The 56,115-nt window shown below is 64.2% G+C and carries 52 protein-coding genes (2 of these 52 cut by a window edge); 17 read left to right on the top strand and 35 right to left on the bottom strand.

The genetic code is table 11. The features are described 5' to 3' along the window. Nucleotides 1–187, top strand: the final stretch of a protein-coding gene (locus BLS61_RS14810; protein WP_090432084.1) for a 5-oxoprolinase subunit C family protein. Its footprint begins 728 nt before the window's first position; only the last 187 of its 915 coding nucleotides appear in the window; its start codon lies off the left edge, out of view; the stop codon is at nt 185–187. A gap of 131 nt (nt 188–318) precedes the next feature. Beyond that, nucleotides 319–1,545 carry an NRAMP family divalent metal transporter gene (locus BLS61_RS14805; protein WP_090432082.1) on the top strand — a complete coding sequence of 409 codons (1,227 nt, stop codon included), beginning with the start codon at nt 319–321 and terminating at the stop codon, nt 1,543–1,545. A 21-nt stretch (nt 1,546–1,566) separates the two neighbouring features. Here the strand turns inward: BLS61_RS14805 and BLS61_RS14800 are convergent, their stop codons facing one another. Then, nucleotides 1,567–2,109 (bottom strand): YaeQ family protein, encoded by a 543-nt coding sequence (locus BLS61_RS14800; RefSeq protein ID WP_024309193.1) that lies wholly within the window; start codon nt 2,107–2,109, stop codon nt 1,567–1,569. 195 nt (nt 2,110–2,304) lie between these two features. Here BLS61_RS14800 and BLS61_RS14795 point away from each other — a divergent pair, with 195 nt between their 5' ends. Beyond that, complete coding sequence (locus BLS61_RS14795) at nt 2,305–4,023, top strand: hypothetical protein (RefSeq protein WP_090432080.1); 1,719 nt, start codon at nt 2,305–2,307, stop codon at nt 4,021–4,023. A 7-nt stretch (nt 4,024–4,030) separates the two neighbouring features. On the opposite strand, the gene BLS61_RS14790 is transcribed toward BLS61_RS14795, so the two are convergent. The 8 genes from BLS61_RS14790 to bacA form a co-directional block, all read right to left on the bottom strand. Next, a complete protein-coding gene (locus BLS61_RS14790) occupies nt 4,031–6,742 on the bottom strand; it encodes a DEAD/DEAH box helicase (RefSeq protein ID WP_244157958.1) in 2,712 nt (903 codons plus the stop codon). After that, on the bottom strand, nt 6,742–7,431 hold the full coding sequence (locus tag BLS61_RS14785) for a phospholipase D-like domain-containing protein (RefSeq protein ID WP_090432077.1): 690 nt from the start codon (nt 7,429–7,431) through the stop codon (nt 6,742–6,744). The genes BLS61_RS14790 and BLS61_RS14785 overlap by 1 nt, the downstream gene beginning before the upstream one ends. Before the next feature lie 13 nt (nt 7,432–7,444). Next, nucleotides 7,445–7,996, bottom strand: a complete 552-nt coding sequence (locus BLS61_RS14780; protein WP_090432075.1) for a rhomboid family intramembrane serine protease — start codon at nt 7,994–7,996, stop codon at nt 7,445–7,447. Further along, nucleotides 7,993–13,233 (bottom strand): DNA repair ATPase, encoded by a 5,241-nt coding sequence (locus BLS61_RS14775; protein ID WP_090432073.1) that lies wholly within the window; start codon nt 13,231–13,233, stop codon nt 7,993–7,995. The genes BLS61_RS14780 and BLS61_RS14775 overlap by 4 nt, the downstream gene beginning before the upstream one ends. Before the next feature lie 216 nt (nt 13,234–13,449). Further along, nucleotides 13,450–15,495, bottom strand: coding sequence for a flotillin family protein (locus BLS61_RS14770; protein WP_090432071.1), 2,046 nt, complete (start codon nt 15,493–15,495; stop codon nt 13,450–13,452). Between the two features lie 84 nt (nt 15,496–15,579). Next, nucleotides 15,580–16,221, bottom strand: coding sequence for an OB-fold-containig protein (locus BLS61_RS14765; protein WP_090432069.1), 642 nt, complete (start codon nt 16,219–16,221; stop codon nt 15,580–15,582). Between the two features lie 60 nt (nt 16,222–16,281). Continuing rightward, nucleotides 16,282–16,977, bottom strand: a complete 696-nt coding sequence (locus BLS61_RS14760) for a PspA/IM30 family protein (RefSeq protein ID WP_090432067.1) — start codon at nt 16,975–16,977, stop codon at nt 16,282–16,284. A gap of 14 nt (nt 16,978–16,991) precedes the next feature. After that, entirely contained in the window at nt 16,992–17,612 is a 621-nt protein-coding gene (gene bacA, locus BLS61_RS14755) for a biofilm formation regulator BacA (RefSeq protein WP_090432065.1), read from the bottom strand. Between the two features lie 286 nt (nt 17,613–17,898). Between bacA and BLS61_RS14750 the strand changes: the two genes are divergently transcribed. Next, nucleotides 17,899–18,150 (top strand): hypothetical protein, encoded by a 252-nt coding sequence (locus tag BLS61_RS14750; RefSeq protein ID WP_090432063.1) that lies wholly within the window; start codon nt 17,899–17,901, stop codon nt 18,148–18,150. A gap of 58 nt (nt 18,151–18,208) precedes the next feature. Here BLS61_RS14750 and thrC read toward each other — a convergent pair whose 3' ends face one another. From thrC to xerD, 4 genes are all read right to left on the bottom strand, one after another. After that, nucleotides 18,209–19,618: a threonine synthase gene (gene thrC, locus BLS61_RS14745; RefSeq protein WP_090432061.1), complete on the bottom strand. Its 1,410-nt coding sequence runs from the start codon at nt 19,616–19,618 to the stop codon at nt 18,209–18,211. 92 nt (nt 19,619–19,710) lie between these two features. Continuing rightward, on the bottom strand, nt 19,711–21,015 hold the full coding sequence (locus BLS61_RS14740; RefSeq protein WP_090432059.1) for a homoserine dehydrogenase: 1,305 nt from the start codon (nt 21,013–21,015) through the stop codon (nt 19,711–19,713). Nucleotides 21,016–21,117: 102 nt separating this feature from the next. Then, entirely contained in the window at nt 21,118–21,846 is a 729-nt protein-coding gene (gene dsbC, locus BLS61_RS14735) for a bifunctional protein-disulfide isomerase/oxidoreductase DsbC (RefSeq protein ID WP_090432057.1), read from the bottom strand. A gap of 91 nt (nt 21,847–21,937) precedes the next feature. Further along, complete coding sequence (xerD, locus tag BLS61_RS14730) at nt 21,938–22,834, bottom strand: site-specific tyrosine recombinase XerD (protein ID WP_090432055.1); 897 nt, start codon at nt 22,832–22,834, stop codon at nt 21,938–21,940. Nucleotides 22,835–23,068: 234 nt separating this feature from the next. Between xerD and BLS61_RS14725 the strand changes: the two genes are divergently transcribed. Further along, the gene (locus BLS61_RS14725) at nt 23,069–23,749 is read left to right on the top strand and encodes a cyclic di-GMP-binding domain-containing protein, MshE-related (RefSeq protein WP_090432053.1); all 681 of its coding nucleotides are present in this window, start codon (nt 23,069–23,071) and stop codon (nt 23,747–23,749) included. A gap of 6 nt (nt 23,750–23,755) precedes the next feature. Here the strand turns inward: BLS61_RS14725 and BLS61_RS14720 are convergent, their stop codons facing one another. The 6 genes from BLS61_RS14720 to ffh form a co-directional block, all read right to left on the bottom strand. Then, nucleotides 23,756–24,169: an acyl-CoA thioesterase gene (locus tag BLS61_RS14720; protein WP_090432051.1), complete on the bottom strand. Its 414-nt coding sequence runs from the start codon at nt 24,167–24,169 to the stop codon at nt 23,756–23,758. Between the two features lie 81 nt (nt 24,170–24,250). Beyond that, on the bottom strand, nt 24,251–24,601 hold the full coding sequence (gene rplS, locus BLS61_RS14715; protein ID WP_003246155.1) for a 50S ribosomal protein L19: 351 nt from the start codon (nt 24,599–24,601) through the stop codon (nt 24,251–24,253). Nucleotides 24,602–24,643: 42 nt separating this feature from the next. Beyond that, a complete protein-coding gene (gene trmD / locus BLS61_RS14710; RefSeq protein WP_012019459.1) occupies nt 24,644–25,387 on the bottom strand; it encodes a tRNA (guanosine(37)-N1)-methyltransferase TrmD in 744 nt (247 codons plus the stop codon). Between the two features lie 5 nt (nt 25,388–25,392). After that, complete coding sequence (gene rimM, locus BLS61_RS14705) at nt 25,393–25,929, bottom strand: ribosome maturation factor RimM (RefSeq protein ID WP_090432049.1); 537 nt, start codon at nt 25,927–25,929, stop codon at nt 25,393–25,395. A gap of 9 nt (nt 25,930–25,938) precedes the next feature. After that, the gene (gene rpsP, locus BLS61_RS14700) at nt 25,939–26,190 is read right to left on the bottom strand and encodes a 30S ribosomal protein S16 (RefSeq protein ID WP_003246162.1); all 252 of its coding nucleotides are present in this window, start codon (nt 26,188–26,190) and stop codon (nt 25,939–25,941) included. A 181-nt stretch (nt 26,191–26,371) separates the two neighbouring features. Next, nucleotides 26,372–27,748 carry a signal recognition particle protein gene (ffh, locus tag BLS61_RS14695; RefSeq protein ID WP_090432047.1) on the bottom strand — a complete coding sequence of 459 codons (1,377 nt, stop codon included), beginning with the start codon at nt 27,746–27,748 and terminating at the stop codon, nt 26,372–26,374. Nucleotides 27,749–27,907: 159 nt separating this feature from the next. On the opposite strand from ffh, the gene BLS61_RS14690 reads away from it, so the two are divergent. Together BLS61_RS14690 and BLS61_RS14685 are read left to right on the top strand one after the other, a co-directional pair. Further along, complete coding sequence (locus BLS61_RS14690) at nt 27,908–28,708, top strand: cytochrome C assembly family protein (RefSeq protein ID WP_090432045.1); 801 nt, start codon at nt 27,908–27,910, stop codon at nt 28,706–28,708. A gap of 10 nt (nt 28,709–28,718) precedes the next feature. Continuing rightward, nucleotides 28,719–30,005 carry an HlyC/CorC family transporter gene (locus tag BLS61_RS14685; RefSeq protein ID WP_090432043.1) on the top strand — a complete coding sequence of 429 codons (1,287 nt, stop codon included), beginning with the start codon at nt 28,719–28,721 and terminating at the stop codon, nt 30,003–30,005. On the opposite strand, the gene BLS61_RS14680 is transcribed toward BLS61_RS14685, so the two are convergent. The 5 genes from BLS61_RS14680 to BLS61_RS14660 are packed head-to-tail and all read right to left on the bottom strand — an operon-like array spanning nt 29,977 to nt 33,243. Then, on the bottom strand, nt 29,977–30,711 hold the full coding sequence (locus tag BLS61_RS14680; RefSeq protein WP_090432041.1) for an SGNH/GDSL hydrolase family protein: 735 nt from the start codon (nt 30,709–30,711) through the stop codon (nt 29,977–29,979). The genes BLS61_RS14685 and BLS61_RS14680 overlap by 29 nt on opposite strands. Then, complete coding sequence (gene purT / locus BLS61_RS14675) at nt 30,708–31,889, bottom strand: formate-dependent phosphoribosylglycinamide formyltransferase (protein WP_090432039.1); 1,182 nt, start codon at nt 31,887–31,889, stop codon at nt 30,708–30,710. Before purT ends, BLS61_RS14680 begins: the two co-directional genes overlap by 4 nt. Before the next feature lie 22 nt (nt 31,890–31,911). Beyond that, complete coding sequence (locus tag BLS61_RS14670; protein WP_090432037.1) at nt 31,912–32,109, bottom strand: DUF1289 domain-containing protein; 198 nt, start codon at nt 32,107–32,109, stop codon at nt 31,912–31,914. Next, on the bottom strand, nt 32,102–32,626 hold the full coding sequence (locus tag BLS61_RS14665; protein WP_090432034.1) for a gamma carbonic anhydrase family protein: 525 nt from the start codon (nt 32,624–32,626) through the stop codon (nt 32,102–32,104). The genes BLS61_RS14670 and BLS61_RS14665 overlap by 8 nt, the downstream gene beginning before the upstream one ends. A gap of 11 nt (nt 32,627–32,637) precedes the next feature. After that, nucleotides 32,638–33,243, bottom strand: coding sequence for a CoA pyrophosphatase (locus BLS61_RS14660; RefSeq protein ID WP_090432195.1), 606 nt, complete (start codon nt 33,241–33,243; stop codon nt 32,638–32,640). Between the two features lie 150 nt (nt 33,244–33,393). Here BLS61_RS14660 and BLS61_RS14655 point away from each other — a divergent pair, with 150 nt between their 5' ends. Then, on the top strand, nt 33,394–33,948 hold the full coding sequence (locus BLS61_RS14655; protein ID WP_090432032.1) for an NUDIX hydrolase: 555 nt from the start codon (nt 33,394–33,396) through the stop codon (nt 33,946–33,948). An 18-nt stretch (nt 33,949–33,966) separates the two neighbouring features. Then, nucleotides 33,967–34,470, top strand: a complete 504-nt coding sequence (locus BLS61_RS14650) for a L,D-transpeptidase family protein (RefSeq protein ID WP_090432030.1) — start codon at nt 33,967–33,969, stop codon at nt 34,468–34,470. A gap of 143 nt (nt 34,471–34,613) precedes the next feature. On the opposite strand, the gene BLS61_RS14645 is transcribed toward BLS61_RS14650, so the two are convergent. From BLS61_RS14645 to purL, 3 genes are all read right to left on the bottom strand, one after another. After that, nucleotides 34,614–34,931: a YqfO family protein gene (locus tag BLS61_RS14645; RefSeq protein ID WP_090432029.1), complete on the bottom strand. Its 318-nt coding sequence runs from the start codon at nt 34,929–34,931 to the stop codon at nt 34,614–34,616. A gap of 155 nt (nt 34,932–35,086) precedes the next feature. Next, nucleotides 35,087–35,356: a CDGSH iron-sulfur domain-containing protein gene (locus tag BLS61_RS14640; RefSeq protein ID WP_167358736.1), complete on the bottom strand. Its 270-nt coding sequence runs from the start codon at nt 35,354–35,356 to the stop codon at nt 35,087–35,089. Between the two features lie 454 nt (nt 35,357–35,810). Further along, complete coding sequence (gene purL, locus BLS61_RS14635; RefSeq protein WP_090432026.1) at nt 35,811–39,707, bottom strand: phosphoribosylformylglycinamidine synthase; 3,897 nt, start codon at nt 39,705–39,707, stop codon at nt 35,811–35,813. Between the two features lie 165 nt (nt 39,708–39,872). Between purL and mltF the strand changes: the two genes are divergently transcribed. Next, nucleotides 39,873–41,339, top strand: a complete 1,467-nt coding sequence (mltF, locus tag BLS61_RS14630) for a membrane-bound lytic murein transglycosylase MltF (protein ID WP_090432024.1) — start codon at nt 39,873–39,875, stop codon at nt 41,337–41,339. Nucleotides 41,340–41,343: 4 nt separating this feature from the next. Here mltF and BLS61_RS14625 read toward each other — a convergent pair whose 3' ends face one another. From BLS61_RS14625 to BLS61_RS14615, 3 genes are all read right to left on the bottom strand, one after another. Further along, on the bottom strand, nt 41,344–41,799 hold the full coding sequence (locus tag BLS61_RS14625; protein ID WP_090432193.1) for a hypothetical protein: 456 nt from the start codon (nt 41,797–41,799) through the stop codon (nt 41,344–41,346). A 33-nt stretch (nt 41,800–41,832) separates the two neighbouring features. Next, the gene (tadA, locus tag BLS61_RS14620; protein WP_090432021.1) at nt 41,833–42,309 is read right to left on the bottom strand and encodes a tRNA adenosine(34) deaminase TadA; all 477 of its coding nucleotides are present in this window, start codon (nt 42,307–42,309) and stop codon (nt 41,833–41,835) included. A gap of 212 nt (nt 42,310–42,521) precedes the next feature. After that, nucleotides 42,522–43,895, bottom strand: coding sequence for a multicopper oxidase family protein (locus tag BLS61_RS14615; protein WP_090432191.1), 1,374 nt, complete (start codon nt 43,893–43,895; stop codon nt 42,522–42,524). 177 nt (nt 43,896–44,072) lie between these two features. On the opposite strand from BLS61_RS14615, the gene BLS61_RS14610 reads away from it, so the two are divergent. Next, complete coding sequence (locus BLS61_RS14610) at nt 44,073–44,543, top strand: hypothetical protein (protein ID WP_090432190.1); 471 nt, start codon at nt 44,073–44,075, stop codon at nt 44,541–44,543. Nucleotides 44,544–44,545: 2 nt separating this feature from the next. Beyond that, nucleotides 44,546–45,061, top strand: coding sequence for a hypothetical protein (locus tag BLS61_RS14605; protein ID WP_090432019.1), 516 nt, complete (start codon nt 44,546–44,548; stop codon nt 45,059–45,061). Nucleotides 45,062–45,121: 60 nt separating this feature from the next. On the opposite strand, the gene BLS61_RS14600 is transcribed toward BLS61_RS14605, so the two are convergent. From BLS61_RS14600 to guaB, 3 genes are all read right to left on the bottom strand, one after another. Further along, on the bottom strand, nt 45,122–45,748 hold the full coding sequence (locus BLS61_RS14600) for a hypothetical protein (protein ID WP_090432017.1): 627 nt from the start codon (nt 45,746–45,748) through the stop codon (nt 45,122–45,124). 143 nt (nt 45,749–45,891) lie between these two features. Next, nucleotides 45,892–47,469: a glutamine-hydrolyzing GMP synthase gene (gene guaA / locus BLS61_RS14595; protein ID WP_090432014.1), complete on the bottom strand. Its 1,578-nt coding sequence runs from the start codon at nt 47,467–47,469 to the stop codon at nt 45,892–45,894. 209 nt (nt 47,470–47,678) lie between these two features. Continuing rightward, on the bottom strand, nt 47,679–49,148 hold the full coding sequence (gene guaB, locus BLS61_RS14590; protein ID WP_090432012.1) for an IMP dehydrogenase: 1,470 nt from the start codon (nt 49,146–49,148) through the stop codon (nt 47,679–47,681). A 144-nt stretch (nt 49,149–49,292) separates the two neighbouring features. Here guaB and BLS61_RS14585 point away from each other — a divergent pair, with 144 nt between their 5' ends. Beyond that, nucleotides 49,293–51,395, top strand: coding sequence for a TonB-dependent siderophore receptor (locus tag BLS61_RS14585; protein ID WP_090432010.1), 2,103 nt, complete (start codon nt 49,293–49,295; stop codon nt 51,393–51,395). A gap of 89 nt (nt 51,396–51,484) precedes the next feature. Here BLS61_RS14585 and BLS61_RS14580 read toward each other — a convergent pair whose 3' ends face one another. Further along, on the bottom strand, nt 51,485–52,039 hold the full coding sequence (locus BLS61_RS14580) for a sugar ABC transporter ATPase (protein ID WP_090432008.1): 555 nt from the start codon (nt 52,037–52,039) through the stop codon (nt 51,485–51,487). Nucleotides 52,040–52,095: 56 nt separating this feature from the next. Beyond that, nucleotides 52,096–52,563, bottom strand: a complete 468-nt coding sequence (locus tag BLS61_RS14575) for a multidrug/biocide efflux PACE transporter (protein ID WP_090432188.1) — start codon at nt 52,561–52,563, stop codon at nt 52,096–52,098. A 34-nt stretch (nt 52,564–52,597) separates the two neighbouring features. Here BLS61_RS14575 and BLS61_RS14570 point away from each other — a divergent pair, with 34 nt between their 5' ends. From BLS61_RS14570 to BLS61_RS14555, 4 genes are all read left to right on the top strand, one after another. Continuing rightward, on the top strand, nt 52,598–53,527 hold the full coding sequence (locus BLS61_RS14570; protein ID WP_090432006.1) for a LysR family transcriptional regulator: 930 nt from the start codon (nt 52,598–52,600) through the stop codon (nt 53,525–53,527). Between the two features lie 43 nt (nt 53,528–53,570). Further along, on the top strand, nt 53,571–54,950 hold the full coding sequence (xseA, locus tag BLS61_RS14565; RefSeq protein WP_090432004.1) for an exodeoxyribonuclease VII large subunit: 1,380 nt from the start codon (nt 53,571–53,573) through the stop codon (nt 54,948–54,950). Between the two features lie 194 nt (nt 54,951–55,144). Further along, nucleotides 55,145–55,969, top strand: a complete 825-nt coding sequence (locus BLS61_RS14560; protein ID WP_090432002.1) for a peptidoglycan DD-metalloendopeptidase family protein — start codon at nt 55,145–55,147, stop codon at nt 55,967–55,969. Nucleotides 55,970–56,088: 119 nt separating this feature from the next. Next, nucleotides 56,089–56,115 carry the 5' end (the start) of a mechanosensitive ion channel family protein gene (locus BLS61_RS14555; RefSeq protein WP_090431999.1) on the top strand. It continues 1,251 nt past the right edge of the window, so 27 of the gene's 1,278 nt are visible here — the first part of the coding sequence; the start codon lies at nt 56,089–56,091; its stop codon lies off the right edge, out of view.

Here is a 56,115-nt window from a genome sequence, read left to right as displayed (position 1 = left end):
GCCCATCGTGCTGCTCAACGACCGCCAGACCATCGGCGGTTACCCGCGCCTCGGCGCGCTCACCCCGCTGGCGGTGGCGCGTCTGGCGCAGTGCCTGCCGGGCGACCGGGTACGCCTGCGCCCTGTCGCTCTGGAAGCGGCGCAACGCCAGCAACGCGAACTGCTCGCACAGTGGCAGACGCCCTGATTCACCGAGAAAAACATCCGGCCCGACGACGGGTCGGCACAACAACGACAAGAAACACCACTCACGCCCGCACTGCGGGCGCTTCAACTACCTGCCCCATACATCAAGAACAACAGTGAGAAGGTAATTCCATGCAACCCACCCAGCCCCTTGCCGGCCATACGCCGGGCAGCCAACGCAACGTCCTTCGCGGCGCCATATTCATCATGGCCACCTCGTCCATCGGCCCGGCCTTTCTGACCCAGACATCGCTGTTCACCGAGAAGTACCTGGCCAGCTTCGCCTTCGCCATCCTCATCTCGCTACTGATCGATATCGGCGCCCAGCTCAATATCTGGCGGGTGATCACCGTCGCCAACCTCCGCGGCCAGGACGTCGCCAACCGCGTGCTGCCGGGTATCGGCCATCTGATCTCGGCCTTCATCGTGCTCGGCGGCATCGCCTTCAACATCGGCAACATCGGTGGCGCAGGGCTGGCCATGAACGTGATCTTCGGTATACCGCCGATTCTCAGCTCGCTGATCGCCGCCGTGCTGATCATCGCCATCTTCATGCTGCGCAACGCCAAGCGGATCATGGACGGGCTGATGCAGCTGTTCGGTCTGGTGATGCTGTGCATGATCGGCTACGCCATGCTGCAGTCCAATCCGCCGCTGCAGGACGTGCTGCTGCGCAGCATTCAGCCGGACGACCCGCTGATCCTGCTACTACCGATCGTCACCCTGGTCGGCGGTACCGTCGGCGGCTACATCTCCTTCTCCGGCGGCCATCGCCTGGTCGAGGCCGGCATCACCGGCGTGGAGAACGTCGGTGTGGTCACCCGCGCCGCCGTCACCGGCATCCTCACCACCGGCGTGGTGCGCATCTGCCTGTTCCTCGCCGCGCTGGGCGTGGTCAGCCAGGGCCTGACGCTGGACCCGAGCAACCCGGCAGCATCGGTGTTCGCCCACGCCATGGGCACGGTCGGCTACAAGGTGTTCGGCGTGGTGCTGCTGGCGGCGTCGCTGTCCTCGGTGATCGGCGCCGCCTATACCAGCGTCAGCTTCATGTATTCACTGCACCCGAGCATCCGCACGCACAATCAGCGCGTGGTGATCGCCTTCATCGCCTGCTCCACGCTGATCTACAGCCTGGTCGGGCAGCCGGTGAAGGTGCTGGTGGTGGCGGGCGCGCTCAATGCCCTGGTGCTGCCGCTGGCGCTGGGCTGCATCCTGTGGGCCGCGAAGAAGCCGAGCATCGTCGGCAGCGACTACCGCCACCCGAACTGGATGCTGGCCTTTGGCGTGCTGGCCATCGTCGCCACGGCGGTGGGCGTGGGCCTGTCGTTCAACGCGCTGCTGCAGTTCTGGCAATCCTGAGAATCGCCCCGGCGAGCCGCCTCAGCCGCGCTCGCCGGCCAGCCACTCCAGCGGGATTTCGTGCTGGCCGCGCTCGTCCGTGACGAACAATTCGCCATCGCTGATCATCACGCTCCAGGTCAGCGAGCGCGGCAGGTCCAGGGCCAGGTCGGCCAGCGCTTCCTGGCCGAGGGCGACCACATTGATGTTCTTCAGGCTGCGCACCGGATCGAGGCACTTGCCCTGCCATACACGCAGGTTGCCGTAGGCCACCAGGCTAAACTTCTCGGTACGCCGCGAGCACCAGGTGATGCGCTCGCTGTCCGGCTGGCCCACTTCAATCCAGTGCAGCACGCGATCGTCCAGGCTCTTCTCCCACAGCGCCGGCTCGTCGACATCCGACAGGCCGCGGCCGAACGCCAGTTGCTCGTGATAGAACAGCGCATAGGCGATCAGCCGCGCCGCCAGACGCTCCTCGGTCTCCGAGGGATGCCGGGCGACGGTGAAACGCAGGTTTTCATAAACGCTGCGGTCCATGTCGGTGAGGTTCAGTTCGATCTTGTAGGTGGTCGATGGCAGGGCCATGGCGGGCTTCTTGGCTGGTCGGGAAGGCGGCAAGTCTAGCGCGAATTGCCATCCCGGTGCCGACGCATGGGGATGAACGGGTTGGCAAATGACCGAGCACGCGGTTGTCAGCCCGCACGCTGATCCGTATAAAGCGCCACGCCGGGTCATTGATGATCGATGGCCCTCAGGGAAGCGTTTTTACAAGGAGGTATCATGGAGACCATCTTCATTCTGTTAGTCGCGGCAGCCGTCATGGCCTTGGTGGTCTCGGTGCTGATCTCGCCCTCGGGGGGAGGCCCGGAGCCTCGCCTGGCCGTTGCCGGAACACCGGCCCGCCTGACACTGACCGAGGTCGCTCAGGTCAATCGCATCGCCATGTTGCGCCTGCTCTCCCCTGAACTCGCGCTGCAGCTGGCCGCGCGCCTGGAAGGTGATGCCTGGCAAGTCGCCAATGCCCCTCTGTATGCGACGCTCTGGCAGCGCGGCCGGCTGGATGAAGCACAGGCACTGCGTTCGCGCCTGGACCCTCATCACAGCCATCAGGCATTGGTCACGCTGCTCAAGGAACTGGTCGACGCAGAGAAGGACGATGAGGCTGCGGCGCTACTGGAGCGCCTAGGCGAGGCGCTACCCGAGGAGCCGCTGCTGCGCTCGGCACTGCTGGCCGCCCAGGGCAAACCCGAGGACGCCCGCAGTGAACTGGAACACCTGCTACGCGGTGAACGCCTCTCCGAACTGCAGTGGCTGGAGTTGGCACGCCTGCAACGCGAGCAGGGCGATGCCGATGCGGCCCGCCATAGCCTGGAACAGTTCTGGACACTCAGCCAAGGCTCCGAGCCACAGGCGCTGCTCGGCATGGACATGTATGCACGCGAACTGGCTCGCCTGGGCGATATCGAGCGTCTGCTGGAAAGAGCCTCGCTGCTCGAGCTGGAGCGTGAGAACCCATTCATCGCCCCACTGATCGAAGCCGGCCTCTGCGAGCAGGCCATCGAACAGATCGAACGCCTCGACCCCCTGTGGCGGGGCACGCCCTGCGAGCAACTGCTCGATACGCTGCTTCAGCGCGGCCATCTGCAGCAGGCCGAAGCGCTCATCGCCGCGGCGGACGAAAGCCTGCATGGCCGTTTACTCCTCAGCCTGCTCAGATGGCGAGTCGACCATGGCCAGACCGAGAACGTGGAACAGGATATCCAGCGTCTGGCCAGGCATGAGGCGCTGCGCATCGACCTGAGCCTGTCACTGGGTAGGCTCTATGAACAGAGCCATCCCGATATCGCTGGTACCTTGCTCGCCCAGGCCGACCGCAAGCTCGAGGCGCTGCCCGCAGGTGAAGAACGCGATCAGTTGCGCCTATTCATGATCGAGTTGCAGCTGGAGATGCAGACCCACCTGCCCGAGCGCCAACGCAACAGCTATGAAATACGTCAGGCTCTGGAGGAAATGCAGCGCATCAGCGACCGCCAGCCGTTTTACAACCGGGTGCTCAACCTCCAGCAGCGCGCCATGCTGCTGAAACGACTGGGGCGCATGGACGACGCGCTGCAGTTGCTGGACGACCTGCAACTCAAGCTGCGCAGCGCCCAGCCCGATGAAGACCTGGATGAGTTCGACCTGGCGCTGCTGCAGGAAGGGCTGGCCATCGCCTATGTGCGGCTCGACCAATTTGAGCAGGCCCGCTCGCTGCATGCCCAGATCGAGACGGACATCAGTGCCGCCTCCGAATGGCAGCAGGTCCTGGTCGAACACGACCACCTCGATCATGCCGTGGAAAACCTGAGCTACACGAACCTTTTCGACCCAGAACAGACACTCGACAAGTTGCTGGCGAAGCTGCATGACAGCGAGGACGAGGTGGCCATCGAGCTGAATCAGAAGCTGCTCGACAAACTCACCCGCGACGACTTCTGGCCGCAACCGGCTGCGGCCTGAACCACCGTCAAAGCCGCGCCAGCACCGCCTGCAGCGCCTGCTCCGGCGCCTCGCGCCAGAGGCCGTAGCTCAGCGGCAGGGTTTCCAGACCGGCGCGTGTCAGCACCAGATAGCGCTCCAGCTCGAGGAAGCCTTCGCCCTCCCCCGGAAAGCCGATCAGGTCGATGGCCAGGCATTTGTCGCCACGGCGACAGAACAGGTCCAGTAACTGGCCGGCCAGCGGATAGTGGTTCCACACGCTGACACCCTGAGCCTGCAGCGCCTCGCACAGGCTCTGCCGCGCCGCATCGGTGGCGCCGGGCTGCCAGACGGCGCCGGGCTTCTCGAGGTACTCCAGATAACGGCGTAACAGGTGAGTGGCCGGCAACTGGCGCTCGTCGCCACTGAACAGCAGCACCTGGCGCTCGCGGGCGCGGGTGATGGCGACGTTGAACAGGTCGGCACGATTCAGGTAGGCCGCAGCCTGGCTCGAGGCTCTATCGATGGCGAAGCTGAGGATCATCAGGTCGCGCTCCTCGCCCTGAAAACCATAAGGCGTATCCACCAGCAGGCGAAACTCGCGCAGCTGCTCCAGCGGCAGGGTTTCGCCGATACGCGCGCGGATGTGCTCGACCTGATCGCGAAACGGTGACAGCACGCCGATGCTGGGCTTGAGCGGGCTGCCGCGATACTCGGCCAGATGCGCCGCGATCAGCTCCAGCACCCGCTCCACTTCCGCCTCGTTGGCACCGTTGCGCCCACGCTGGCCCTCGATGCGCAGCAGTTGCAGGCTGTCGCAGGCATCGAAGCCGGGTCGCTCCTTCATCACCCGCAGGCGCTGGTCGTAGAACAGCTCGTTGCTGAAGCGGATCAGCGCCGGGCGGCTGCGAAAGTGTTCGTCGAGAAAGACCACCGCCTCCTGGCTGGCCAGTTGCAAGCCGACCAGATCCAGCACGCTGTTGTCGCGGTAGCTCCAGGCCTCGCGCTCCTCGGCCTGCAGACCGGCGCGTTGCAACAGCTGCGTCTCCCGCACGCGGGAGAGAAAGGAGATATGCCGCAGCTGACGCGCGTCGCCAGTGACGACAGCACGCTTGCAGCGCTGGAAGGCCGGTAGCGCCGAGGCGATGTCGCACTGGGTCGCTTCGTCCATCACCATCACGTCGAACAGTTGCGGGCGCAGCGGCAGCAGCCGATGCAGTTCGTCCAGGGTCACCACCCAGATCGGGAAGGCGGCCAGCAGGCGTGCCGGGTCGATGTCCTCGAACAGGGCCAGTTGGCGTTGCGAACTGCGCGCGCGGATGGCCTGGTTGTAGCGCACGAACAGCGCGCGGTCGCTGACCAGCAGACGCTTGAGGTTCAGGGCGCGATGACTGTTGAGATGCTCGCGACTGAGCTGCTGCCGGCGCCGCTGACAATCGCGCAATTCGTCCAGCAATGCCCAGGGGCGCACGCTGGTGCCGATACGCTTGCGCACCCAGGGCACCTGCAGCCAGCGCTGCCAGAACGCCAGGCTGCCGCGCTCGGCCCGCAGCAGCAGACGACTCCAGCGCACGGCCTGCTCGCAGCGTTGGCGAAAATCCACCGACAGCCGCTGTTCGGCCTGGGTCAGCACCTGGAGCTCGCTGCGCTGGCGCTCTTCGGCCTGCTCCGACACCCACTCGAATTCGCCCTGCAGCAACCGTTCCAGGCGCTCGCGCAGGACCTGGCGCAGGCTCTGGCCATCGCCCTCCAGCACGCCGTCGCGCAGGCCGAAATCCTCGCGCAGCTTGTGCGCGATCACTTGCACAGCCTGGGCGCTGCGACTGACCAGCAGCACGCTCTCGCCCTGCAGGTAGCGATCCAGGGCCAGGGCCGCCAGGCTGTAGCTCTTGCCGGTACCGGGCGGCCCGGAAATCTGGCTCAGCGGATGGCGCGCGGCATTGGCCAGCGCCTGGCACTGGGCCGCGCTGAGCTGCGCCGGCAGGCGCTGCGGCGTACTGGCCGAGCCTGCCGTCTGCATGGGCGGCCTCTCACCGAGCAATTGCAGCAAGGCAGGCGACAGCCGCTCGGCGTCCTGCAGCAGCTGCAGCTCATGAGCGATACCACGGCTGCCACTGCCGCGCGGCACCAGGGCGACGAAGGCACCGGACTGCAGCGACAGGCTGCGGCGGCGCTGAGCCTTGGCCAAGGTATCGGCCTCTGCCAACAGCGGGAAGCCTGCGGCTTCGCTGACCTCGCCCACCTGCGTATTGCGCTCTACCCAGGCCAGCAGCTGCCCCAGGGACGCAGCGTCCAGCATGCCGGTCGGCAGCGGCAGATCATCGAGACTAGCGTTGCCGCTCTCATCGTACAGACGGCGCAGCAGCCGCCAATTGCCATGGGCGCGCTGCAGGTCGATGGCAAGCATCTGGCTCTGCCCGTCGGCCGTCGCCTGCAGGCTGGCCTCGTAATAGAACAGCGGGCCGCAAATCGTCTGCGCGGCACCGGTTTCCAGTTGCAGCCGGCCACAGATCGGCAACACGCCGTAAACCAGTTGCAGCTCGCGTTGATACAGCGCCTGCGCCTCGGCCAGGCTGCGGCCCAGTTCGGCCGCCAATGGCAGCAGCGGCAAGCCTCCGCTGGCCAGTTCCTCACGCCCATCGAGCCAGGCCCAGCGATTGGCGGGCAGCTTGCTCAGGTTGTCCAGATCCAGGTCGCGGCTATCGGCCAGGTAGCAGCTGCGATAGAAGCCGAGCAGCTGGCGGGCGTGAGGGTGATCCATCAGTTGCCTGCGTAGCGCGCCCAGAGCGCGTCGAATTCACGGCCATAGGCCGCGACCAGCTGCGGATGATCGATCACCAGGAGGTTTTCCTCGTTGCTGGTGGTGGCGCTGCGCGTCCAGTTGAAGCTGCCGTTGAGCAGCAGGCGCCCGTCGAACAGGGCGAACTTGTGATGCATGTGGAAGGGCCCGGCATCGATGCGCAGCGGCACGCCCTTGTCGCGCAGCCACTGGATATCGCTGCCCTCGTCGAACTGCTTTTCGTTGTCGGTGATCACCCGCACGGCAATGCCGCGCTGATGACAGGCGAGCACTTCCTCGCTGAGCTGATCGTCGGAGATGGTGTAGACGCAGATATCCACGCTGCTGCGCGCCTGGCGGCACAGCTCGCGAATCTTGCGCCGGCAGCTCTCGCCCGGGCTGAAGTGAGCGCTGGCATGTTCCACGCGGGGCGCGCTACCGACGCTGTCGAGGGTCTTGATCACCTGCTCCAGCCACTTCAGCACCGGTTCGATGTTGGCCGGCTCACGCATCAGCTCACGGGCCAGGGCGAAGGCGCGGTTGCGCATGAAGCGCACCTGATCGCTACTCAGCTCGCTGCCCAGCTGGCGCAGCTCGTCGCGTTCCTCGTTGCTCAGACGCAGGTCGGCCAAACTGTCACGCAGTTGCTGATCGAGGCGATTGAAATCCATTAAAAGTCCCTTTTCATCGTTGAGTGCGGCGACGAGTCAGCGCAGCGTACAGCACACCGCAGAAAGCGCCGGCCAGGTGGTATTCGAAGGAAACGCCTGCACGCGGCAGCAGGCCGAAGAACCAGCCGCCGTAGAGGAAGAACACCAGCACCGCCAGCAACAGGTCGAGCAGGCTGCGCTCGAACCAGGCCCGCGCCAGTAGAAGCCCCCAGAAGCCGAACAGCCAGCCGCTGGCACCGACGTGCAGGCCGGTACGCCCGAACAGCCAGACCAGCATCCCGCTACCGATGATGATGAAGGCACTGGCGAAGAAGAAATCGCGGCGCGAGCGCAGCAGCACCAGGCTACCGAGCACCAGCAGGCCGCTGAGGTTGCTGAGCAGATGCGCCCAACTGCCATGCAGCCAGGGCGCAAGGAAAATGCCCGGCAGCGCCTCGATATGCCGGGGCACCAGGCCCCAGCGATTCAAGGCGCCGCCGAGGGCGCCATTGACCAGTTGCACCAGCAGCATCGCGCCGCTGATCACTATCAGCGGGCGCAACTCGACCAGCCAGCCTCGCCTCACGGCGCCTCGTCGTCCGCGGCATCGCTGCGCCGCTCCTGGCCGAGCAGCGTGCCGAGATCACGCAGCTGGGCGGAGATTTCCAGCATGCGGTTGTGCGTGCGCAAATCGATGTCGATCTTCTTGTCCATCGCCCTGATCAGCGGCAGGAAGCTGTTTTCCAGGCTATCGGCCAGGCTTTCGAGCAATTTTTGCGTGCCCGGCTGTGGCGGCGCAACCACCTCCACCTGCGGGCGCAGTTTGCCGAGGTTGTCCAAGCCGGCCAGCAACTGCTCCCAGGGGATGCCCGGCGCCTCGCTGGTCGGCTTGCCGGCAGCGCCCAGGCCGCGCACGCTCTCGACCAGGTCATTGAGCTGCGCCACCACACGCCCGCCAACGTCCGTATCGCTACCGCCCATGGCCTTGTTGCGCATGAAATCGCGCTTGATCTGCGCCCAGCGCTCGGCCTGCTCGGGCGTCATGTTGCCGCGCAATTCGGCGAGCTTGAGCAGGTTCTCCTCGGCGCCAGCGGTGAGCAGCTGCGACTCCCCCTGATAGTGGTCGGCGATCAGTTGCAGCAGCTCGGCATCGTTCATCACCGAGCTGATCTTCTCGGCCATCTTGTTCATGTTGCGGTAGCTGCCCTGCAGCTTGAACGGCGGCTCGGTGCGGTAACTGTCGGCCTGCGCGGCGCTGACGATGTACTGCTGGTTGACCCGGCCGACCACGTCGCGCACCTGCATCAGGCGCTGCAGGGTCGAGGTGATCTCGTTGATCTCGGCGGCGCTGTAGGTATGGCTCAGCTCGTTGGCAGAGAACGGCTTGCCCTCGGCCTTGGCGACGAAGCGATAGACGTCGGCCATGTCGCGGGTGGCCAGCGGCGCCAGCACCGGGTTGGAAGTCAGGCTGTTTTCGATGTAGGACAGCGCGAAGGCTTCCTGCATGCCGCCCAGGGTGTCGCCGAGGTTGTAGATGTCGGCACGGTTGGCGAGCATGTCGGGAATCTTGAACACGTCGCCGGACTCGGTGTACGGGTTGCCGCTCATCACCACGCAGAACTTCTTGCCGCGCATGTCGTAGGTCTTGGTCTTGCCCTTCCACACGCCTTCGATGCGCCGCGTGCCGTCGCACAGCGAGATGAACTTCTGCAGGAACTCGGGGTGCGTGTGCTGGATGTCGTCGACATAGAGCATCACGTTGTTGCCCATCTCCAGCGCCAGGTTGAGCTTTTCCAGCTCCTGGCGCGAGGTGGCGTCCGGCGCCTGCGCAGGGTCCACCGAACGCACCTCGTGACCGAGGGCCGGACCGTTGACCTTCATGAAGATCAGGCCGAGGCGGTGCGCCACGTATTCCATCAGCGTGGTCTTACCGTAGCCGGGCGGCGAGATGAGCATCAACAGGCCCATCAGGTCGGTGCGCTTGTTCTCGCCGGCGGTGCCCATCTGCTTGGCCAGGTTGTCGCCGATGAAGCCCAGGTACACATCGTTGATCAGCTTGTTGCGCACGAAGGAAGACAACGGCCGCGGCTTGAATTCGCTCAGGCGCAGCGCATCGCGCTCGCGGTTGATGACCTCTTGGCGCAGTGCCTGGTAACGCTGCAGCTGCGGTACGAAGTGATCCAGGTGTTGCTGCAGGCGGGCGAAGTAATCGTCGATGGCCAACAGCAGGGTGCCGTCCTGCACACGCGGATGATCGCCGAGCAGGCCGCTGACAGTGAAACGCAGATCGACCTCGGTGAAACGCCGCGGAAATTCCTCATCCAGCAGGCTGACGGCGATCGCCTCGGGCACGTAGTCGGCCAGCTCATTCATGGCGGCGTCCTGCGCGCACAGGCCGTCGAACCAGGTCTGCGCCAGCGACCAGCGCTGCACCGGGCGGCCACGCAGGTTGTCCAGCGCGGTGCGGTAGTCGTCCCAGACATGGCTGGCCTGCATGCGCTGCTGCAGGGTGTCGAGCAGTTGCCGGGCGTACTTGCTGAAGCTGAATTCGACCGGCTTGGCTGCCAGTTCCTCCACCAGATAGGCGGCAGCGGCCTGGCGCTGTGCGGCGTCCACCGGCAACGGATGCTGAGCGAGGAAGCGCTGCATGGCTGCATCGATCTCTTCGCGCAGGCGCTGCACGCCGTCCTCGCTGCCGAACAACTGGCGCAGGTGCAGGCTGCTGCGCGCCCGCTCCGGCCACAGCTCGGCCTCGATGTCCTGCCCCCAGCGGTTCCAGAACAGTGCGGCAAAACCCCGCGCCGCCGGTGCATAACGCAGCAGCCCGGCGCTTTCGCGCAGCGGCAGCAACTGGGCGAGGATCAGTGCCGCGTCATGGTCATGGATGCCCTTTTCAAAGCCATCCTTGTAGCGTGGTGCAGCGAAGTCGCGAATCAGGCGAGTCAGGGTTTCCGGCTGCGCCAGGTGGGTCTTGAGCAGATCGAGGGTGAGGCCTTCACGGCCCGCCACGGCGGCGTCGAGCACCAGGCCGGCGAGGTATTCGGCGCGGTACAGCGAGGGCGATTCGGACTCCAGCGACACCTGCCAGTAATCACGCAGACCTTCCAGGGTCTCGTCGCGCAGCGGTTCGAGGAAATCGGTGCCGGTCAGGTGCAGATAGAGCTGATCACCGCGCGGCATCAGGGTCAGGTCGAGTTCCTGGGTGTTGACGCTGAAGCGGTGGCGCGGGCCGAGCTTGATGACGTTGCCGCCTTCCTCGAACAGCTCGCTCTTGTCGCGCAGGGCACGCACCGCCTGGTCACGTGCAGCCTTCAGGCGCGCCTCGACATCATCGGCCTTGACGCTGTCTTTCAGCTCACGCAGGCGCTCGGCCATCTCGCGCAGCTTGAGGATCAGCGGGTCGGCGGCGAAGAAGGCGTTGAGCTCCTCCATCTGGGTCAGGCGCGCGGTGCGCCGACCGAGGCTGTCGAGGATGCGCTGGGCGGCGTCGAGCACGCCCTGGGCGCGGCGCTGGCGGTCGTCGAGCAGGCTCTGCTTGTGCGACTCGAAGGTTTCCAGCAGCTCTTCACGCTTGCCGAGAATGTCGCTGAGGAACTGCTCGTGGTCACCGAACTGGCTTTCCAGCTCTTCGAGCTGCACCAGCAGACGCGACAGCTGCTCGTCGCACTTCTCCGGGTCCTGGGCCAGCGCCAGGGCGTTGGTGATGCCCTGGCCGAACAGTTTGAACTGGGCGCCGAACTGCGCCACGGTCTCGGCCGAGCCCAGGCCCTTGCGCCTCTGTTCGGCACGCGCCTTGGCCTGGTTGAGGTGGGCATAGACCTCGGAAATCGACTCGACGATGGCTGTGCGCTGAGTGGCGTCGTCGATCTTCAGCGACGCCATCAGGCTCGACAGCATGTCGAGATTGCCGGCCATGGCCTGCATCTCGGACAGCGGCTCGTTGAGCTGGGTGACGCTCTCGGCCTTCTGCGCCAGCGCGTCCAGCTCGCCCAGGCGCTGCACGTAGGGCTGCAGCGCGGCGTCGCTGGCGAGGAAGGTGGAGGTGGCGGTGGCCACGCGCTCCTGTGCTGCGAGTAGCTCGGCCTCCATGGCATCGATGCGCGCCACGTCGATGTAGCGATAGTCGCGGATGGTCAGCAACTGGCCACGCTGGGCGGTGATGGCATTCAGTGCCTCGACGAAGTGCTGCACCTCGTCAAAGCTGTCCACCAGCAGGCCTGAGAGCAGGCTCTTCTGCCGCGTTTCGGCCTCGGCCATGGCGCGCGCCGATTGTTGGCGGATGCTCTCGACCTTCTCGAATTCGTCGAGCACCAGCTCGCCAGTGGCAGCGATCTCGCGCAACAGCGGCGCCAGCTCGGCGCACTGGGCATCATCCAGCCAATGGTAGACGTCGAACAGGCGACGGGTGTTCTGGCACAGCTGGGTGTAGCGCGCCACCGACACTTCGCGGCTGTCGATCTCGCGGCTGAGGTTGAGCAGATCGGACACGCCGCGCACCAGCTCGGCATTGCCGATACGCCCGAAGAAGCCGCTGCGCGCCGGCTGACGGGCAGCATAATCCTCGCTTTCGAACGGTGTCTGCCAGATCTGCATGGGGTGGATGCGCGTCGGCTCGCTGCCCTCGGCGGCGAATATCACCATGCGCCCGTCCTCCAGGCGCGCGTAGCCGTGGCCGAAGATCGGGTTGTGCAGCTGTCGGTTGATCATGTTGTAGGTGAACAGCGCCGAACGGCCTTCTTCCGGGTGGTAGAAGATGTACTGCACGTCCTCGCCATTGGGCGAACGCACCGAGCGCTTGAAGCGCATGCCGCCCATGGGCTGCTCGAAGGTCTTGTACTGCCCGCTCTGCAGGTAGTAGCCGCCGGGGAAGATGATGCCGTGATCCTCCGGCAGCTGCACGCAGGCCAGGCCGATGGCGTCGATGCGCTCGACCTGATTGGTCAGGCTGTTGAACACCAGGTAGCGCCACTGCTCCTCGCGGTAAGGCAGGATCTTCAGCAGGATCAGGCTGCCCAGGCGGGCGTATTCGATCTGCGCGTCGTCCAGCGACTGGGTCTTGTCCACCACCGGCTCGCGGTAGATGCCCAGGCCGTCCTGGGTGTTGTTCTCGACCTTGATGGTGAGGTCACCACCGACGGTTTCGACGAACACCGTGTCGAGAATGTTCATGTGCGGATGGCGGCCGGCGACCACCATCTCGCGGGAGGTCTTCTGCCATTCGAAGTCGAACGGCGCCGGCAGCGCGATATCGCGCTCGCCGCGGTTGTCGATGTAGCGCACTTCGCGCCCATCGACCGAGATCGACCAGCGGAACACGCGGATGTCACTGACCCGCTCACCGATCTGGAAACTCGCCAGCAGCTTGCCGTCGCGAATGGCCAGTTGCAGCAGGCGGGTGTTCTTGTAGTAGGTATACAGCTCGTTGAAGTCGGCAACGAAACTGGCCTGAGCGAGGAAGCTGCCCTCCAGCGGCACCGGCTCGGCCTCATAGCCTTCAGGCCCCTCGACCAGCCGGTAGAGGGAGAACACGTCGGCGACGCTGGTTTCCTTCTTCAGGCCGAGGAACACGTTGTAGCCGAACAGCAGGCACTCGCCGACCTGGACGATATCGCGGGCGATGCAGTTGTTCTCGGTGCGGATGCGTACCCGACCGATGGCTTCCATGGCGCTGCTGCCGAACTCGGCCAGGCGCTGGCCGTTGAGCGTTTCGGTCAACCTGCGCAGGCGCTGGCCCTGCTCCTGCAGGCGCCGCTGCAGCACCTCGTAGGCGCCGCCTTCGGCGACGGCCTTGTCCAATACGTCCTGTGTCTGTGCGTCCGACATCGTGTTCTTCCTGGATAGGCGGCATCGAGCACCCTCGCCCGCTCAGCAGGGCGAGGGCTCTGAAAAAACGCGGGAGGCTCGCGGCTAAAGCCCCTCCCACCGGTAGGGTGGACAACGCTGTTTTTGTCCACCATTGGCGACGTGGACAAGCTGCGCGTCGTCCACCCTACCGACTACCTGCTTGGTGGGCTGAAGCCCACCCTACAGGCTGGGTGCTCAGGCCTGCTCGGGGCCTGCGCTCGGCGCAGCCACCGGCGCGGCAGCTGCTGCCTTGCCAGCCAGCAGACGCGACAGCACGTCCTGCACCACCGGGCTCTTGCCCACCACACCTTCGATGGCCTTGCCCACCGACAGCGACTTGGCGAAGGAGTTGAAGAAGTCGCCCTCGCCGCCGACGATCTCGATCTTCGCCTTGGCCAGCGCGGTGGCCAGCACTTCGGCCTGATCCTTGGCGATGTCCTTGTTGGCGGCGATGGCGGCCATGGCTTCCTCGAAGCTCTTCTCCAGCTGCATGCGGAACTCTTCGTGAGCTCGCGCGTTGTCGCTGAGCGAATCCAGCGCGCCGAACTTCTTGCCCAGACCTTCGGCTTCGGCATTCAGGCGCTCCAGCAGCACCTGCGCTTCGGCCAGGCCCAGGTCCTGGGTGGCCTTGGCCTTGGCCGCGCCGAGTTGTTCTTCACCACGCGCCTGGGCACCGAGCTTCTCTTCCAGCACCTTGGCGTCGGCCAGGCCGTCTTTTTCCTTGGCAGCGGCTTGCGCTTCGATGACACGCGCCTGCGCCAGACCTTTTTCCTGCTCGCCCTTGGCCTCGGCGATCAGGCGCTCGGCCTGCACGCGAGCCTCGGCCAGGCCTTCCTTCTCCTTGGCCGCAGCAGTGACTTCACGCACCTTGGCGTCGGCCAGACCGGGCGCAGCGCGCTCAGCTTCGATCCCTTCGGCCAGCTTCTTCTTGGCCTCGGCGCTCTTGGCCGCTGCTTCCAGCTCGGCCTGGGCCAGGGTGTTGATTTCCACCGCCTTGTGCTTGGAACGGGTCTCGTCGGCTTCGGCCTGCTTGACCTGGCGCACCAGCTCCTGCTCGGCTTCGGCCTGGGCATTGAGCACGGTGACCTGCTTGAGGCGCTCGGCCTCGGAGACTTCACGCACTTCCTTGATGCGCTCTTCTTCCTGTGCCACGGTCTTCTCGACCGCCACACGCTCGCGAATCACCGCCGCGATGTTCTTGCGCTCTTCTTCCAGCGCCTTTTCCTTCTCGATGCGCTGCAGCTCGACTTCACGCTCGCGGGCAACGATTTCCAGTTGCTGGGCACGCACGACCTTTTCCTTCTCGATCGTGACCGCACGCTCGCGGTTCTGCTCCGCCACTTCGACTTCGCGAGAAGCATTCTCCTCACGGATGTCGATCTGTTCCTGGGTCTGGATACGTGCCTGCTCGGCCTTCAGACGCTCTTCTTCCTTGACCTTCAGCGTCTCGGCTTCCTCACGGGCACGGATGGTTTCGATCTCACGCTTCTGGCGCGCCTCGGCATCGGCCTGCTGACGTTCCAGAGCCAGGGTCGCCTCACGGGTTTCGACGTTCTTCTTCTTGATCGCCAGCTCTTCGTTGCGCTCCAGCTCGTTGGTGATGACGTTCTGCGCAGCGGTCAGCTCGGTGATCTTGCGGATACCTTCGGCGTCGAGGATGTTGCTCGGGTCCAGCGAATGCTTGGCCGTCTGCTCCAGGTAGTCGATGGCCACGTCTTCCAGCACGTAGCCGTTGAGGTCGTTGCCGATCACCTCGACGATACGATCACGGAATTCCTGGCGATTCTCGAATAGCTGGACGAAATCGAACTGCTTGCCGACGGTCTTCAGCGCCTCGGAGAACTTGGCGTTGAACAACTCGTTGACCGCCGCGCGGTCTGAGGCACGTTCCACGCCGATGGCCTTGGCCACCTTGAGCACGTCTTCCTGGGTCTCGTTGACGCGCAGATAGAAGGCCACGGTGATGTCGGCACGCATGTTGTCGCGGCAGATCAGGCCGTCCTTGCCACGACGATCCACTTCCAGGGTGATCAGGGAGATCTTCATGAACTCCTTGAGGTGGATCACCGGGTACACCAGGGACCCGGTGAAGTGCACCTTGGGCGTCGAGCTCATGTCGTTGACGATCAGCGCGGTGCCCTGCGGAACCTTGATGTAGAAGGCCTTGAACAGGGCGATCAGGGCGATCACGAAAAGGACGACCAGCCCTGCCCCGACGATGAAGGGAATGACGTTTTCCATTACAGCTGTACTCCTTTGCTAGTTGTGCAGGCAGGTTCGGCATAACCTGCCCGCCCTCTGTTACGTACGGATTGTCGGCAGAGACTATGAGCCTCGAAATTCTTCTTCGGTAATGATGCGGTAGGCGTGTTCGGCCGCCAGGTATTCGAGCAGCACCACACGGTCACCGCGCTTGAAACCCAGCGCCTCGTCGGCGCGCACACGCAGGATCAAACCGGCGCCGCCATCTTCCAGCACTGCCTCGCCATGGCTGGCGGTGACGCGACCGCTGCGCACCACCGCTACCTGCCCCAGCACGGATTTGCTGCTGATCGCCTCGACCTTGTGAAACAGCGGGCGTAGCGGCCGGCAGATCGCTGCGCACAGAGGCGCTGCCACCACGAAGGCGCCAGCGATGACCACCAGCCCCAGCGGGTAGCGCAGAATGCCCAGCGGCAGGTGGCGCAGCAGCCACAGTTCGACGAAGTAGCAGATGAACCAGCCGAAGAAGAACAGCAGCGTCAGCACCAGGGTGACCGGCACGCCGTCGAGCTTGAGCTTGTAGAGCAGGCCGGCAAGGCCTTCGGTCTGGCCGCTGCCGTCCATCATCGAGTCGGCCTCGATGTCGAGCAGATCGACCTCGAGCAGGCCGGCGGCAACCACCAGCCAATAGATGACCGCCACGCACAGCAGGAAGCTGTAGATGGCAGTGGGGAATGACAGCGCTGTATGCAGGAAGAGTTCCATTTTTTCCTTTTCCCTGGGTTAGGGAAACGGGGCGCCAGCGCCCCGTTATCTACGCATCGTTCAGGACTTGGCCTTGTCCTTCAGCCTGGCCAGTACGCTGTCGGCACTGGCGCTGTCGGCCTTGATGCCGGCCTCGCGCAGCTTGGCTTCCAGCGAATCATCCGGCGCGCTGGTGGCGGCCAGTTCGGCCGAGGCCTCCATCTTCGCCGCGCGCTCGGCCTGCTTCTGCTTGATGCGCTCGAGCGACTCGACCGCGGTCTGCAGCTTGGCCTGCGAGCCGCCGTAACGCTGGGCCACGGCCATCTGCGCCTTCTGCACGCTTTCGGTAGCCTTGACCGTGTCCACTTGCTGCTTGAGGCGCTTGATGTTGCCCTCGGCCTGGGTCACGGCCTTGCGCAGTTGCGCCACGCTGGCGGCGAAGCCATCGGCCTGCTCGCGCTCGCTGGCCTGTTCGATTTCCAGATTGGCGATCTTCTCGGCGACTTCCTTGGCCAGGGTCTCGTTGCCAGCTTCCAGCGCCTTGAGCGCGTACTGCTCGTACTCGGCGATGCTCGCCGCGCTCTTGCTTACCTTGTCGCTGGCCAGCTTGTGCTTGGCCATGATCTCGGCCAGCGCTTCCTTGGACTTGCGCAGTTCGGTGTCGGCGTCGCGGATTTCCTGATCGAGGATGCGCAGCGCCTGGCTGTCGACCACCGCCTCGCCCATTTCATTGGCACCGCCACGCAGCGCCGTCAGCAATTTGCTCCAGACATTCATCGTCTTCTCTCCTCTCAGGCGCCGGTCTTGAGAAAGCCTTCGTAGGCTTCGGTGGCCTTGATCACGTTGTCCGCCAGCAGCTCGATCTCGAACACCACGTCGGACAGGCTCGAGTAGGAACTCAGCGCACCGAACATGGTGTAGCAATCACGACCGTCGACCGTCTTCTCCAGGCCGATGGACGACAGCGGGAACAGCTTGTGGGTGCGCAGCACTTCTTCGTTGAAGGCAGCCGCATCGCGCACGTCGCTGGCCGGCCAGAGCAACGCCTCGACGATGATCTGCTCGCCGAACACGGCGACGAACAACGGCAGGTCGCCATATTCGCGCATGGTGATGTGCAGGCTGGCGTCGGCGCCTTGAATCAGCTCGATGCCAGCCTGACCGCTTTGGAACAGCTCCGTTGCCGCCAGCGCGTCGAACAGCGCCTGGGCGGTCCAAACTTGAGGCATGTTCATACCCTCCTCCTTCTCCATCGAAGCCAGCAGTGACTGTGGCTGGCGCAGTTTGCGCTCGAACGCGACCAGAAGCGGCGCATGCTCGGGCAAGATCCAGACTTCCTTCTTCACCAGCCCTTGCTCGCGCAGGCGCTGACGATAAAGACGCTGGTAATGAGCTGATGATTTGCTGTCCATGAATCGCAGACTAGACCCTTACATGTAAGCCGTAAAGTGATTACATGTAACAAATGTGATGCCGTTCGTCAGATCAGCACGCAGGAGTCATCCTCGGCGTACCGGCCGAAGAACAGAGGGAGGGAAGGAGAAAGGCAGAACCAGACTCATCCATGATTCGAGCAAAACGCTTCCATTCGCGAGGTGTCGAATTAAACCGCAGTCATCTGCGTTGCGCACGAAAAAAAGCGCCAACCGGGTCGCAGTTATGACCCCGAACCCGCCAACCCGAGAAACAGGCAGCGCCATGAACGAACTTCCGCCCGCGGTACGCCAGCTGCTGCATGCAGGTCAACGCCAGGCCGCCATCGACCTGCTGAGCGAGTATCTGGCAGCAGACCAGCAGGAGGCCGAACGCCGCATCGATCAGTACCTGGAGAACGATCCACCGGTTCACCTGCGCGGCGCAGGGGTGGTCCGTGCCAGCCGCCTGAACGCGATGATCTGGCTGATCCTGATTATCCTGATGGCGCTACTGGCAATGATCTTCGCCCTCTGAGACCGCCACAAACGAAACCGGCGCCACTTGGGCGCCGGTTTTCATCGGAGCTCAAACCTCAGAGCGGCTTGCCGCGGTTGCCGTGAGCGGCGACGAACTGCTGCACGGCTTTCAGGTCGTTGGTCAGCACCGTGCAGCGCTCCTCGCGCTGGAACAGGTCAGCCAGGTGCGCCGGCAAGGCCGGAGCCGCGTCGATACCCGCCTTCTCCACCGCCTCGGGGAACTTGACCGGGTGCGCAGTGCCCAGCACCACCATGGGCGTGGCCAGGCTGCGGCGGCATTCACGCGCGGCGCGCACGCCGATGGCGGTGTGCGGGTCGAGCAGCTCGCCGCACTCCTGATACACCTCGGTGATGGTCTCGCAGGTCTGTTCGTCGTTCACCGCCAGCGAATCGAACAGCTTGCGCGCCTCGGTCCAGCGGTCTTCCTCGACACTGAAACCGCCGCCCTGCTTGAAGCTGTCCATCAGGCTGGCGATGGCAGCGCCATTGCGGCCATGCAGGTCGAACAGCAGGCGCTCGAAGTTGGACGACACCATGATGTCCATCGACGGCGACAGGGTCGGGTGCAGGGTTTCCTTGACGTACTGATTGCCGCTCATGAAGCGGTGCAGGATGTCGTTGCGGTTGGTGGCGACGATCAGCTGGCTGACCGGCAGGCCCATGTTGCGCGCCAGGTAGCCGGCGAAGATGTCACCGAAGTTGCCGGTCGGCACCGAGAAGGCGATGGAACGCGCCGGCGCACCGAGCTGCAGCGCCGCATGGAAGTAGTAGACGATCTGGGCCATGATTCGCGCCCAGTTGATCGAGTTGACCGCCACCAGGCGGGTGCCCTTGAGGAAGCCCTGGTCGGCGAAGCTGGCCTTGACCATCTCCTGGCAATCGTCGAAGTTGCCTTCGATGGCGATGTTGTGGATGTTGTCGCCGAGGATGGTGGTCATCTGCCGGCGCTGCACCTCGGACACGCGGTTGTGCGGGTGCATGATGAAGATGTCGACGTTGTCGCAGGCCTTGCAGCCTTCGATGGCCGCCGAACCGGTATCGCCGCTGGTGGCGCCCATGATCACCACGCGCTCGCCGCGCTTGGCCAGCACATGGTCGAGCAGACGGCCGAGCAGTTGCAGAGCGAAGTCCTTGAACGCCAGGGTCGGGCCGTGGAACAGCTCCAACACCCATTCGTTGCCGTTGAGCTGACGCAGCGGCGCCACGGCGTTGTGGGCGAACACACCGTAGGTTTCCTCGAGAATCTTCTTGAAGTCGGCGTCAGCGATGGAGCCGGCAACGAACGGGCGCATCACCCGGAAGGCCAGCTCGTGATACGGCAAACCAGCCCAGGAAGCGATCTCCTCGACGGTGAAGCGCGGCAGATTCTCCGGCACGTAGAGGCCGCCGTCGCTGGCCAGGCCAGCCAGCAGCACGTCTTCGAAATTCAGGGCCGGCGCCTGGCCGCGGGTACTGATATAGCGCATTGTTCAAAACCTTCGGTTTTGGCTTCAGGCTCCAGGCCTAAGGCTTCAGGCAAGTTCGCCTGCGGCCTGTAGCCTGCAGCCTGCTGCCCGAGTTAATTGAGCTGTTCGACGCGCAGACGCATGACCGGCGAGGTCACGCCATCCAGCGCTTCCATGGCGGCGATGGCCTCGATGATACGCGCCTCGACCACACGATGGGTGACGAGGATCATCGGTACCAGGCCGTCCTGCTCCTCGGCTTCCTTCTGCATGATCGACTCGATGTTGATGCCGCGCTCGGACAGGATGCTCGCCACCTGCGCCAGCACGCCCGGATGATCCTTGGCCTGGATGCGCAGGTAATAGGCGCTTTCGCACGCCTCGATGGGCAGGATCGGGTGGTCGGACAGCGAGTCCGGCTGGAAGGCCAAGTGCGGCACGCGATTGGTCGGGTCGGTGGTCAGTGCACGCACCACGTCCACCAGGTCGGCCACCACCGCCGATGCGGTCGGCTCCATGCCGGCGCCGGCGCCGTAGTACAGGGTGCTGCCCACGGCATCGCCATTGACCATGACCGCATTCATCACGCCGTTGACGTTGGCGATCAGGCGATCGGCCGGGATCAGCGTCGGGTGCACGCGCAGCTCGATGCCCTTCTCGGTGCGGCGAGCGACGCCCAGGTGCTTGATGCGGTAGCCCAGCGCCTCGGCGTAGTTCACGTCAGCCGTGGTCAGGCGGGTGATGCCCTCGGTGTAGGCCTTGTCGAACTGCAGCGGAATGCCGAAGGCGATGGAGGCGAGGATGGTCAGCTTGTGCGCGGCATCGATGCCCTCGACGTCGAAGGTCGGATCGGCCTCGGCATAACCCAGCGCCTGCGCCTCCTTGAGCACATCCTCGAAGGCACGGCCCTTCTCGCGCATCTCGGTGAGGATGAAGTTGCCGGTGCCGTTGATGATGCCGGCCAGCCAGTTGATGCGGTTGGCCGCCAGGCCCTCGCGAATCGCCTTGATCACCGGGATACCACCAGCCACGGCAGCCTCGAAGGCGACGATCACGCCCTTCTCGCGCGCCTTGGCGAAAATCTCGTTACCGTGCACGGCGATCAGCGCCTTGTTCGCGGTAACCACGTGCTTGCCGTTGTCGATGGCCTGGAGCACCAGATCCTTGGCCAGGCTGTAGCCGCCGATCAGCTCGATGACGATGTCGATCTCGGGGTTGTTGACCAGCTCGAACACATCGCTGGTCATGGCAATGCCGGTGGTGTCGTACTGCGGCTTGGGCGAACGAATGGCGATCTGGGCAATCTCGATGCCACGACCGGCGCGCCGAGTAATCTCCTCGGCATTGCGCTTGAGTACATTCAACGTACCGCCACCGACGGTGCCCAATCCACAGATGCCCACTTTGACCGGCTTCACACTCAATTCCCCATCAGCACTGCACGAAACGGCCGGAGCATGCCCCGGCCGCGGATAAAGAGCCGCACCTTACGAAGCGGCTGTTTGTTAGTCAATCCACACTCAGTCGTTCGACTCCAAAGCAATCCTGGCCAGCTGCGGCGCCGGCTGATAGCCCGGAATCATCTTGCCGTTGGCAAGGACGATGGCCGGCGTGCCGTTAACCCCGATCATCTGACCGAGCTGGTACTGCTTGGCCACCGGATTGTCACAGGTCGCATCGGCCACGCTCTGGCGGGTCTTGGCGCGGTTCATGGCCTCCTGCTGATCCTTGGCGCACCAGACGTTGACCAGCTCCTTGGCTGCTGGGCTGTTCAGCCCCTGGCGCGGGAAGGCGACATAACGCACTTCCACGCCCAGACGGTTGAGCTCGGGCACTTCGCTGTGCAGCTTCTGGCAATAGCCACAGTCGGTGTCGGTGAACACGGTGATATGGGTCTTCGGCGCCTTGGGCGCGAACACCACCATTTCCTTGGCCGGAATGGCATTGATCTGCTTGGCCACCGCGCGGCTTTCTTCGATCTCGGTGAGGTTGACGGCCTTGCCGTCCTTGACCTGGAACAGGTAGCCCTGCAGCAGGAACTGACCATCGGCGCTGGTGTAGAGCTGGCGACCACCTTCCAGTTGCACCTGATAGATACCGGCCAGCGGGCTCTCGGCGATGGCCTCGATCGGCAGATTGGCGTCGAGCGACTTCAGCGACTGGCGAATGGCCTGGTCAGGGTCGGCAGCCAGCGTGACGCTGCTGCCCAGCGCGAGCGCCAGGGCAAAGGAAATACGGGTCAGGGACATGAACACTCCTGTCGAACGACGGACCAGTGAAAATCGCTACAGCCTATCACAGATGGCCACCAGGCAGCCGGCGGGCGACCGGACGGCGCAGTCAGCCGCGCGGATGGTGCCTGGCATGCAGCTCCTGCAACCTGGCTCGAGCGATATGGGTGTAGATCTGTGTGGTGGACAGGTCGCTGTGGCCCAGCAGCATCTGCACCACGCGCAGATCGGCGCCATGGTTGAGCAGATGGGTGGCGAAGGCGTGACGCAGGGTGTGCGGCGACAGGGACTTGCTGATGCCGGCCACTTTCGCCTGATGCTTGATGCGATGCCAGAAGGTCTGGCGGGTCATCTGCTCGCCACGCAGACTGGGAAACAGCACATCGCTGGGTTTGCCGCCGAGCAACAACGGGCGCGCCTCGCGACTGTAACGCTCGATCCAGGCGATGGCCTCCTCACCCAGGGGCACCAGACGCTCCTTGCTGCCCTTGCCGAACACTCGCAGCACGCCCTGGCGCAGGTTGACCTGCTCCAGCGTCAGACCGACCAGTTCGCTGACACGCAACCCGCAGGCGTAGAGCACCTCCAGCATGGCGCGATCACGCAGACCGATGGGGTCGTCCAGATCCGGCGCCTGCAACAGCGCCTCGACATCCGCTTCGGACAACGACTTGGGCAACGGGCGACCGATCTGCGGCAGCTCGACCTGCAAGGTCGGGTCTTCGCCAATCAGCAGTTCACGCAGCAGGAAACGGTAGAAGCCCCGCAGGCCGGAAAGAAAGCGCGCCGTGGAGCGCGCCTGATAACCTTGCTCGAGGCGCCAGGCCAGGTGATCGAGAATGGCATCGCGGCCGATGTGCTGCAGCGCCAGGCCACGCGCATCGAGCCAGGCATTGAAGTGTTCCAGATCGCTGCGGTAGGCCGCCTGTGTGTGAGCTGAGAGCCCCTTTTCCAGCCACAACGCCTCGAGAAAGCGTTCGATAAGGGGATGAGTCAGGGTGGACATCGATTGACCTTCGGTAGCACGAGCGGCAAGTGTTCCACAGCCCGCCACCGACACACCAGCACAGCGCTTGGCCTCGTCGATGTGGGAATGGAAGAAACAGCCCCGCCAGGGCTGTGCAAAAAACACCCCGACTCACAAGTCGGCACCCTGGAAAAACCCTGCCTTTGGTTGGGTGACAGCGACCAGCCACAGGCAGATGATTTCATCATGCCATCACCCCACCGGTAGACCCTCATGTCCCAACATGTAAATTCGCGGCTTGGCCAGATTCTGATCAACAAGGGACTGATTACCGGCGCGCAACTGGACGCAGCCATCAAGGCCCAGCTGACCAGCAAGAAGCGCCTCGGCGAGGTACTGGTCGAGCAGGGCCTGCTGACCCAGAAGCAACTGAGCAAGGCGCTGAAGAAGCAGACCAACCTGCGTCTGGCCGCCACCCTGGTGGCGGCCCTGATGACCCCCTTCCAGATGGCCAGTGCCGATATTCAGCGGCTGCAGGCGCCCAGCACCATCAGCCAGGACGAAACCCCGCACGGCATGCAATCGCTCAGCGACAGCGAAATGAGTTCGGTCAGCGCCCAGGGCCTGGATGACGCCCTGCAGGGCCTGCTGCTGCGCGCGGAAAATGGTGACGGCCTGGGCACGGTCAAGCAGCTGGCCAAGCTGGTGATGCCGGTACTGGACAACCTGGACGCGGAAACCAGCCTGCGCGACGTGCGCTATGACACCGGCAAGCTGCGCTCGACGCTGAACCATGACGGCTCGTTCAACGTCAACCTGCCCAGCTCCATCGGCGAGCTGCGCTTCGACAACATCCGCGTCAAGGACGCGCCGCCCGGCCAGAGCTTCGGCAACCTGAGTCTGCACAATATCGACCTGTCGCAGGCCAGCCTGAAAGTCAGCCTGCGCCCCTGAGATGTCTTATTGAGCGAAGCCCGGCAGCACCGGCACGGGCTTTTGCTGATCATCGACGGCAACGAAGCTGAAACTGCCGCTGATCGCCCGCTCGCGCCCTTCCTGGTACAACCCCTCGACGAAGACCTCGACCTCAACCTTGAGGCTGGTATTGCCGACCTTGATCACCCGCCCGATCAGCTCGACGATCGAGCCGGCCGGTATTGCATGCTTGAAGTCGATGCGGTCGCTGGACACCGTCACCAGCGGCAGGCGGCAGAAGCGCGTTGCGGCGATGAACGACACCTCGTCCATCCAGGCCAGCGCCGTACCGCCGAACAGGGTGTTGTGGTGATTGGTGGTCGGTGGAAACACCGCCTTGGTCACGCGGGTTTCCGACAGCGCGATGCGCCGCTGGATTTCTTGCTCTCTTGGAGTCATGCCACTGCTACTCATGATTACTGGACGCCAGAAACGAAAAAAGCAGCCCGTAGGCTGCTTTTTTCAGAGAAGCGTCCGAACTTAGGACAGCTTTTCCTTGATGCGCGCGGCTTTGCCGGACAGGTCGCGCAGGTAGTACAGCTTGGCCTTGCGCACGTCACCGCGACGCTTGACGCTCAGGCTGTCGACCAGCGGCGAGTAAGTCTGGAAGGTACGCTCGACGCCGACACCGCTGGAGATCTTGCGCACGGTGAAGGCGCTGTTCAGGCCGCGGTTACGCTTGGCGATAACGACGCCTTCGAAGGCCTGCAGACGCTGACGGTCGCCTTCCTTCACTTTCACTTGCACGACAACGGTGTCGCCCGGGGCGAAAGTCGGGATTTCTTTGTTCATCTGCTCGGCTTCGAGCATCTGGATAATCTTGTTGGTCATGCTGCGCTCCTAAGACAAGCCTCCCGGCCTGCCATCGATACGTTAACTATCGTCCCGCTGGCGGATGTATTCCTCCAGCAGCTTCTTCTCTTCTCCAGAAAGCGAGCGGCTATCCAGAAGATCAGCGCGACGTTCCCAGGTCCGACCAAGGGACTGCTGCAAACGCCAGCGCCGGATGTGTTCGTGGTTGCCACTAAGCAACACTTCGGGAACACGTTTATCCGCATACACCTCCGGGCGGGTGTAGTGCGGGCAGTCGAGCAGGCCATCCGTAAAGGAGTCTTCCTCGGCCGAATCGGCATGACCCAATGCACCAGGCAAAAGGCGCGTCACCGCATCGATCAGCACCATGGCCGGCAGCTCACCGCCGGACAGGACGTAGTCGCCAATCGACCATTCCTCATCGACATGCGTCTCGATGAAACGCTCGTCGATGCCTTCATAACGACCGGCGATCAGGATCAGTGCATCTTCCTGCGCCAGCTCGCGGACCGCAGCCTGATTCAGGCGGCGCCCCTGCGGCGACAGGTAGATCACCTTCGCCGTCTCCCCCGCGGCCTGCCTGGCGCTGGCCAGGGCATCCTCGAGAGGCTTGATCTTCATCACCATCCCCGGACCACCGCCGAAGGGGCGGTCATCCACCGTGTGGTGACGATCCGTCGTGTAGTCCCGCGGGTTCCAGCAATTGAGCTTGAGCAGCTCCTGCTTGACCGCGCGACTGGTGATGCCGTACTCGCCGATGGCGGCGAACATCTCCGGAAACAGGGTGATGACTTCTACGCGCATGAGCCTTAGAAATCCGCATCCCAGTCGACCCGCATTTCGCCAGCTGCCAGATCGATCGAGAGCACGCACTGGTCCGTGTAGGGCAGCAGACGCTCGCGATCATCCAGGCTGCCTGCGCATGCCTTGACCACCATCACATCGTTGGCACCGGTCTCGAACAGATGGTCGACCACGCCGAGCAACTGCCCTGCCTGATCGATGACCTTCAAGCCCTGCAACTGGTACCAGTAGAACTCGCCCTCTTCCAGGTCCGGCAGCTCGCTGCGCGGCACGCAGATCTCGAAACCGGCGTAGGTACGCGCAATTTCGCGATCATCCAGACCTTTCAACTTGGCTACCAGCACCTTGCCTTGCAGGCGGCCGCTGGCCAGTTCCACTTTCTTTACCTCACCGTCACGCCTGAGCGTCCAGTTTTGGTAATCGAGCACGTTATCGATGGGGTCGGTAAAGGAATACACCTTCACTTCACCCCTGACGCCGTGCACCGAAACAATCTTACCGAGAACGATCAGATCCTCGGCGACGGCCGGCGTCGTACTCATAGAAGATGCTTAGGCAGCAGCCTTGGCAGCTTCCTTGAGCAGCTGAGCAACACGCTCAGACGGCTGAGCGCCCTGGCCCAGCCAGTAGGTCGCACGCTCTTGGTCGACGGACAGACGCACTTCGCCACCGGCAGCGATCGGGTTGAAGAAACCGATACGCTCAACGAAACGACCATCGCGCGCGTTGCGGCTGTTGGTCACGGTCAGGTGGTAGAAGGGGCGCTTTTTGGAGCCGCCACGAGCAAGACGGATGGTTACCATGTGAACATCGTTCCTGTAGTCGGTGCTAACTTGAGGCACACATTAAAAATGGGCCTAGGCCCGAAAGGCCGCATATTCTAAGAGCTTATGCGGCAGGCTGCAAGCGGCAGGCTGCAGGCAATTGCAATCCAGACCACAGGCACCGCCTAAGGCCTGTCGCCTGCAGCCTGCCGCCACGTTTCTAGAATTTCGGCATGCCGCCGCCGGGGAACATGCCCCCCATGCCGCGCATCATCTTGGCCATGCCGCCCTTGGCGGTGAATTTCTTCATCATCTTCTGCATCTGCTTGTGCTGCTTGATCAAGCGACCAATGTCCTGCACCTGGGTACCGGAACCCAGCGCGATACGGCGCTTGCGCGAGCCACTGATGATGTCCGGGTCGCGGCGCTCGGCCGGCGTCATCGAGTTGATGATCGCCTCCATCTGCTTGAACTGCTTTTCGGCCGCGCCCTGGGCGTTGCCCATCTGCGACAGGTTGACGCCACCGATGGACGGCAGCTTGTCCATCAGGCCGCCGAGGCCGCCCATGTTCTTCATCTGCTGCAGCTGGTCGCGGAAGTCTTCGAGGTCGAAGCCCTTGCCCTTCTTCAGCTTCTTGGTGAGCTTCTCGGCCTTTTCGCGATCGAGGGTCTGCTCGGCCTGCTCGATCAGGCTGAGTACGTCGCCCATGCCGAGGATGCGCGAGGCGATACGATCCGGGTGGAAGGGCTCGAGCGCATCGCTCTTCTCGCCCATACCGATGAACTTGATCGGCTTGCCGGTGATATGACGCACCGACAGCGCGGCACCGCCACGGGCATCACCGTCGACCTTGGTCAGCACCACACCGGTCAGCGGCAGCGCGTCGCTGAACGCCTTGGCGGTGTTGGCGGCATCCTGGCCGGTCATGGCGTCGACCACGAACAGGGTTTCGACCGGCTTGACCGCCGCATGCAGGGCCTGGATCTCGGCCATCATCTCGGCATCGATGGCCAGACGACCGGCGGTATCGAGGATGACCACGTCGATGAACTTCAGCTTGGCTTCGCGGATCGCCGCATTGGCGATGTCCACCGGCTTCTGGCTGGCATCGGAGGGGAAGAAGGTGACGCCGAGGTCGCCGGCCAGGGTTTCCAGCTGCTTGATCGCCGCCGGGCGATAGACGTCGGCCGATACCAGCAGTACCGACTTCTTCTTGCGCTCCTTGAGGAACTTGGCCAGCTTGCCGGCGGTGGTGGTCTTGCCCGCACCCTGCAGGCCGGCCATCAGCACCACGGCCGGCGGCGCGGCATTGAGCGCCAGATCCTCGTTGGCCGCGCCCATCAGCTCTTCCAGCTCGGCGCGGACGATCTTCACGAAGGCCTGGCCCGGCGTCAGGCTCTTGGACACCTCGGTGCCGACGGCACGCTCCTTGACCTTGCCAACGAAGTCCTTGACCACCGGCAGGGCCACGTCAGCCTCGAGCAGGGCCATGCGCACTTCGCGCAGCGTGTCCTTGATGTTGTCTTCGGTCAGCTTGGCCTTGCCCGTGACGTTACGCAGCGTCTGAGACAGGCGATCGGTAAGATTTTCGAACATGCGCGTTCCTTACGAAGAGGGGCGACCCGGCGTGTCGGGTGTGCGACAGGCCGCGGATTATAGCGAAGTCACCGAGCGGCCGACACCGCCGGCAGTCTTTCGTGCTGGCGTCCTTCTGTGCCACACTCAGCGCCTTTCGGGCTCGCCTTACACGGATTTATGCACCCTCTGTTGCCCAGCCTCGCCGCCGCCCTCCTCTATGCCGGCGCCGCCGCTTACCAAGGTCTGCGCCTGACGCAGCGCAGCATCCCCGACAAACGCCTGCTGGCGTCGCTTGGCGCGCTCGCCCTGTGCCTGCATGGCGTCAGCCTGTTTTTCCAGCTGTACGACGTGCACGGTCTCAACCTGGACTTCTTCAATGCCGCCAGCCTGATCGCCTGCGCGGTCATCGGCCTGATTCTCCTGGCCTGCCTGCGCATTCCGGTGGAGAACCTGCTGCTGTTGCTGTTCCCGCTCGGCACGCTGACGGTCCTGGCGGCCGAATTCATGCCCAGCGGCACCATCAACCCGATCAACGAACATCCCGGCATCCTCGCCCATATCCTGCTGTCGATCCTGGCTTACGGCATGCTCACCATTGCCGTGTTCCAGGCGATCCTGCTGCTGCTGCAGGACCATCAGCTCAAGCACAAGCATCCGTCCGGGCTGATTCGCAACTTCCCGCCACTGCAGACCATGGAAAGCCTGCTGTTCGGCTTTCTCTTCGCCGGCTGGCTGCTGCTGTCGCTGTCGCTGCTGTCCGGCGCGCTGTACATCGATGATCTGTTCGCCCAGCATCTGGTGCACAAGACCATCCTTTCCTGCTTCGCCTGGGTGGTGTTCGCCGTGCTGCTGTGGGGGCGCCATCAGCTCGGCTGGCGCGGTCACAAGGCCATTCGCTGGACCCTGGCCGGGTTCTGCCTGCTGATGCTGGCCTACTTCGGCAGCAAGCTGGTGCGCGAATTCATCCTGCACATCTGAGGCAGCCCTCGTGGACGACCTTCATTCGAGCTACCTGCTCGGCCTGCTGATTTTCCTGATTCTCTGCTCGGCGTTCTTCTCCAGCTCCGAGACCGGCATGCTCAGCCTCAACCGCTACCGGCTCAAGCATCTGGCCAAGGAAGGGCATCGCGGCGCCAAACGCGTGACTCGCCTGCTCGACCGCCCGGATCGCCTGCTCGGCACCATCCTGGTCGGCAACAACGTGGTCAACATTCTTGCCGCCTCCATCGCCACTGTGCTGGCGGTGGACCTGTGGGGCGAAGCCGGCATCGCCATCGCCACCGCCGGCCTGACCATCATCGTGCTGATCTTCGGCGAGATCACCCCCAAGACCCTGGCGGCATTGCGCCCGGAACTGGTGGCCTTCCCCGCCAGTCGCGTATTGAGCCTGCTGCAGCGCCTGCTTTATCCGGTGGTATGGCTCACCGGGGTGATCAGCAACGGCCTGCTGCGCCTGCTGGGTGTCGACCCGGCGCAGCGCGCCAGCGACAGCCTGTCCACCGAGGAGCTGCGCAGCGTGGTGCGCGAGTCCGGCTCGGAGCTGCCGCTGAACCGCCAGAGCATGCTGCTGGGCATCCTCGACCTGGAGCGGGTTACGGTGGACGACATCATGATCCCGCGCAACGAGGTGGCCGGTATCGATCTCGACGACGACCTGGAGGTCATCGTCGGCCAGCTGCGCAGCACGCCGCACACGCGCCTGCCGGTGTTCCGCGGCGACATCAACCAGATCGAAGGCGTGGTGCACATGCGCCAGATCGCCCGCCTGCTGAGTCACAACCAGTTGACCAAGGACGCCTTGCTGGCAGCCTGCAACGAGCCCTACTTCATTCCGGAAAACACGCCGCTGGCGACTCAGCTGATCAATTTCCAGAAGCAGAAGCGGCGCATTGGCATCGTCGTCGACGAATATGGCGACGTGATCGGCATCGTCACCCTGGAAGACATTCTCGAAGAGATAGTCGGCGACTTCAGCAACCAGGACAGCCTGCGCAGCCCCGACATTCATCCGCAGGAAGACGGCACGCTGGTCATCGACGGTGCCGCCTACATTCGCGAGGTGAACAAGACCCTCGGCTGGCACCTGCCCAGTGACGGGCCAAAGACCCTCAATGGCCTGATCACCGAAGCACTGGAAACCATTCCTGACAGCAGCGTCTGCCTGAAGATCGGGCCCTATCGCCTGGAGATCCTCCAGGCCGCGGAAAACCGGGTGAAGAGCGTACGCGTCTGGCAGGTGGCAAAAGTCAGGCCGGACGCCGAAGCGACGGAATGAGGCGCTCGGCCAGGCCCTCGGCCCAGCATCGATAGCCCTGCCCCGAGGGGTGGTAGCCATCCTCGGCCAGATAAGCCGGCTCGAACGGCAGATCCAGCGCGCAATGCAGCACTCCCAGGCGTTGCGCCAGGGCCCGCAGCTCGCGATCCAGCAGGCTGGCGCGCCAGCCCATCAACTGCCTCAACAACCAGGGCAAGGCGCTGAAATGCTGCAACGGCGGCACGGCGCTGAATGCCACCCGGCAACCCTGACCTTCCAGCGCTTCGGACATCGCAGCAAGCGCCTGCAGCCAGCGACTGCTCGGCGTAAGGTGCGTGGTGTCGTTGACGCCGAACACCAGCAGCGCCAGATCGGCAGGCTCGCCCAATCCCAGCGGCAACAGACGCTCCTGCGCCTGAGCTGCGGTGATGCCGTTCTCGCCACAGGCGCGCCAGCACACCGGTCGCTGCAGACGCTCGGCCAGGGCTTCGGCCAGGCAACCAGCCAGGGACTGATCGAAGGTGGTGACGCCAACACCTGCCACGGTGGATTCACCGATCAGCAGCAGACGCAGCGGCTCACCCGGCAAGCCTGCTCCGGCAATGCCGGCCGGCTCGCCCTGGGCAATCGGCAGACGCAGCGCGGTGCGCCGGGTATGCAGCGCCAGCGGCAGCGCCAATGGCAGCAATGGCACGGTCGCCAGCCACCACAGCGCGTGCCGGCTCACAGCTGCACGCGAACCGCTTGTGCGCTGCGCAGCGCCTTGGCCCGCGCCGCCTCGATGGACTGGTCACGCGCCAGCGCCACGCCCATGCGCCGCTGGCCCTTGACCTCGGGCTTGCCGAACAGGCGCAACGCGGTGTCTTCCTCGCTCAGCGCAGCACCGAGGTTGGCGAAGCTGGTCTGCTGCGAATTGCCCTCGACCAGAATCACCGCCGAAGCCGACGGCCCCATCTGGCGGATCACTGGAATCGGCAGGCCGAGAATGGCGCGCGCATGCAGGGCGAATTCGGACAGCTCCTGGGAGATCAGCGTCACCAGGCCGGTATCGTGCGGGCGCGGTGAGACTTCGCTGAACCACACCTGATCGCCCTTGACGAACAATTCGACGCCGAACAGACCCCGCCCGCCCAGCGCCTCGGTCACTGCCAGCGCCACGCGCTCGGACTCGGCCAAGGCCTGCGGGCTCATCGGCTGCGGCTGCCAGGACTCCTGGTAGTCACCGTTCTCCTGCCGATGGCCGATGGGCGCGCAGAAGCTGGTGCCACCTGCGTGACGCACGGTGAGCAGGGTGATTTCGTAATCGAAATCGATGAAGCCCTCGACGATCACCCGCCCCTTGCCGGCGCGACCGCCTTCCTGGGCGTAGTCCCACGCGCGCTGCAGGTCAGCGTCGCTCTTGAGCACGCTCTGGCCCTTGCCGGAAGAGCTCATGATCGGCTTGACCACGCAGGGGTAGCCGACGGATTTCACCGCGGCCACATAATCCTCGAAGGTATCGGAGAAATGGTACGGCGAGGTGGGCAGGCCCAGCGTCTCGGCCGCCAGGCGACGAATGCCCTCGCGGTTCATGGTCAGTTGCGCGGCGCGCGCGGTGGGCACCACGTTGAAGCCTTCGGCCTCCAATTCGACCAGGGTAGCGGTGGCGATGGCCTCGATCTCCGGGACGATGTAGTGCGGTTGCTCCTGCTCGATCACTGCGCGCAGGGCCGCGCCGTCTAGCATGTCGATCACGTGACTGCGGTGCGCCACCTGCATGGCCGGGGCGTTGGCGTAGCGATCCACGCCAATGACTTCGCAGCCCAGGCGCTGCAGCTCGATCACCACTTCCTTGCCGAGCTCGCCACAACCGCACAGCAGTACGCGGGTCGCAGAAGGCGACAGAGGGGTTCCAATACGGGGCATGAGGGGTTCCTCGAACAGTGAATCAGGAAGGCGTCAGTAGCAGCCCCGAGGCGCGGGCGCGCTCCAGGCAAAGCTGCAGCACCTCGCGGCGCTCGGCATTGTCCATGCGGCCCCAGCGGGTGATTTCATCGGCCGTACGCTGACAACCGATGCAGATGTCCTGCTCGTCCAGCGCACAGACATGCACGCAGGGCGAGCGCACGGGCTTGTCGTCATTCATCGTCGACGGCCAGCTCGCGGGCGTAACGCTGGGCGTTGTGGACGTAATGCGCGGCGCTGGCCTCGAGCATCTTCTTCTGCTGCTCGGTCAGCTCGCGTACCACCTTGCCCGGACTGCCCATGACCAGGCTGCCATCGGGAATCACCATGCCCTCGGGGATCAGGCTGTTGGCGCCGATGATGCAGTACTTGCCGATCTTCGCGCCATTGAGGATCACCGCGTTGATGCCGATCAGGCTGTAATCGTCCACCGTGCAGCCATGCATCATCACCTTGTGACCGACGGTGACGCCCTTGCCCAGGGTCAGCGGAAAGCCCATGTCGGTGTGCATGACGCTGCCGTCCTGCACGTTGCTGTTCTCACCGATATGGATCAGCTCATTGTCGCCACGCAGCACGGCGCCGAACCAGACGCTGGCCCCGGCCTCCAGGCGCACCTTGCCGATCAGGTCGGCACTTGGCGCGACCCAGCTGTCGGCGTGCAGTTCGACGCGGGACGATCCCAGACGGTATTTCATGACACGGACTCTCAACGCAGGTGGATGAAGTGTTCGGGCGGCTGGTGCAGGGCGATCTGCGCGTCATCGAAGATCAGGTTGACCAGCTCCACCACCATGATCGCAGTGAGCCCCCAGATGCGGTACTCGCCATAGGTGTAGGACGGCACGTACCAGCTGCGCCCGAGGTAATCGATGCGATGGGTCATCTCGCGCGGGTCACTGCGGAAGAATGCCAACGGCACCGAGAACACCGAGGCGATTTCGCCGTCGTTGGCCTTGTACTCGACATAGTCCGGCACCAGCCCGACATAGGGCGTGACCTGAATGCCGTGCCGTGACACCAGGCTGCTGAGCGGTCCGACCACCTCCACCAACCCCGGCGGCAGGCCGATCTCCTCCTCGGCCTCACGCAAGGCGGTGTGCACCAGATCGCGATCCTCCGGGTCACGCCGACCACCGGGGAAGGCGACCTCGCCACTGTGAGTCGACAGACCGCTGGCACGCAGGGTCAGCACCAGCTCCGGTTCATCGCTGCGGGTAATCGGGACCAGCACCGCCGCCTCGGGGAAGCTGCGCTCGGTCTCCAGAGGGCGCGGGCTGTAACCGCGCACGCGGTGGAGCAACTCGTCCAGCATGGGCATACTCGGCATCTTGTTTTGCCAGGCATCATGGCATGAAAGCAGGCGGCCGCCCAACCCCGGCGACAGCACAAACCGACCACAGTGGCAGGCTTGCCGACTGTCATACGGACCGCCAAGATAGCGCCAGAATCAGGAGGAGCGGGCATGAAATTCTGCAATCAGTGCGGCAACCCCGTCACCCGCATGATCCCGGCAGGCGACAACCGCATGCGCCATGTCTGCGGTCACTGCGCCACCGTGCATTACGAGAACCCGCGCATCGTCGCCGGCTGCCTGCCCGTATGGCGCGACCAGGTGCTATTGTGCCGCCGCGCCATAGAGCCGCGCCGTGGCTACTGGACGTTGCCGGCCGGCTTCATGGAAAACGGCGAAACCATCGAACAGGCGGCCGCCCGTGAAACCCTCGAGGAAGCCTGCGCACGGGTGCGCGACCTCAGCCTCTATACCCTGTTCGACCTGCCGCACATCAGCCAGGTATACATGATGTTTCGTGCCGAGCTGGTCGATCTGGATTTTGCCGTGGGCGAGGAGAGCCTGGAGGTACGGCTGTTCACGGAGAGTGAAATCCCCTGGTCGGAGCTGGCTTTCCCCACCATAGGCCGTACCTTAGAATGCTTCTTCGCCGACCGTCGGCAGAACCTCTTTCCGGTACGCAACGAACCACTCGAAGCGCTGCGTACCCATTACACCCCCCGTTGACCCTTGCGGACGTTCCCGATGCGCTGGTTGTTGCCCCTGCTTTGCCTGACCCTCAGCTTCAGCGCCCTGGCCAGCGCCATACCAGCGACCGGTAGCCACGCGGTGGACAAGGTGCTGGTGCTCAAGTCCGAACGCAAACTGCATCTACAGCGGCGCGGCGAGACCATCAAGTCCTACCGCATCTCCCTGGGCAAGCAACCCAACGGCGCCAAGCAGCGCGAGGGCGACCTGCGCACGCCGGAAGGCTTCTACTGGATCGACTGGCGCAAGCCGAGCGACAAGTACCAGCTGTCGCTGCACATCTCCTACCCCAATGCCCGCGACCTGGCGCGCGCCACGGAAGCCGGCGTACCGCCGGGCGGCATGATCATGATCCACGGCACGCCCCTGGACGAGGAATACCCGGAGTGGTTCTTCCATACCCTGGACTGGACCGAGGGCTGCATCGCCATGAAGAACGACGACATGCGCGAGGTGTGGAGCCTGGTAAAGGACGGGACGCTGATCGAAATCAGGCCCTGAACCAACATCGAGACAGGTGCCGACGCACCCAACCTGCAGGAGCGGCGCCCCGACGCGAGCTCGTGCCGCAGGGGAGGCGAAAAGCTTCGCCCCGAGGCGGGGCTCCTACGAAGGACCGCGTTGAAGGCCTTATCTGAAGCGATTCAGAACTGCAGATCGGACAGGCGCCAGACATCGAAAGCCGGCGTTTCATAAGGGTGGCTCTTCTTCAGGGCCTTGACGGCATCGTGGATCAACTCGTCGGCGACGACCATCTCCACCTTCCATTCGGCAACCTGCTCGACGCTGCCGACCTGCCCGATAAACGGCTGACTACCTTCCAGAGCGCGGAACTGCCCCTGGCCAAGCACCTGCCAGCAGCAGCTGTCGTAGCGACCGATGCGCCCGCCGCCAGCTGCGAACACCGCCTTTTTCACCGGCTCCAGATGGGCTTCCGGCACGTAGAAACACAGTTTGTACATCAAGTTCTCCGCAAATGGGCAACCGAACAACAGACAAGCTATGGCCGCAACATGATGTCACTTTGCCATGGAGTTGTCTTGAGATCGCCCGCACAAATCCGCACGTGACATTCATCATCTCGCTGCTTTCGACTCGGGCGATAGACGTGACGTTCTCAGCGGCCGAAGAAAAAGCGTCGCCACTTGTCGGCCAGGCCGGGGGCCGGCGGGCTGTGGCTACCGTCGCAGTAGGGCAGCTTCGCGGAACGGCTGCAGCGACACAGCAGCAGACGCTGCTCGCGCTCGGGGCGCAGCTCCAGAGGTTGCTGGCAGTCGGGTGTGCAGTTCGGCATCTCGGGCGAATGCCCGCAACAACACAGGCGATGAGTCTCACCGGGTTTGACCAGGCGGACTTCGGGGAGGATATGTAGAGGATCGTCGGCCATGGCCGGGCCTATGTAGCCCGGATGAAATCCGGGTTAGTGGTGTGAGGGAAACTGCCCCGGATTGCATCCGGGCTACGGACTATCCCACGATCGGCCCCCTCTCCCATTTATTGGGGGCACGCCTGGTGGAGAGGGCTGGGGAGAGGGTTTGGTGTTGGCTATAACGCCATCTCCAGCCCGACGCTAATACTCACAAGCTCAACCTGGATCGGAGCGCGGCCGTATTTGCCCTCTCCCGCCCTTCGGGCACCCCGCTCCGCGCCCCGGCCTGATCGCTTCGCGAACAGGCGCTCATCGACGCAGGAAGCAGTGCTTCCAAAGCGCGCCTCTTCGCCCCATAAATGGGAGAGGGACAGCAGAAGGCAGCTACGCGGCCGCTTTCCCTCTCCCGCCCTTCGGGCACCCTCTCCCATAAATGGGAGAGGGTCATCAGAAGGCCGCTACGCGGCCGCTTTTAATCCACCCAGACGCGGGCGTTGCGGAACATGCGCATCCAGCCGCCGTCTTCCTGCCACTCATCCGGGCGCCAGGAGTTCTGCACGGCGCGGAACACGCGCTCCGGGTGCGGCATCATGATGGTCACGCGGCCGTCGCGGCTGGTCAGGCCGGTGATGCCGCGCGGTGAACCGTTGGGGTTGGCCGGGTAGGCTTCGGTGACCTTGCCATGGTTGTCGACGTAACGCAGGGCCACGGTGCCGGACAGATCGGCCTCCAGCAGCGCCTCCTCGCTTTCGAACTCGGCATGGCCTTCGCCGTGGGCGATGGCGATCGGCAGGCGCGAACCGGCCATGCCCTGCAGGAAGATCGATGCCGATTCCTGGATCTGCACCATGGCCACGCGCGCCTCGAACTGCTCGGAGCGGTTGCGCACGAAGTGCGGCCAGAACTCGGTGCCCGGAATCAGCTCGTGCAGGTTGCTCATCATCTGGCAGCCGTTGCACACGCCGAGGGCGAAGCTGTCCTTGCGCTCGAAGAAGCCGGCGAAGGCGTCGCGGGCACGGGCGTTGAACAGGATCGACTTGGCCCAGCCCTCACCGGCGCCGAGCACGTCGCCGTAGGAGAAGCCGCCGCAAGCCACCAGGCCCTTGAACTGTTCCAGGCTGACGCGGCCGGCGAGGATATCGCTCATATGCACGTCGATGGCAGCGAAACCGGCGCGGTCGAACGCGGCAGCCATTTCCACCTGACCGTTGACGCCCTGCTCGCGGAGGATCGCCACCTGCGGACGCACGCCCTTCTTGATGTAGGGGGCGGCGATGTCCTGGTTGACGTCGAAGCCGAGCTTGACCGACAGACCGGGGTTGTCCTCCTCCAGCAGCAGGTCGAATTCCTGGTCGGCGCCCTGGGCGTTGTCGCGCAGACGCTGGATGCGGTAGCTGGTTTCGGCCCACTGGCGCTGCAGCAGGCGGCGCTCGCCGGCGAACACCGGCTCGCCGTTGAAACTGATGCTGACCTCGCCGTTGTTCACGGCCTGGCCGATCACCGCCACGCAGTCGTCGAGACCGGCGGCGCTGAACTGCGCCAGCACTTCCGGGGTGGCGTCCTGGCGCACCTGGATCACCGCGCCCAGCTCCTCGTTGAACAGCACGGCCGGCAGCTCGGAGGCGTCATCGGCCAGCGCGTCGAGGTTCAGCGCCAGGCCGCAGTGGCCGGCGAAGGCCATTTCCAGCACGGTGGTCAGCAGGCCGCCATCGGAACGGTCGTGGTAGGCCAGCAGGTGGCCATCGGCATTGAGGCCCTGGATCACGGCGAAGAAGGCCTTGAGGTCTTCGGCGTCGTCGAGGTCCGGCACCTGCTGGCCGATCTGCGCGTAGACCTGCGCCAGGATCGAGGCGCCCATGCGGTTCTGGCCGCGGCCGAGGTCGATCAGGATCAGATCGGTCTCGCCCTTGTCCATGCGCAGTTGCGGGGTCAGGGTCTTGCGGATGTCCTGCACCGGGGCGAAGCCGGAGATCACCAGCGACAGCGGCGCGGTGACGCTCTTGTCGACACCCTCTTCCTGCCAGCGGGTCTTCATGGACATGGAGTCCTTGCCCACCGGGATGGTGATGCCAAGCTGCGGGCACAGCTCCATGCCGACGGCCTTGACGGTGTCGTACAGGCGGGCGTCTTCGCCCGGGTGGCCGGCAGCGGCCATCCAGTTGGCCGACAGCTTGATGTCGGACAGCTTGCCGATACGCGCCGCGGCCAGGTTGGTGATGGTCTCACCGACGGCCATACGGCCCGACGCAGGCGCATCGAGCAGTGCCAGCGGCGTGCGCTCGCCCATGGCCATGGCTTCGCCGGTATAGACGTCGAAGCTGGTGGCGGTGACGGCGCAGTCGGCCACCGGCACCTGCCAGGGGCCGACCATCTGGTCGCGGGCCACCAGGCCGGTGATGGTGCGATCGCCGATGGTGATCAAAAAGCTCTTGCTGGCCACGGCCGGGTGACGCAGCACACGGCCCAGCGCTTCTTCGATGTCGACGCTGGCGGCGTTGAAGTCATCGCCCTGCTCCGCCTCGCGAGCCACGCTGCGGTGCATGCGCGGCGGCTTGCCCAGCAGCACGTTGAGCGGCATGTCCACCGGGGTGTTGCCGAAGTGGCTGTCGGTGACGGTCAGGTGCGGCTCGGCAGTGGCCTCGCCGACCACGGCGAAGGGGCAACGCTCGCGTTCGCAGATGGCCTGGAAGCGCTCGAAGTCGGCCGCATCGACCGACAGCACGTAGCGCTCCTGCGACTCGTTGCACCAGATCTCGTGCGGGGCCATGCCCGGCTCGTCGTTGGGCACCTTGCGCAGCTCAAAGCGACCGCCACGACCGCCGTCGTTGATCAGCTCCGGCAGGGCGTTGGAGATACCGCCGGCGCCGACGTCATGGATGAACTTGATCGGGTTGGCTTCGCCCAGCTGCCAGCAGCGGTCGATGACCTCCTGGCAGCGACGCTCCATTTCCGGGTTCTCGCGCTGCACCGAGGCGAAATCCAGATCGGCCGAGCTGGCGCCGGTGGCCATCGACGAAGCGGCGCCGCCGCCCAGGCCGATAAGCATGGCCGGGCCGCCGAGCACGATCAGCTTGGCGCCGACCGAAATCTCGCCCTTCTGCACGTGGTTCTCGCGGATGTTACCGAGGCCGCCGGCGAGCATGATCGGCTTGTGGTAGCCGCGCACTTCTTCGCCACGCGGGCTGCTGACAGCCTGCTCGAAGGTACGGAAGTAGCCGTTGAGCGCGGGGCGACCGAATTCGTTGTTGAACGCGGCGCCGCCCAGCGGGCCTTCGATCATGATGTCCAGGGCGCTGACGATGCGCTCCGGCTTGCCGTAGGGCTTTTCCCAGGGCTGGAGGAAGTCGGGGATGCGCAGGTTGGAAACCGAGAACCCGGTCAGACCGGCCTTGGGCTTGGCACCACGACCGGTGGCGCCTTCGTCGCGAATCTCGCCGCCGGAGCCGGTGGAGGCGCCCGGGAACGGTGCGATGGCGGTCGGGTGGTTGTGCGTCTCCACCTTCATCAGAATGTGCACCGGCTCCTGCACCGCGCCGTACTGGCGGGTTTCCGGGTTGGGGAAGAAGCGCCCGGCGGTGAAGCCTTCGATGACCGAGGCGTTGTCCTTGTAGGCGGACAGCACGCCTTCGCTGTGCATCTGGTAGGTGTTCTTGATCATGCCGAACAGCGACTTGTCCTGGCTTTCGCCATCGATGTCCCAGCTGGCATTGAAGATCTTGTGGCGGCAGTGCTCGGAGTTGGCCTGGGCGAACATCATCAGTTCGATATCGTGCGGGTTGCGCCCCAGGTCATTGAAGCTCTTCACCAGGTAGTCGATTTCGTCCTCGGCCAGGGCCAGGCCCAGGTCCTGGTTGGCCTGCTCCAGCGCGGCGCGGCCGCCGCCGAGTACGTCCACGGCGGTCAGCGGCTTGGGCTGGGCATGGCTGAACAGCGCCGCGGCATCCTCGAGGGCGCCCAGCACCAGCTGGGTCATGCGGTCATGCAGCAGGGCGGCGACCGCGGCGCTGTCGGCCTCGTTCAGCTCGCCGCTGACGTAATAGGCAATACCGCGCTCCAGGCGCTGAACCTTGGCCAGGCCGCAGTTGCGGGCGATGTCGCTGGCCTTGCTCGACCAGGGCGAAATGGTGCCGAAACGCGGGATGGTCAGGAACAGTTTGCCGCTGGGTTCCTGCACCGGCACGCTCGGGCCGTACTTGAGCAGCCGCGCCAGCACTTGTTCCTCATCGGCGTTGAGCACGCCGGTGACGTCGGCGAAGTGCGCGAACTCGGCGTACAGCCCGGTCACGGCCGGCACCTTGCTGGTCAGTTGCTCAAGCAATTTGCCATGGCGGAAAGCGGAAAGGGCGGGAGCGCCGCGCAGGATCAACATCGTCGGAACAGCCTCTGGGAAGGGGTGTGCTGGAGGCCGGGCATTCTACCCTAAAGTGGCGGCCTGCGGCAGCTGTAGCCAGGCGCTTAAAGGACGAACGCACTAGCAGAGAAGCGAAGCGCTGTCGAGATATGGCGCTGCCTGCGCTTTGCGTATACTGCGCCGATGTTTGCACGACCTGCGATACGCATGCGTTGCGCCACAGGGCTGTTGGCGATTGGAACCCTCCTGATGCTCGCTGGCTGTGGCGAAGAACCCAAGCCCAGCGTACTCGAGCAGGTAAAGGCGGAGGGTGAGCTGCGCGTGGTCACTCGCAACAGCCCCGCCACCTACTTCCAAGACCGCAACGGCGCCACCGGTTTCGAGTACGAACTGGCCAAGCGCTTCGCCACCGACCTCGGCCTGGAGCTGAAGATCGAAACCGCAGACAACCTCGACAGCCTGTTTGCCAGCCTGGGCCGCGCCGATGGGCCGGTCATGGCTGCCGCCGGTCTGGTCGACACACCACGACGCCAGCGCCAGGCGCGCTTCTCGATCCCCTATCTGGAAGTCACGCCACAGATCATCTATCGCCAGGGCGAGACGCGCCCGACCAAGCCTGAAGACCTGGTCGGCAAGCGCATCCTGGTGCTCGCCGGCAGCAGCCACGCCGAACAGCTGGAAGCCCTGAAACTGGAGCTGCCGGAGCTGGAGTTCGAAGTCTCCGACGCCGTCGAAGTGGTCGACCTGCTGCGCATGGTCGATGAAGGGCAGATCGACCTGACCCTGGTGGACTCCAACGAACTGGCGATGAACCAGGTGTACTTCCCCAACGTGCGGGTCGCCTTCGACCTGGGTGACACCAACACCATGCGCTGGGCGGTGGCTGCCGGCGAGGATGACAGCCTGCTGCTGGAGATCGACGCCTTCCTCGAACGCTCCGAGGCCAACGGCACCCTGCAGCGTCTCAAGGAACGCTACTACGGCCATGTCGACGTGCTCGGCTACGTCGGTGCCTACACCTTCGCCCAGCATCTGCAGCAGCGTCTGCCGCGTTACGAAAAGATGTTCCGTCAGGCCGGCCACACCCATCAGGTGGACTGGCGCCTGCTGGCCGCCATGGGCTATCAGGAATCGCTGTGGCAACCCAATGCCACCTCCAAGACCGGCGTGCGCGGCCTGATGATGCTGACCCAGCGCACCGCCCAGTCGGTCGGTGTGTCCAACCGCCTGGACCCCAAGCAGAGCATCGAGGGCGGCGCACGTTATTTCATCCAGATTCACCAGCAACTGCCGGAGGGCATCGCCGAGCCGGATCGCACCTGGTTCGCCCTGGCCGCCTACAACGTCGGCGGCGGTCATCTGGAAGATGCGCGCAAGCTGACCGAAGCAGAAGGCCTGGACCCGAACAAATGGGCCGACGTACAGAAGATCCTGCCGCGCCTGGCGCAGAAGCAGTGGTACAGCAAGACCCGTTACGGCTATGCCCGCGGCGGCGAGCCGGTGCACTTCGTGCGCAACATCCGCCGCTACTACGACATTCTCACCTGGGTGACCCAACCGCAGCTGGAAGGCACGCAAGTGGCCGAGAGCGGTATTCATCTGCCCGGCATCGACAAGCGCAAACCCGAAGAAGAAACCCCGCCGCTCTGAGCAGTCAGAGCAAATTCTGATTCCCCACCGCGCAGCGGCTGATGGCCTGGCGCGCCGGCGGCAGCCCTTTCAAGCGCGTGGCGCACTGCGCCTGACTCGCTACCCGCTCCACCTGCAGATTGGACTGCGCATCGATACTGATCAGATAGGGATGGTTGTAACGCGCGCGGTCGTTCCAGCTGCTGAAACGCTGAGTGGTGAATACGCAGCGGTAGTCCAGATGGCCGGTAAAGCCCTGAAAGCGATCACGCATGAAGATGTGATGATAGCGCTGCCAGTCGCGATCACGCTGACCGACACGTACGGCCTCCTGGCACTCCTCCAGCGTGGTGATCTGAGGCTCGTGGAGAAAGATGCTCTGCGCCAGATTCGAGCCGCCCAACTGCACGCTGGCAACCAGGTACACCTCAGGCTGCGCTGCAACAAGCGGCGAGCCCAACAGCATGAGCAGGCCCAGCATCCCCTTGTTCATGATCGCTCCTTGTCAGGACGCTCAGCCACGCCGAGCCTTGAAGAAATCTTTTAGCAGCGCCCCGCTCTCCTCGGCCAGCAACCCGCCCTCCACCAGCACGCGGTGATTGAGAAAGCCCTGGTCGAAGAACTGCCCCTGGCTGATCGCCACGCCTGCGCGCGGCTCACTGGCGGCGAATACCACCCGAGCGATACGGGCATGCACGATCAGGCCGGCGCACATGCTGCAGGGTTCCAGGGTGACGTACAGCGTGCTGCCGGGCAGCCGATAGTTCTGTACGCCTTGCGCCGCCGCGCGGATCGCCACCATTTCGGCATGAGCGCTTGGGTCGTGACGCAGAATCGGACAATTGAAGCCCTCGCCCACCACTTCACCGTCCTGCACCAGCACGGCACCGACCGGCACCTCACCCTGCTCAGCGCCCAGGCGCGCCTGCGCCAGCGCCAGGCGCATGAAGTGCTCGTCACGCGAGCGGTCGATGATCTGCGGTCTTTTCATGATTCAGGCTTCAGGCTTCAGGCTTCAGGCTTCAGGCTTCAGGCTTCAGGCTTCAGGCTTCAGGCTTCAGGCTTCAGGCTTCAGGCTTCAGGCTTCAGGCTTCAGGCTTCAGGCTTCAGGCTTCAGGCTTCAGGCGCGCCAGTGTGCCTTTCCATCGGAGCCCGTCAAGCTTTTCGCGCCTGCCTGTGGCTTGCAGCCTGAAACCTGCAGCTTCAGACCACTTCGATGGCCGCCATCAGCCCCGTTTCCATATGGTCGATCACGTGGCAGTGGAACATCCACACACCGGGATTATCGGCAACGAAGGCAATACGCGCCGTCTCGTTCTTGCCCAGCAGATAGGTATCGGTGAAGTACGGAATGATCTTGCGCCGATCCGAACCCAGCACCTTGAAAGTCATCCCGTGCAGATGGATCGGGTGCTGATACTGCGCCATGTTGCGCAGCACGAAGATGTAGTGGCCATCCTTCTTCAGCGTGGCGATCGGGCGATCGGCACAGGTCTTGTCATTGATGTCCCAGGCCTGGCCGTTGATCTGCCAATACTTGTAGCGACCGGCGGCCTCGTCGGCCGGCGAAGCCAGTGCGGCAGCCCACTCGAAGTTGAAGCGCAGGGTTTCGGCGCGGGCCAGATCCGGCTCGGCGACGGGGTTGGCCGGCAGGGGTGGCGGCCAGTCGCCTGCGACTTCGCTACTGGCGACACCCTTCAAGGTGGCCAGGCGCAGCGGCCCGTTGCGTAGCGACAATTCCTCGCCGGGCGATGGCACCTTCAGCGCCAGGTCGATGCGCATGCCAGGCCCCAGCCAGTACTCCTTGCCCAGCGGGCGCGGCTGCACCGGATTGCCATCCAGGGCATAGATGCGCGCCTCGCCGCCCGGCAGGTTAAGACGGTAGGTGACGGTGTTGTCGACATTGATCAGGCGCAGGCGCACCACCTGCCCCGCTGGCAGTTCGAGGGTCGGATTGGGCTGGCCATTGATGGTGGTCAGTCGCCCACGCGTACCTTCGCGCGCCGCCTGGCGCGGCACCAGAAATTCGCTGAAGGCGCCCTGCTCGTCGATATGCCAGGTCTTCAGGCTCAGCGTGCGCTCATGGCGGAAACCGGTCGGCTCGCGCTCCTCGACGATCAGCGGCCCGACCAGACCGCGCCCCAGCTGCTCGGCGCTGGCGGTATGCGGGTGGTACCAGAAGCTGCCGGCATCGTGGCAGATGAAGTCGTAGTCGAAGTACTCGCCCGGCAGCACCGGCGCCTGGGAGACGTAGGGCACGCCATCCATCTCCAGCGGCAGGCGAATGCCATGCCAGTGAATGGTGCTCTGTACATCCAGCTTGTTGATGAAGCGCACCCGCAGCCGCTCACCCTGACGGCAACGCAGCTCCAATCCCGGTGCCTGGCCACCATAGCCCCAGGCCGGCGTCACATGCCCCGGTACCAGCTGCAGATCCAGCGGCGCGGCGATCAGCTCGTAATCGTGGGTGGCGATATTTTCCGGGCGCCCCAGCCAGTAACGCACACCGCCAGCGCCCAGCCCGGCCACACCCAGACCAACCAAACCGGCCAGCACCTGTCTGCGGGTAAACGACATCTTCATCCTCAACTCGTGAGCATACTCAATTGCGGTATCTTCTCATTTTCATGGATGGCCAGACGAGCGCCATGACAAGACAAATTGCCGCGGCGATGCTGCGAAATAGTGCTGATAAAAGACGGCACTTACCGGAGTAAAATCGCCAGGGATTTCACGGGAAGCGCTCACCAGGACATGGACAGTTTCTTTTTCGACGCCCCCTTGGGCATCATGATCGTGGCGTTCACGCCACTGATCCTGCTGATGTGGATCGGCCTCATGGCCGCGTTCGGCGAGGCGATCTGGTCCGACTGCTACAGGCTTGGCCGGCCGCACGATATCGTGAAAGCGTCGATCATCGATCAAAAACTCGTAGAAGCACGTATCAGCGCTGGCAAAACCACGATGGTGAGCCTCAGGTACGTCTATCGCCTGCGTTACGAGTACGAACAACGGACCTACGAAGTGCAGCATCTCGTGCTCGACCAAGAGCATGTCGAGCTCAACGAACAGGCCGGCACCTTTCTGCTTTATGTGCCCAAAGCGAACCCTGCCGATGCCACTCCCGAATCCCCAAACGCCGCATCCCCCATCGCCGCAATGGCGTTGATGATCATGGGCTACCTCATCTGGGAAGCTGCACCGACGCTGCTTACAGGGTATTGATCATGATCGTGCTCTTCATCCTGCTCGGCGGCCTGCTGTGGCTGATCAGCCTGCTGCTATTCGCCTTTGCCGCCTGGGCCTTTTACAAGCTGGCGCAGCTGCTCTGGGAAAAAATCCGCAGAGCCTTGCTGCGTCCAGGCACGGCGCAAATCACATCCTATGAAGTTTTCACACCCGACCTGGAAGACATTCACTTCCAGGACAGCCGCCCGCAAGTCCGCCTCGAGCTGGACTGCGAGCGACATGGTCAGCGCTTTCAGATATCCCTCGGCCCGCTGACGTGCGAGGAGTTGTTCCCCGCACTGGATCTGCCCGCACATCATGTCGCCTGCTGGCTGAGCGATGAGGATTGGTGCCAGATGCTGGAAAATCGCTGGATCACCATCGCCTGCGACTGGCAGCAGCGCAAAGCGATACTCACCAGCCAGATTCGAGAAGACAGACGCATGCTGCTGATCGGTTTTCTAAGCCTGAGCATGTTCGCCCTCCTGGTGACGCTGTCATTGCTGCAGAGCTGACTGTCCACGGAGCTACCAAGGTATTCGTGGCCCGCCATCCACCCCGGCAGAGTTCTCCGTTCAATCGCACTCAGGCACCTGAGCCATGGTCATGCCGCCACCGAAATTGGCAATGGGCCGCATGACCAGACGACAACCGCCCTCTGCCTCCTGAACGCCCTGCGCCGCAAGGGATTCACGGCTGACCCGATAATCGAAAGTCAGGGTAGTGCCGGCAGGCACACCGCCTTCCTCGCGCGCCGACGTGACACGCACCTCCAGCCGTACGTCAGTCGGGCTGAAAGTGCCCGAAAAGAGGAAGGTGCGTCCGTCGCTGATACCACCACCGCTGACGCGCCCGTCGGCACTGATGCTCACCTGCACGTCACCCGGCTCGCTGCGCCAACCTGCATCATCATAGAGCCCCGGAATAGTGAGCTCGGTCTGCGTGGTGCTATCCGGAACCTCGCCCCGCAGTTGCAGGCTCGCCCTACCCGGCGCACTGCGCTCCAGCAATACGCTTCCCTTCCCGTAATGGCTGTCCGGTTTGCCGGAGGGAGGTGCCACCTTGAAGTCGACTCGACCGGTGTAAGGGCGCTCGCCGAAAAGCTCAATCACATCCTGAGCCAAGCTGCAGGGAGCCACAGCCAGCAGCAGAGCGGCCAGGAAAGTGCGCGAGCACGAGGAAGATGGCGAGTTGACGGACATGGGCGCTTCCTTTTTGCCAGGTAAAAGCCTAACCCTAGCCAAAGCGCTCGGCGGACGACAGAAAACGCGCCACATCCCCCCGAAAAACAAAACCCCGGCAGCATGGCCGGGGTTTCGTCACACGAGCTAGGCTCGGAGGGGCATCATTCCCACTCGATGGTCGCTGGCGGCTTGCTCGACACGTCGTAGGTGACGCGGGAGATGCCTTCGATCTCGTTGATGATGCGGCCGCTGACGGTTTCCAGCAGCTCGTAGGGCAGGTGCGCCCAGCGAGCGGTCATGAAGTCCACGGTTTCCACGGCGCGCAGGGCGACGACCCAGGCGTAGCGACGGCCGTCACCGACGACGCCGACCGATTTCACCGGCTGGAACACCACGAACGCCTGGCTGGTCTTGTGGTACCAGTCGGCCTTGCGCAGCTCTTCGATGAAGATGTGGTCGGCGCGGCGCAGCAGGTCGGCGTACTCCTTCTTCACTTCGCCGAGGATACGTACGCCCAGGCCCGGGCCCGGGAACGGGTGGCGGTAGACCATGTCGTAGGGCAGGCCCAGCTCCAGGCCGATCTTGCGCACTTCGTCCTTGAACAGTTCACGCAGCGGCTCGACCAGCTTGAGGTTCATCTCCTCGGGCAAGCCACCGACGTTGTGGTGGCTCTTGATCACGTGGGCCTTGCCGCTCTTGGCGCCAGCCGACTCGATCACATCCGGATAGATGGTGCCCTGGGCGAGGAACTGGATATTGTCCAGCTTGCTGGCCTCGGCATCGAACACGTCGATGAAGGTACGGCCGATGATCTTGCGCTTCTTCTCCGGGTCGGACTCGCCGGCCAGGTTGGAGAGGAACTGCTCCTCGGCATTGGCACGGATCACCTTCACGCCCATGTTCTCGGCGAACATGGCCATCACCTGGTCGCCCTCGTGCAGGCGCAGCAGGCCGTTGTCGACGAACACGCAGGTGAGCTGATCGCCGATGGCCTTGTGCAGCAGCGCCGCGACCACGGAAGAGTCGACACCGCCGGACAGGCCGAGCAGCACGTTGGCGTCGCCGACCTGGGCGCGCACGGCGGCCACGGCGTCTTCGACGATGTTGGCCGGGGTCCACAGGGCCTCGCAGCCGCTGATCTCCAGCACGAAGCGCGACAGGATGCGGCCGCCCTGCTTGGTGTGGGTCACTTCGGGGTGGAACTGCACGCCGTAGTAGTGGCGGGTGTCGTCGCTCATGGCGGCGATCGGGCAGCTCGGCGTGCTGGCGAGGATGTGGAAGCCTTCCGGCAGGCGGGTGACCTTGTCGCCGTGGCTCATCCACACGTCCAGGCCAAGTACGCCATCGGCGTCGACATGGTCTTCGATGCCGGCCAGCAGCTGGCTCTTGCCGACCACGTCGACACGGGCGTAGCCGAACTCGCGCAGGTCGGAGCCTTCAACTTTGCCACCCAACTGCTCGGCCATGGTCTGCATGCCGTAGCAGATGCCGAGGATCGGCACATTCAGGTCGAACACGGCCTGCGGCGCGCGCGGGCTACCCTCCTCGTGCACCGACTCCGGGCCGCCGGCAAGGATGATGCCGCGCGGAGCGAAGGCGCGGATGTCCTCGTCGCTCATGTCCCAGGGGTGCAGTTCGCAATAGACGCCGATCTCGCGCACGCGGCGGGCGATCAGCTGGGTGTACTGGGAACCGAAGTCCAGAATGAGGATGCGGTGGGCGTGAATGTCGTGGGCCATGGCCGTCTCTCGTAGGTATTCACAAATGACACGGGGCTGATCGAACAGCCCCGTTATTCATACATTGCAAAAATCGATTTGCCGCGCAGCGAGCACCGGGCAGGCAAGGCGGAGAGAAACGAGAGAGCGGAGTTTGCTGAAGCAAATGAGCATCTTGAGTTTTTCTCCAACGCAGCATGCACAAGCGCAGCAGCGTCAAATCGATTTTTTTAGCCGACGCGGTAGTTCGGCGCCTCCTTGGTGATCTGCACGTCGTGCACGTGCGACTCGGCCATGCCGGCGCCGGTGATGCGCACGAACTCCGGCTTGGTGCGCATCTCTTCGATGGTGGCGCAGCCGGTGTAGCCCATGGAAGCACGCAGGCCGCCCATCAGCTGGTGAACGATGGCACTCATCGCGCCCTTGTAGGGCACACGACCTTCGATGCCTTCCGGCACCAGCTTCTCGGCGCCAGCCGAGGAGTCCTGGAAGTAACGGTCAGAGGAACCCTGCGCCTGGGCCATGGCGCCCAGCGAGCCCATGCCGCGGTACGCCTTGTAGGAACGGCCCTGGAACAACTCGACCTCGCCCGGCGCCTCTTCGGTACCGGCCAGCATGGAGCCGATCATCACGGCGGAAGCGCCAGCGACGATGGCCTTGGACAGGTCGCCGGAGAAACGGATGCCACCGTCAGCGATCAGCGGTACACCGGTACCTGCCAGGGCCGCGGCAACATTGGCCACGGCGCTGATCTGCGGTACGCCGACGCCGGCAACGATACGGGTGGTGCAGATCGAGCCCGGGCCGATACCGACCTTGACGCCATCGGCGCCGGCTTCGACCAGCGCCTTGGCCGCGTCGCCCGTGGCGATATTGCCGCCGATCACCTGCACCTCGGGGAAGTTCTGCTTGACCCAGCGCACGCGGTCGATCACGCCCTTGGAGTGGCCGTGGGCGGTGTCGACGATGATCACGTCGACGCCGGCATTGACCAGCGCGGCAACGCGGTCACCGGTATCGGCACCGGTACCCACGGCAGCACCGACGCGCAGGCGACCCTGATCGTCCTTGCTGGCCAGCGGGTAGGCCTTGGCCTTCTCGATGTCCTTGACGGTCATCATGCCCTTGAGGTTGAAGGCGTCGTCGACGATCAGCACCTTCTCGATGCGGTGCTTGTGCAGCAGCGCGCGCACGGTTTCCTTGTCGGCACCTTCCTTGACGGTGACCAGGCGCTCTTTCGGCGTCATCACCTCACGCACTTTAGCGTCCAGGCGATTCTCGAAACGTACGTCGCGGGAAGTAACGATGCCCACCAGGTCACCGTTGGACAGCACCGGCACGCCGGAGATGTTGTGCTGACGGGTCAGCTCGAACAGATCGCGCACGGTAGCATCGGCCTCGATGGTGATCGGGTCCTTGACCACGCCGGCCTCGAACTTCTTGACCTTGCGCACTTCGGCAGCCTGCTGCTCGATGGTCATGTTCTTGTGGATGATGCCGATGCCGCCTTCCTGCGCCATGGCGATGGCCAGACGCGCCTCGGTAACGGTGTCCATGGCAGCGGACAGCAGCGGGATGTTCAGTTCGATGCCGCGGGTCAGGCGGGTCTTCAGGCTGACGTCCTTGGGCAGTACCTCGGAGTAACCGGGGATGAGCAGGACGTCGTCGAAAGTGAGTGCTTCTTGGCTGATGCGCAGCATGGGCGGGCTCCCGAGCGGGAAAATAAGAAGCGCGGCATTATACCCAGCGACCTCCCTGCACTCAATGCAAAGTGTTCTCTAGGCAGCCACTCCCTGAAACACATAAAATAATGATTCTCAAAAACGCTTGCACCTGAGTACCAGATGAAATCCAACCGTTTTCCCTTGAGCAGCCCACGCGCCGCTCTGCTTGCCCTTTGCCTGCTGCCGGCCGGCTCACTGCTGGCCAAGGAGCTGGAGCTGCCGAGCCAGGAAGTGCTGGCCAAACCCAACGTAGAAGAGGACGGCTACCAGGCCAAGCGCGCCAGCACCGCGAGCAAATCCTCCGTGGCGCTCAGGGATGAAGCGCAGTCGGTACAGGTGGTAACGCCCAAGACCATCGAGGACTTCCAGGTCAAGTCGCTGGACGATGCGATGAAGTTCGTCAGTGGCATGACCCAGAGCAACACCCTGGCCGGCACACAGGACGGTTTCGTCAAACGTGGTTTTGGTAGCAACGCCGATGGCTCGATCCTGCGTGACGGCATCCGCTCCAGCTTGTCGCGCAACTTCAGCGCCACCACTGAACGCGTGGAAGTGCTCAAGGGCCCGGCATCTCTGCTGTATGGCGCACTGGAGCCGGGCGGCCTGATCAATGTGATCAGCAAGAAGCCCCAATACCAGTGGGGCACACGCATCGACGCGAACAGCTCCAGCTTCGGCGGCGGCAGCCTGGCGGTAGACGTTACCGGCCCCATTGCCGACAGTGGGCTGGCGTTTCGCCTGATTGCCGAGCGCCAACACGAAGATTACTGGCGCAACTTCGGCGAGGAAGAACACAGCCTGATCGCCCCCTCTCTGAGCTGGGAAGGCGAGCGCCTGCGTCTCAGCCTTGCCTACGAGTACAAGGAATACAGTGCCCCGGTGGATCGCGGCACGGTGATCATCAACGGCAAGCCGGCCAAGGTTTCCTATAACGAGCGTTTCGGCGAAAGCTGGGCCAAAGCCGAGGGCATCGATGAACTGCTCACCGCTACTGCCGAGTACCAGCTCACCGAGAACTGGTCTACCCGCCTCACCTACGGCTGGAACAACGAGCGCTACGACTATGCAGAGGCTCGACCCAATGCACTGAATGCCAGCACAGGCGCCCTGAGTCGCCGCTCTGACGGCAGCGAGCATGACAACCAGACCCAATATCTGGCCTGGGACTGGATCGGCAATGCCGAGCTGTTCGGCCAGCGTCATGATCTGCTGATCGGCGCCGACACCGAGCGCGTCGACAACTTCCGCGGCGACACCTGGCGCGGCCCGGCGGTCGGCGGTTTCAACATCTACAACCCGGTCTACGGCAATCTCGCGGCGCCTTCACTGCTCAATCTGTCGCAGAGCGACCGCCGCGACGAATTGCATTCACGTTCCTTTTATATGAAGGACAACTGGCACCTTGACGAGCAATGGATTCTGGTTCTCGGCGGTCGTTACCAGCGCTTCGAGCAATTGGTCGGGCAAGGTCGAGGGACACTGTTCACGCCGACCACCGATCGCCACGACGCCACCTTCCTGCCGTTCGGTGGACTGGTCTTCCAGCTGAACGATCAGGTGGCCTTCTACGGCAACTACAGCCGATCCTTCGTGCCCAATGCCTCGGATGCCAATACCGGCCAGGCATTCGACCCCGAAGAAGGTCGCAGCTACGAGCTGGGCGTGAAGTTCGACCTGCCTCAGGGTATCGGTGCCAACCTCGCGCTGTTCGATATCGAGAAGGAAAACGTCGTGGTCACTAATAATTCCGTATCGGAAGCAGCCGGCAAGGTCGGTTCGCGCGGTGTGGAGCTGGATATCAGCGGCCGCCTGAGCGAACGCTGGGAACTGCTCGGCAGCTACGCCTACACCGATACGGAAATCCTCGACGACCCGACCAACGAGGGCAACGAACTGGTCAACGCCGCGCGCAATATCGGCAGTCTCTACCTCGTCCATCACCTGCAGCTGCCCCAGGAGCTGGGTCAGTGGAAACTGGGTGGTGGCGCCCGCTATGTCGGTGAACGTGCCGGCGACAATGCCAACACATTCTGGCTGGACAGCTATACGGTGGCCGATGCCTTCGTCAGTTGGGACAGCCAACTGCTAGGCGAGAAGACGCGCCTGCAACTGAATGTACGTAACCTGTTCAACGAGCACTACTATCCGTCCAGCGGCGGCAATCTGCGGGTGGCCGTGGGCGAACCACGTGAAGTGCGTCTGTCGGCCAGCGTCGAGTTCTGACCTTTGGCATTGTGGGAGGCGCTTCAGCGGCGACTGAAAGCATATGAAGTCGCGGCTAAAGGCCCTCCCACAAGGGACTGAAAAGTCGCTCAGGCCGGATCATCGACCCGCACCTGCCTCACCGCAAAGCCCAGGCGTTCGCCGAACTCCTCGACGAACGCCGGACGCAGGCCGGCATCCATCCAGCCATTGAAGATGAAGCCCAGATTGGAAAAGCCGCAGGGCTGCAGGAACAGGAAGCCGTTGATGTCGTCCTCATGCCCGCATTCGGGGCAGGTGAAGTTGTCGGTTTCCCCGGGCCACCACACCTCCAGGCTGTCGAACAGCGGCACGCCCACCTCCCGGCGGCATTCGGGGCAGCCCGCCTCCTCGAGAAAATTCCGCGTCGGCACATAGATGCAGCGATGGGTGATGATCTCCAGGCCATTGTGCGGCTGACCATAGGGCAGCAACTCGGGGTGCTGGGCGATACGTCGGGCGCCCGGGCCGATGGCGTAGGCCATGCCGTTGCCGCCCTGGCCGCAGGTGGTGGGCAGCGCCTCGACGATCTCCCGCTTGACCAGCCAGCGCAACATGGCCCTCGCCTTCTCTTCATCAGCGGGAAGCGTGGAAATCTGCGGGACGAGGATCAATTGCGCGGTCATGGTGCTCGGAGGGCTGACAAAGAAAGAGCGGCAGCTTAGGCGCTACCGCTCGCAAATCAAGCCCCTCGGCACACCGCATCGCCCACCTGCGCTTCGCGCCGCGCCAGCCAGCGCGCGCGCAGCACGTCATAGATCCAGTTGAACGCCAGGGTGTAGGGCAGAAAGAACAGGATCAGCACGATATCCAGCAGCAGCGCCTCGAGCAGGCCGATCGACAGCCACCAGGCGGCCAGCGGCACCAGCACCAGAATCAAGCCCGCCTCGAACAGCAGCGCATGGCTGACCCGCGCCCACAGACCGCGCTCGAAGCCCAGCCGTCCCTGGGCACGGTCGAACAGGTAGTTGAACAGCATGTTCCACAGCATCGCCACGGTGGAGAATATCAGCGTCAACGCGCCGAGATGCACCAGCGGCTTGTCCATGAACCAGGCCATGGCCGGCGCGCAGATGAGCACGGCGATGGTCTCGAACGCCAGGGCGTGGCCGATGCGCTCACGCAGGGAGCGCGGTAGGGGCTGAGTCATGGAGAGAACCTCGTGATAGGTGGCGACCAGCGCTATGATCATCGGAACTCCAGCCAGACCAAAGGCAGCTGCCATCGGCAAAACCGATATGAATATTTCACCGGAATCCCTCCAGGCGTTTGCCCAGGCCGCCAACTGCGGCTCGTTGAGCGCCGCCGCCAGACGCCTGGGCAAAAGCCAATCGACCGTCAGTGAGGCGGTAGCGCGCCTGGAAATCGACCTGGGCGTGGCACTGTTCGAGCGCGGTCCACGCAAGCTGCAACTGACCGAGGCCGGCGCCAGCCTGCTGGCACATGCCGAGGAAGTGCTGTGTGCCAGTGACCGCCTGGCGCGGCATGCCGCGGCTCTGGCCAGGGGGCAGGAGCCGCGCCTGACCCTGGCGCTGTCCGATGCCTACCAGCCGAAACACTACGAGGCGCGCCTGCAGGAGCTGGATCAGCGCTTCCCCGATCTGCAGTTCGAGAGCCTGATCGCGGAGCAGGCTGACGTGCTCGACCTGGTCAGTCAGGGCCGCGCGCAACTCGGTCTGATCGCCGCACAGCCGACCTACCCGCCGCATATCGCCCATGCCCGCCTGCACATGAGCAGCGAATTCGGCCTGTTCGCGGCCAAGGGTCATCCGCTGAGCGAACTGACCCAGGTGCGCCCGGAAGACTTGTCGCACTGGCGCCTGCTGCGCCTGAGCAGCGTCGCCAACGACGACGCCAGCGCCGATGTTCTGCCTGGCAGCGGTGGACGCTGCTGGGCCGCGCCGGACTACCTGATGCTGCTGGAGATGGCGCGCCTGGGCTTCGGCTGGGCCGAGCTGCCGCGGCAACTGGTCGACGCCTACGGCTTCGGTGGCCTGCAGGAGCTGCGCTGCAGTGGCTGGCCGCGACGGGTGACGGTGGACGCCGTGTGGTCGCGCCAGCTGGAACTAGGCCCGGTGGCGGCCTGGCTGCTGGAGCGCCTGCTGCAGGCTTGATGAAGGTCGCGTCGACGCCCCTCTCGACTTATCATGCGCCACCATGATCAACGATCCCTTTGCTCGCCTGAACCTCGACCGCGAGGTACTCAGCGTAAGCCAGCTCAACAACCGCGCCCGCCTGCTGCTGGAGGACGTGTTCTCCGGCATCTGGGTCGAGGGGGAAATCTCCAACCTCGCCCGCCCCGCATCCGGCCATGTCTACTTCACCCTGAAAGACAGCCAGGCCCAGGTGCGCTGCGCGCTGTTCCGGCAGAACGCTGCACGCGTGCGCCAGGCGCTGCGCGACGGGCTGGCGGTGAAGGTACGCGGCAAGGTCTCGCTGTTCGAAGGGCGCGGCGACTACCAGCTGATTCTCGACGCGGTCGAGCCGGCCGGCGACGGCGCCCTGCGCCTGGCGTTCGAGGCGCTGAAGGAAAAACTCGGCGCCGAAGGGCTGTTCTCCACCGAACGCAAGATCGCCCTACCCGCCCATCCCAGGCGCATCGGCATCGTCACCTCGCCCACCGGCGCGGTGATCCGCGACATCATCAGCGTGTTCCGCCGCCGCGCGCCGCAGGTGGAACTGAACCTGATACCCACCGCCGTGCAGGGTCGCGAAGCCACCACGCAGATCGTGCGCGCCCTGCAACGGGCCGATGCGCTGGGTTTCGATGCATTGATCCTGGCCCGCGGCGGCGGTTCGCTGGAAGACCTCTGGTGCTTCAACGAGGAAAGCGTGGCGCGCGCCGTGGCGGCCTGCGTCACGCCCATCGTCAGCGCCGTGGGCCACGAGACGGACGTGTCCATCGCCGACTTCGTCGCCGACGTGCGTGCGCCGACGCCGTCGGCTGCCGCCGAACTGCTGGCCCCGGACAGCAGCGAGCTGGTGCAGCGCCTGCACAACCTGCAGCGCCGCCTGGTGTTGCACATGCAGGGCCGCCTGGCCCGCGAGCGCCTGCGTCTGGAAGGCGTCAGCCGGCGCCTGCGCCACCCCGGCGAACGCCTGCGCCAGCAGGCCCAGCGCCTTGACGACCTGGACATGCGCCTGCGCCGCGCCTTCGCACAGCGGCTGGCGAACCAGTACGAACGCCTGGCGCGCCTCGACGCCCGCCTCGCCGCGCAGCATCCGGGGCGCAATCTGGCCATGCTGCGCCAGCGCCTCGATGGCCTGGCCGCGCGCCTGCCACGTGCCATGCAGGGCCAGCTGCGCAGCCAGCGCCAGCAACTGGGCGCACTGGCGGCGCAATTGCAGATCGTCAGCCCCCTGGCCACGCTCGGCCGCGGTTACAGCATCCTCCTCGACGAGCGCGGCCAGGCCGTACGCAGCGCCGCGCAGACCCAGCCAGGCCAGCGCCTGAAGGCGCGCCTGAGCGTGGGCGAGCTGGACGTTCGGGTCGAAGACAACCACATACAACCGGCGACGCTGTCGCTGTTGGACTAACAGTTGCCAGGGTGGGCCGGGCGGCACTCCGCTTCAGTTGGTAGGGTGGGCTTCAGCCCACCAAGACCCGCCCCCTGTTGGTGGGCTGAAGCCCACCCTACAGCTCAACAAAACGAGAACAGCACTGGAGGGCTGGACGAAAGAGCGACACCGATCCGCTTTTACGTTCAGCGTTCTTTTCGTATAGGACTTTTATGCGCCCACTGATCTTTCTGCTTGCCGTCTGTCTTGCCCTGCCCGCCCATGCCGAAGGCTTCATCACCCGCCTGCTGAACAAGCCGGTGCCCGGGGGCGTCGCCGTGGTCGATCTGGGCAACCCGACGCAGGCGCCGAAGGTGCGCTACCAGGGCAAGCCGGTGCTGACCGTGCGCGAGGACGGCCAGCGCTGGATCGCCATCGTTGGCATTCCGCTCAGCGTCAAGCCGGGCACGCAGCAGGTGGAGGTCGAGGGCGCCCAGAGGCTGGGCTTCCAAGTCGGCGCCAAGCACTACGCCGAGCAGCGCATCACCATCAAGAATCAGCAGCAGGTCACGCCCAACGCCGAGAACCTCAAGCGCATCGAGCGCGAACTGGCGGAGCAGACCCGCGCCTACCAACAATTCAGCACGCGCCAGCCGAGCAACCTGCTGTTCGACAGGCCGGTCAACGGGCCGCTGTCCAGCCCCTTCGGCCTGCGCCGCTTCTTCAATGGCGAGGAACGAAACCCGCACTCGGGCCTGGATTTCGCCGCGAACCGCGGCACGCCGATCAAGGCGCCGGCGGCAGGCAAGGTGATACTGATCGGCGACTACTTCTTCAATGGCAAGACGGTGTTCCTCGACCACGGCCAGGGGCTGATCAGCATGTTCTGCCACCTCTCCGAGATCGACGTGAAGCTCGGCGACGAAATCCCCCGCGGCGGGCATGTCGGCAAGGTCGGCGCCACTGGCCGCGCCACCGGCCCACACCTGCACTGGAACGTCAGCCTCAACGACGTGCGAGTCGACCCGGCCATCTTCATCGGTGCGTTCAAGCCTTGAGCAGACGCAACCGGCAATGACTGCCGTTTGGGTTGGCGCAACGTTTTTGCTAGGGTACCGCAGCTCGGATGCCCGGCCTTGCAGCGCCGGCACGCCCCCCGCCTGCTTCGGAGCCGGATATGCCGAATGAGCTCAACACCTGGATG

Source organism: Ectopseudomonas guguanensis (assembly GCF_900104265.1).
In the GTDB taxonomy this organism is placed as follows: domain Bacteria; phylum Pseudomonadota; class Gammaproteobacteria; order Pseudomonadales; family Pseudomonadaceae; genus Aquipseudomonas; species Aquipseudomonas guguanensis.
Note: the sequence above shows the minus strand (reverse complement) of the source record. Positions and strands in the feature narration are given on the sequence as shown.

Excerpts from the sequence above, each read along its gene's own strand:
- BLS61_RS14805 (WP_090432082.1), top strand. The coding sequence starts at position 319 with ATGCAACCCACCCAGCCCCTTGCCGGCCATACGCCGGGCAGCCAACGC.
- BLS61_RS14800 (WP_024309193.1), bottom strand. The coding sequence starts at position 2,109 with ATGGCCCTGCCATCGACCACCTACAAGATCGAACTGAACCTCACCGAC.
- BLS61_RS14795 (WP_090432080.1), top strand. The coding sequence starts at position 2,305 with ATGGAGACCATCTTCATTCTGTTAGTCGCGGCAGCCGTCATGGCCTTG.
- BLS61_RS14790 (WP_244157958.1), bottom strand. The coding sequence starts at position 6,742 with ATGGATCACCCTCACGCCCGCCAGCTGCTCGGCTTCTATCGCAGCTGC.
- BLS61_RS14785 (WP_090432077.1), bottom strand. The coding sequence starts at position 7,431 with ATGGATTTCAATCGCCTCGATCAGCAACTGCGTGACAGTTTGGCCGAC.
- BLS61_RS14775 (WP_090432073.1), bottom strand. The coding sequence starts at position 13,233 with ATGTCGGACGCACAGACACAGGACGTATTGGACAAGGCCGTCGCCGAA.
- BLS61_RS14770 (WP_090432071.1), bottom strand. The coding sequence starts at position 15,495 with ATGGAAAACGTCATTCCCTTCATCGTCGGGGCAGGGCTGGTCGTCCTT.
- BLS61_RS14765 (WP_090432069.1), bottom strand. The coding sequence starts at position 16,221 with ATGGAACTCTTCCTGCATACAGCGCTGTCATTCCCCACTGCCATCTAC.
- BLS61_RS14760 (WP_090432067.1), bottom strand. The coding sequence starts at position 16,977 with ATGAATGTCTGGAGCAAATTGCTGACGGCGCTGCGTGGCGGTGCCAAT.
- bacA (WP_090432065.1), bottom strand. The coding sequence starts at position 17,612 with ATGGACAGCAAATCATCAGCTCATTACCAGCGTCTTTATCGTCAGCGC.
- BLS61_RS14750 (WP_090432063.1), top strand. The coding sequence starts at position 17,899 with ATGAACGAACTTCCGCCCGCGGTACGCCAGCTGCTGCATGCAGGTCAA.
- thrC (WP_090432061.1), bottom strand. The coding sequence starts at position 19,618 with ATGCGCTATATCAGTACCCGCGGCCAGGCGCCGGCCCTGAATTTCGAA.
- dsbC (WP_090432057.1), bottom strand. The coding sequence starts at position 21,846 with ATGTCCCTGACCCGTATTTCCTTTGCCCTGGCGCTCGCGCTGGGCAGC.
- xerD (WP_090432055.1), bottom strand. The coding sequence starts at position 22,834 with ATGTCCACCCTGACTCATCCCCTTATCGAACGCTTTCTCGAGGCGTTG.
- BLS61_RS14725 (WP_090432053.1), top strand. The coding sequence starts at position 23,069 with ATGTCCCAACATGTAAATTCGCGGCTTGGCCAGATTCTGATCAACAAG.
- BLS61_RS14720 (WP_090432051.1), bottom strand. The coding sequence starts at position 24,169 with ATGACTCCAAGAGAGCAAGAAATCCAGCGGCGCATCGCGCTGTCGGAA.
- rplS (WP_003246155.1), bottom strand. The coding sequence starts at position 24,601 with ATGACCAACAAGATTATCCAGATGCTCGAAGCCGAGCAGATGAACAAA.
- trmD (WP_012019459.1), bottom strand. The coding sequence starts at position 25,387 with ATGCGCGTAGAAGTCATCACCCTGTTTCCGGAGATGTTCGCCGCCATC.
- rimM (WP_090432049.1), bottom strand. The coding sequence starts at position 25,929 with ATGAGTACGACGCCGGCCGTCGCCGAGGATCTGATCGTTCTCGGTAAG.
- rpsP (WP_003246162.1), bottom strand. The coding sequence starts at position 26,190 with ATGGTAACCATCCGTCTTGCTCGTGGCGGCTCCAAAAAGCGCCCCTTC.
- ffh (WP_090432047.1), bottom strand. The coding sequence starts at position 27,748 with ATGTTCGAAAATCTTACCGATCGCCTGTCTCAGACGCTGCGTAACGTC.
- BLS61_RS14690 (WP_090432045.1), top strand. The coding sequence starts at position 27,908 with ATGCACCCTCTGTTGCCCAGCCTCGCCGCCGCCCTCCTCTATGCCGGC.
- purT (WP_090432039.1), bottom strand. The coding sequence starts at position 31,889 with ATGCCCCGTATTGGAACCCCTCTGTCGCCTTCTGCGACCCGCGTACTG.
- BLS61_RS14670 (WP_090432037.1), bottom strand. The coding sequence starts at position 32,109 with ATGAATGACGACAAGCCCGTGCGCTCGCCCTGCGTGCATGTCTGTGCG.
- BLS61_RS14665 (WP_090432034.1), bottom strand. The coding sequence starts at position 32,626 with ATGAAATACCGTCTGGGATCGTCCCGCGTCGAACTGCACGCCGACAGC.
- BLS61_RS14660 (WP_090432195.1), bottom strand. The coding sequence starts at position 33,243 with ATGCTGGACGAGTTGCTCCACCGCGTGCGCGGTTACAGCCCGCGCCCT.
- BLS61_RS14655 (WP_090432032.1), top strand. The coding sequence starts at position 33,394 with ATGAAATTCTGCAATCAGTGCGGCAACCCCGTCACCCGCATGATCCCG.
- BLS61_RS14650 (WP_090432030.1), top strand. The coding sequence starts at position 33,967 with ATGCGCTGGTTGTTGCCCCTGCTTTGCCTGACCCTCAGCTTCAGCGCC.
- BLS61_RS14645 (WP_090432029.1), bottom strand. The coding sequence starts at position 34,931 with ATGTACAAACTGTGTTTCTACGTGCCGGAAGCCCATCTGGAGCCGGTG.
- BLS61_RS14640 (WP_167358736.1), bottom strand. The coding sequence starts at position 35,356 with ATGGCCGACGATCCTCTACATATCCTCCCCGAAGTCCGCCTGGTCAAA.
- purL (WP_090432026.1), bottom strand. The coding sequence starts at position 39,707 with ATGTTGATCCTGCGCGGCGCTCCCGCCCTTTCCGCTTTCCGCCATGGC.
- mltF (WP_090432024.1), top strand. The coding sequence starts at position 39,873 with ATGTTTGCACGACCTGCGATACGCATGCGTTGCGCCACAGGGCTGTTG.
- BLS61_RS14625 (WP_090432193.1), bottom strand. The coding sequence starts at position 41,799 with ATGCTGGGCCTGCTCATGCTGTTGGGCTCGCCGCTTGTTGCAGCGCAG.
- tadA (WP_090432021.1), bottom strand. The coding sequence starts at position 42,309 with ATGAAAAGACCGCAGATCATCGACCGCTCGCGTGACGAGCACTTCATG.
- BLS61_RS14615 (WP_090432191.1), bottom strand. The coding sequence starts at position 43,895 with ATGTCGTTTACCCGCAGACAGGTGCTGGCCGGTTTGGTTGGTCTGGGT.
- BLS61_RS14610 (WP_090432190.1), top strand. The coding sequence starts at position 44,073 with ATGGACAGTTTCTTTTTCGACGCCCCCTTGGGCATCATGATCGTGGCG.
- BLS61_RS14605 (WP_090432019.1), top strand. The coding sequence starts at position 44,546 with ATGATCGTGCTCTTCATCCTGCTCGGCGGCCTGCTGTGGCTGATCAGC.
- BLS61_RS14600 (WP_090432017.1), bottom strand. The coding sequence starts at position 45,748 with ATGTCCGTCAACTCGCCATCTTCCTCGTGCTCGCGCACTTTCCTGGCC.
- guaA (WP_090432014.1), bottom strand. The coding sequence starts at position 47,469 with ATGGCCCACGACATTCACGCCCACCGCATCCTCATTCTGGACTTCGGT.
- guaB (WP_090432012.1), bottom strand. The coding sequence starts at position 49,148 with ATGCTGCGCATCAGCCAAGAAGCACTCACTTTCGACGACGTCCTGCTC.
- BLS61_RS14585 (WP_090432010.1), top strand. The coding sequence starts at position 49,293 with ATGAAATCCAACCGTTTTCCCTTGAGCAGCCCACGCGCCGCTCTGCTT.
- BLS61_RS14580 (WP_090432008.1), bottom strand. The coding sequence starts at position 52,039 with ATGACCGCGCAATTGATCCTCGTCCCGCAGATTTCCACGCTTCCCGCT.
- BLS61_RS14575 (WP_090432188.1), bottom strand. The coding sequence starts at position 52,563 with ATGACTCAGCCCCTACCGCGCTCCCTGCGTGAGCGCATCGGCCACGCC.
- BLS61_RS14570 (WP_090432006.1), top strand. The coding sequence starts at position 52,598 with ATGATCATCGGAACTCCAGCCAGACCAAAGGCAGCTGCCATCGGCAAA.
- xseA (WP_090432004.1), top strand. The coding sequence starts at position 53,571 with ATGATCAACGATCCCTTTGCTCGCCTGAACCTCGACCGCGAGGTACTC.
- BLS61_RS14560 (WP_090432002.1), top strand. The coding sequence starts at position 55,145 with ATGCGCCCACTGATCTTTCTGCTTGCCGTCTGTCTTGCCCTGCCCGCC.